Annotated in this window: 45 protein-coding genes, 2 tRNA genes and 1 pseudogene (1 of these 48 running past the window's edge); 39 read left to right on the top strand and 9 right to left on the bottom strand. The window is 69.9% G+C overall.

Features of this window, described 5'->3' with window-relative positions; all coding sequences use genetic code 11:
* Window positions 1–6242, top strand: partial view of a polymorphic toxin-type HINT domain-containing protein gene (locus ACIBLA_RS26175; RefSeq protein WP_399200062.1) — the 3' portion only. The gene continues 490 nt to the left of window position 1, outside the view; the window shows 6242 of its 6732 coding nt (coding positions 491–6732); its start codon lies beyond the left edge, outside the window; it ends in the stop codon at window positions 6240–6242.
* A gap of 11 nt (window positions 6243–6253) precedes the next feature.
* Window positions 6254–6511 carry a MafI family immunity protein gene (locus tag ACIBLA_RS26170; RefSeq protein WP_363242385.1) on the top strand — a complete coding sequence of 86 codons (258 nt, stop codon included), beginning with the start codon at window positions 6254–6256 and terminating at the stop codon, window positions 6509–6511.
* 156 nt (window positions 6512–6667) lie between these two features.
* Here the strand turns inward: ACIBLA_RS26170 and ACIBLA_RS26165 are convergent.
* Together ACIBLA_RS26165 and ACIBLA_RS26160 are read right to left on the bottom strand one after the other, a co-directional pair.
* Window positions 6668–7072: pseudogene (locus ACIBLA_RS26165) on the bottom strand (tyrosine-type recombinase/integrase); the annotation flags it as partial.
* Between the two features lie 50 nt (window positions 7073–7122).
* Entirely contained in the window at window positions 7123–7365 is a 243-nt protein-coding gene (locus ACIBLA_RS26160) for a hypothetical protein (RefSeq protein WP_399200061.1), read from the bottom strand.
* 282 nt (window positions 7366–7647) lie between these two features.
* On the opposite strand from ACIBLA_RS26160, the gene ACIBLA_RS26155 reads away from it, so the two are divergent.
* The 15 genes from ACIBLA_RS26155 to ACIBLA_RS26085 all read left to right on the top strand — a co-directional run bounded on the left by ACIBLA_RS26155 (window position 7648) and on the right by ACIBLA_RS26085 (window position 24240).
* Window positions 7648–8367, top strand: coding sequence for a helix-turn-helix transcriptional regulator (locus ACIBLA_RS26155; protein ID WP_363242455.1), 720 nt, complete (start codon window positions 7648–7650; stop codon window positions 8365–8367).
* A gap of 2 nt (window positions 8368–8369) precedes the next feature.
* A complete protein-coding gene (locus ACIBLA_RS26150; RefSeq protein WP_363242383.1) occupies window positions 8370–8840 on the top strand; it encodes an NUDIX domain-containing protein in 471 nt (156 codons plus the stop codon).
* 130 nt (window positions 8841–8970) lie between these two features.
* Entirely contained in the window at window positions 8971–9273 is a 303-nt protein-coding gene (locus tag ACIBLA_RS26145) for a DUF4160 domain-containing protein (RefSeq protein WP_363242382.1), read from the top strand.
* A 47-nt stretch (window positions 9274–9320) separates the two neighbouring features.
* Entirely contained in the window at window positions 9321–9746 is a 426-nt protein-coding gene (locus ACIBLA_RS26140) for a hypothetical protein (RefSeq protein ID WP_399200060.1), read from the top strand.
* 308 nt (window positions 9747–10054) lie between these two features.
* On the top strand, window positions 10055–10378 hold the full coding sequence (gene rplU / locus ACIBLA_RS26135; protein ID WP_147873018.1) for a 50S ribosomal protein L21: 324 nt from the start codon (window positions 10055–10057) through the stop codon (window positions 10376–10378).
* Window positions 10379–10392: 14 nt separating this feature from the next.
* Window positions 10393–10650 (top strand): 50S ribosomal protein L27, encoded by a 258-nt coding sequence (rpmA, locus tag ACIBLA_RS26130; RefSeq protein WP_363242380.1) that lies wholly within the window; start codon window positions 10393–10395, stop codon window positions 10648–10650.
* 150 nt (window positions 10651–10800) lie between these two features.
* Window positions 10801–12237, top strand: coding sequence for a GTPase ObgE (obgE, locus tag ACIBLA_RS26125; protein ID WP_363242379.1), 1437 nt, complete (start codon window positions 10801–10803; stop codon window positions 12235–12237).
* 436 nt (window positions 12238–12673) lie between these two features.
* Window positions 12674–14719 (top strand): glycosyltransferase family 4 protein, encoded by a 2046-nt coding sequence (locus tag ACIBLA_RS26120; protein ID WP_363242378.1) that lies wholly within the window; start codon window positions 12674–12676, stop codon window positions 14717–14719.
* 318 nt (window positions 14720–15037) lie between these two features.
* On the top strand, window positions 15038–16540 hold the full coding sequence (locus ACIBLA_RS26115; RefSeq protein ID WP_363242377.1) for a bifunctional cytidylyltransferase/SDR family oxidoreductase: 1503 nt from the start codon (window positions 15038–15040) through the stop codon (window positions 16538–16540).
* Between the two features lie 139 nt (window positions 16541–16679).
* A complete protein-coding gene (locus tag ACIBLA_RS26110; protein ID WP_399200059.1) occupies window positions 16680–18845 on the top strand; it encodes a hypothetical protein in 2166 nt (721 codons plus the stop codon).
* 294 nt (window positions 18846–19139) lie between these two features.
* Complete coding sequence (gene proB, locus ACIBLA_RS26105) at window positions 19140–20267, top strand: glutamate 5-kinase (protein ID WP_363242375.1); 1128 nt, start codon at window positions 19140–19142, stop codon at window positions 20265–20267.
* 144 nt (window positions 20268–20411) lie between these two features.
* The gene (locus ACIBLA_RS26100; protein WP_363242374.1) at window positions 20412–20963 is read left to right on the top strand and encodes a hypothetical protein; all 552 of its coding nucleotides are present in this window, start codon (window positions 20412–20414) and stop codon (window positions 20961–20963) included.
* 124 nt (window positions 20964–21087) lie between these two features.
* Complete coding sequence (locus ACIBLA_RS26095) at window positions 21088–22380, top strand: glutamate-5-semialdehyde dehydrogenase (protein WP_363242373.1); 1293 nt, start codon at window positions 21088–21090, stop codon at window positions 22378–22380.
* Between the two features lie 70 nt (window positions 22381–22450).
* Entirely contained in the window at window positions 22451–23047 is a 597-nt protein-coding gene (locus ACIBLA_RS26090; RefSeq protein WP_363242372.1) for a hypothetical protein, read from the top strand.
* Between the two features lie 92 nt (window positions 23048–23139).
* The gene (locus ACIBLA_RS26085; RefSeq protein ID WP_363242371.1) at window positions 23140–24240 is read left to right on the top strand and encodes a hypothetical protein; all 1101 of its coding nucleotides are present in this window, start codon (window positions 23140–23142) and stop codon (window positions 24238–24240) included.
* 39 nt (window positions 24241–24279) lie between these two features.
* On the opposite strand, the gene ACIBLA_RS26080 is transcribed toward ACIBLA_RS26085, so the two are convergent.
* Complete coding sequence (locus ACIBLA_RS26080) at window positions 24280–25413, bottom strand: M48 family metallopeptidase (protein ID WP_363242370.1); 1134 nt, start codon at window positions 25411–25413, stop codon at window positions 24280–24282.
* A gap of 194 nt (window positions 25414–25607) precedes the next feature.
* Here ACIBLA_RS26080 and ACIBLA_RS26075 point away from each other — a divergent pair, with 194 nt between their 5' ends.
* From ACIBLA_RS26075 to ACIBLA_RS26040, 8 genes are all read left to right on the top strand, one after another.
* The gene (locus tag ACIBLA_RS26075; RefSeq protein ID WP_363242369.1) at window positions 25608–25772 is read left to right on the top strand and encodes a hypothetical protein; all 165 of its coding nucleotides are present in this window, start codon (window positions 25608–25610) and stop codon (window positions 25770–25772) included.
* Between the two features lie 37 nt (window positions 25773–25809).
* Window positions 25810–26439 carry a nicotinate-nucleotide adenylyltransferase gene (gene nadD / locus ACIBLA_RS26070; RefSeq protein WP_363242368.1) on the top strand — a complete coding sequence of 210 codons (630 nt, stop codon included), beginning with the start codon at window positions 25810–25812 and terminating at the stop codon, window positions 26437–26439.
* 19 nt (window positions 26440–26458) lie between these two features.
* A complete protein-coding gene (locus ACIBLA_RS26065) occupies window positions 26459–28174 on the top strand; it encodes an LCP family protein (protein ID WP_399200058.1) in 1716 nt (571 codons plus the stop codon).
* A gap of 75 nt (window positions 28175–28249) precedes the next feature.
* Complete coding sequence (gene rsfS / locus ACIBLA_RS26060; RefSeq protein ID WP_363242366.1) at window positions 28250–28681, top strand: ribosome silencing factor; 432 nt, start codon at window positions 28250–28252, stop codon at window positions 28679–28681.
* Window positions 28678–29331, top strand: a complete 654-nt coding sequence (locus ACIBLA_RS26055; RefSeq protein WP_363242454.1) for a histidine phosphatase family protein — start codon at window positions 28678–28680, stop codon at window positions 29329–29331. Before rsfS ends, ACIBLA_RS26055 begins: the two co-directional genes overlap by 4 nt.
* Before the next feature lie 131 nt (window positions 29332–29462).
* Window positions 29463–29535, top strand: a tRNA-Ala gene (locus tag ACIBLA_RS26050).
* Between the two features lie 155 nt (window positions 29536–29690).
* The gene (locus ACIBLA_RS26045; RefSeq protein WP_363242365.1) at window positions 29691–29855 is read left to right on the top strand and encodes a hypothetical protein; all 165 of its coding nucleotides are present in this window, start codon (window positions 29691–29693) and stop codon (window positions 29853–29855) included.
* A 3-nt stretch (window positions 29856–29858) separates the two neighbouring features.
* Window positions 29859–30092 (top strand): hypothetical protein, encoded by a 234-nt coding sequence (locus ACIBLA_RS26040; protein WP_363242364.1) that lies wholly within the window; start codon window positions 29859–29861, stop codon window positions 30090–30092.
* Here ACIBLA_RS26040 and ACIBLA_RS26035 read toward each other — a convergent pair.
* Window positions 30071–31327 (bottom strand): glycosyltransferase 87 family protein, encoded by a 1257-nt coding sequence (locus tag ACIBLA_RS26035; protein WP_363242363.1) that lies wholly within the window; start codon window positions 31325–31327, stop codon window positions 30071–30073. The genes ACIBLA_RS26040 and ACIBLA_RS26035 overlap by 22 nt on opposite strands.
* A 119-nt stretch (window positions 31328–31446) precedes the next feature.
* On the opposite strand from ACIBLA_RS26035, the gene ACIBLA_RS26030 reads away from it, so the two are divergent.
* Window positions 31447–31519, top strand: a tRNA-Ala gene (locus tag ACIBLA_RS26030).
* A gap of 75 nt (window positions 31520–31594) precedes the next feature.
* Entirely contained in the window at window positions 31595–32494 is a 900-nt protein-coding gene (locus tag ACIBLA_RS26025) for a putative RNA methyltransferase (RefSeq protein ID WP_399200057.1), read from the top strand.
* A gap of 64 nt (window positions 32495–32558) precedes the next feature.
* On the opposite strand, the gene ACIBLA_RS26020 is transcribed toward ACIBLA_RS26025, so the two are convergent.
* Both ACIBLA_RS26020 and ACIBLA_RS26015 read right to left on the bottom strand, forming a co-directional pair.
* Window positions 32559–34154, bottom strand: a complete 1596-nt coding sequence (locus tag ACIBLA_RS26020; protein ID WP_399200056.1) for an NADH-ubiquinone oxidoreductase-F iron-sulfur binding region domain-containing protein — start codon at window positions 34152–34154, stop codon at window positions 32559–32561.
* Window positions 34151–35719 (bottom strand): ferric reductase-like transmembrane domain-containing protein, encoded by a 1569-nt coding sequence (locus ACIBLA_RS26015; RefSeq protein WP_363242360.1) that lies wholly within the window; start codon window positions 35717–35719, stop codon window positions 34151–34153. Before ACIBLA_RS26015 ends, ACIBLA_RS26020 begins: the two co-directional genes overlap by 4 nt.
* A gap of 466 nt (window positions 35720–36185) precedes the next feature.
* Here ACIBLA_RS26015 and leuS point away from each other — a divergent pair, with 466 nt between their 5' ends.
* The 7 genes from leuS (at window position 36186) to ACIBLA_RS25980 (ending at window position 46994) form a co-directional block, all read left to right on the top strand.
* Window positions 36186–39086, top strand: a complete 2901-nt coding sequence (leuS, locus tag ACIBLA_RS26010) for a leucine--tRNA ligase (RefSeq protein WP_399200055.1) — start codon at window positions 36186–36188, stop codon at window positions 39084–39086.
* 195 nt (window positions 39087–39281) lie between these two features.
* Window positions 39282–40103, top strand: coding sequence for a hypothetical protein (locus ACIBLA_RS26005; RefSeq protein ID WP_363242358.1), 822 nt, complete (start codon window positions 39282–39284; stop codon window positions 40101–40103).
* Window positions 40104–40393: 290 nt separating this feature from the next.
* Window positions 40394–41239, top strand: coding sequence for a DegV family protein (locus ACIBLA_RS26000; RefSeq protein WP_399200054.1), 846 nt, complete (start codon window positions 40394–40396; stop codon window positions 41237–41239).
* A 527-nt stretch (window positions 41240–41766) separates the two neighbouring features.
* Window positions 41767–42513 (top strand): helix-hairpin-helix domain-containing protein, encoded by a 747-nt coding sequence (locus ACIBLA_RS25995; protein WP_363242356.1) that lies wholly within the window; start codon window positions 41767–41769, stop codon window positions 42511–42513.
* Complete coding sequence (locus ACIBLA_RS25990) at window positions 42510–45020, top strand: ComEC/Rec2 family competence protein (protein ID WP_399200053.1); 2511 nt, start codon at window positions 42510–42512, stop codon at window positions 45018–45020. The genes ACIBLA_RS25995 and ACIBLA_RS25990 overlap by 4 nt, the downstream gene beginning before the upstream one ends.
* A 98-nt stretch (window positions 45021–45118) precedes the next feature.
* Window positions 45119–45964 carry an arylamine N-acetyltransferase gene (locus ACIBLA_RS25985; RefSeq protein WP_399200052.1) on the top strand — a complete coding sequence of 282 codons (846 nt, stop codon included), beginning with the start codon at window positions 45119–45121 and terminating at the stop codon, window positions 45962–45964.
* A 148-nt stretch (window positions 45965–46112) separates the two neighbouring features.
* A complete protein-coding gene (locus tag ACIBLA_RS25980; RefSeq protein WP_363242353.1) occupies window positions 46113–46994 on the top strand; it encodes a YceI family protein in 882 nt (293 codons plus the stop codon).
* Between the two features lie 46 nt (window positions 46995–47040).
* Here the strand turns inward: ACIBLA_RS25980 and ACIBLA_RS25975 are convergent, their stop codons facing one another.
* Window positions 47041–47295, bottom strand: a complete 255-nt coding sequence (locus ACIBLA_RS25975) for a hypothetical protein (protein ID WP_363242352.1) — start codon at window positions 47293–47295, stop codon at window positions 47041–47043.
* 68 nt (window positions 47296–47363) lie between these two features.
* Here ACIBLA_RS25975 and holA point away from each other — a divergent pair, with 68 nt between their 5' ends.
* The gene (gene holA / locus ACIBLA_RS25970) at window positions 47364–48350 is read left to right on the top strand and encodes a DNA polymerase III subunit delta (RefSeq protein WP_399200051.1); all 987 of its coding nucleotides are present in this window, start codon (window positions 47364–47366) and stop codon (window positions 48348–48350) included.
* A gap of 210 nt (window positions 48351–48560) precedes the next feature.
* Here the strand turns inward: holA and rpsT are convergent, their stop codons facing one another.
* Complete coding sequence (gene rpsT / locus ACIBLA_RS25965; protein ID WP_363242350.1) at window positions 48561–48827, bottom strand: 30S ribosomal protein S20; 267 nt, start codon at window positions 48825–48827, stop codon at window positions 48561–48563.
* A gap of 201 nt (window positions 48828–49028) precedes the next feature.
* On the opposite strand from rpsT, the gene lepA reads away from it, so the two are divergent.
* Window positions 49029–50894 (top strand): translation elongation factor 4, encoded by a 1866-nt coding sequence (gene lepA / locus ACIBLA_RS25960; protein WP_363242349.1) that lies wholly within the window; start codon window positions 49029–49031, stop codon window positions 50892–50894.
* Window positions 50895–51131: 237 nt separating this feature from the next.
* A complete protein-coding gene (locus ACIBLA_RS25955) occupies window positions 51132–53021 on the top strand; it encodes an AMP-dependent synthetase/ligase (protein WP_399200050.1) in 1890 nt (629 codons plus the stop codon).
* A 51-nt stretch (window positions 53022–53072) separates the two neighbouring features.
* Here the strand turns inward: ACIBLA_RS25955 and ACIBLA_RS25950 are convergent, their stop codons facing one another.
* Entirely contained in the window at window positions 53073–53744 is a 672-nt protein-coding gene (locus ACIBLA_RS25950) for a response regulator (protein ID WP_363242347.1), read from the bottom strand.
* A gap of 254 nt (window positions 53745–53998) precedes the next feature.
* Between ACIBLA_RS25950 and ACIBLA_RS25945 the strand changes: the two genes are divergently transcribed.
* Both ACIBLA_RS25945 and hemW read left to right on the top strand, forming a co-directional pair.
* Window positions 53999–56197: a SpoIIE family protein phosphatase gene (locus tag ACIBLA_RS25945; RefSeq protein ID WP_399200049.1), complete on the top strand. Its 2199-nt coding sequence runs from the start codon at window positions 53999–54001 to the stop codon at window positions 56195–56197.
* Between the two features lie 64 nt (window positions 56198–56261).
* Entirely contained in the window at window positions 56262–57494 is a 1233-nt protein-coding gene (gene hemW, locus ACIBLA_RS25940) for a radical SAM family heme chaperone HemW (RefSeq protein WP_399200047.1), read from the top strand.
* Window positions 57495–57671: the final 177 nt, after the last annotated feature.

Genomic DNA, 57671 nt, shown 5'->3' with positions numbered 1-57671 from the left:
TCCGCGGTGCGTACGGCGGTGACTGGGCCTCCCGGCTGCGGCTGGCCGAGCTGCCCGCCTGCGTGCTGACGACCCCTCAGAAGGCTGCCTGCCGCACGGGCAAGCCGCTCGCCACGGACAACGAAACCACGTCCGGCCGCCTCACGGTCACCGTCGACGTCTCAGGTGCCGGAGCCACGGTGCTCGCCGCCGCCGCCGAAGCTGCCGGCCCCTCGGGCGACTACAAGGCGACCTCGCTCCAGCCGTCCGGCACATGGAGCGCCGGCGGGTCCACCGGCGCCTTCAACTGGTCCTACCCCATCGGCGTACCCGCCGTCCCTGGCGGACTCCAGCCCTCCGTCGGCCTCGGCTACAACTCCCAGACGGTGGACGGCCGTACGGCGGCCTCGAACAACCAGCCGTCCTGGATAGGCGACGGCTGGTCGTACGAGCCCGGATACATCGAGCGCCGCTACAAGGCGTGCAACGACGACAAGACGGACGCCACCAACACCACCAAGGTCGGCGACCTCTGCTGGTACAACGACAACGCCGTACTCAACCTCGGCGGCAAGTCCACCGAACTCGTCCACGACAGCGAGAAGGGCTGGCACCCCGCCCAGGACGCGGGCGAGAAGGTCGAGAAGCTCACCGGCGCGGACAACGCCGACAAGGGCACCGCCGGTTCCAAGGGCGAGGGCGGCTCGGGCGAGCACTGGAAGATCACCACCACCGACGGCACCCAGTACTTCTTCGGGCTGAACAAGCTGCCGGGCTGGAGCGACAACGGCACCGCCGCCGACGACCCGCTCACCAACTCCGTCCTCACCGCCCCGGTGTTCGGCAACCAGACCGGTGAGCCCTGCTACGACTCCTCCTTCGCGTCCGCGTGGTGCCAGCAGGCGTGGCGCTGGCAGCTCGACTACGTGGTCGACGTGCACGGCAACGCGATGACGTACCACTGGAAGACGGAGAAGAACAACTACGGCCGCAACGTCTCCGAGACCACTGGCGACTCCACCGCCACCGACTACGTCCGTGGCGCCTACCTCGACCACATCGACTACGGTCTGCGTGCGGGCAGCCTCTTCTCCGCCAAGGCCGCGGGTCAGGTCCACTTCGGTGTGGAGGAGCGGTGCCTGGTCGACTGCGGAACGTTCGACGAGGCGAACGCCAAGAACTGGCCCGACGTGCCGTTCGACCAGTACTGCAAGGACGGCGCCGAGTGCAAGGACAAGTACTCGCCCACCTTCTGGTCGAAGAAGCGGCTGACCACCATCACCACCAAGGTGCTCACGGCAGGCGCGTACAAGGACGTCGACTCGTGGTCGCTCAAGCAGGGCTTCCCCGCGGCGGGCGACGGCATCTCCACCCCGATGTGGCTGGAGTCCATCACCCGCACCGGCAAGGCGGGCGGCAGCAGCGCACTGCCCTCGGTGACCTTCGCCGGCCAGCAGAAGCCCAACAGGGTCGACAAACTCGGCGACGGTCTCGCCCCATTCATCCGGCTGCGGCTCTACCAGATCACCACCGAGTCCGGCGGCACCATAGCCGTCGACTACCGGGACCCCGACTGCACCGCCACGAGCCTGCCGCCGACGGACGACTCCAACAGCACGCGCTGTTACCCGGTCAAGTGGGCCTTTGAAGGTGAGACCGCCAAACAGGACTGGTTCAACTCCTATGTCGTCGAGCGCGTCTACGAGGGCGACAACCTCGCGGAAACCCCCGACACCGTCACCGAGTACGACTACCTCGGCGGCGCCGAATGGGCGAAGAGCACCGACGAGTTCACCAAGGCCGCCGACCGTACGTACTCCCTCTCCCGTGGATACGGACGGGTCGAGACCCGCAAGGGCGCCGGTGCCGATACCCGGTTCCTGAGCGAGACGCGCTACTTCCGGGGCATCGACGGCGCCGAGGTGAAGAACTCGGCAGGCGACGCCGTCACCGACCGGGAGCAGTTCGCCGGGGTACAGCGCGAGAGCGCCACCTACAACGGGGACGGCGGTTCGCTCGTCAGCGCGGTGTCGTACACCCCGTGGCGCTCGGCGAAGACCGCCACCCGTGCCCGCACCGGGCTGCCGGATCTTGAGGCGTATCTCACCGGCACGGAGGCGGAGGAGACCCGCACCACCGTCGCGGGCGGCACACGCACCGTCCGCACCACGCGCGAGTTCGACTCGTACGGCATGGTCACCAGCGTCTCCGCGCTCGGCGACACCGCCAAGAGCGGCGACGAGCAGTGCACCACCACGACGTACGCGCGCAACACGACCAGCCGGCTGCTGGACAAGGTGTCGCGCTCGGAGACCGTCGCCGCCGCCTGCGGAGCCGCGGTCAGCCGCCCGGACGACGTGATCGACGACGTACGCACGTACTACGACGGACTGGCGCTGGGAGCGGCACCGACCGACGGTGACGTCACCAAGACGGAGCGGATCAATGGCAAGGGCGACGGCTACGACACCGTCACCTCGACGCCCAGCACGTGCGGGGCGGCGAAGGACGAGCTGTGTTTCGACCAGTACGGCCGCCAGTTGGCGGAAGCCGACGCGTACGGCAAGGTCACCAGCACCGTCCACACGCCCGCCACCGGTGAGGTGCCCACCACCGTCGCCGTGACCAACGCGCTCGGCCACACTGTCACCACCACCCTGGACCCGCTGCGTGCCCAGGCTCTGACGGTCACCGACGCCAACGACCGGGTCACCACGAGCGTCTACGACCCGCTCGGGCGCGTCACCAAGACCTGGCTGCCCAACCGTGCGGCGGCGACCAACCCCGACTCCCCGAACTACTCGTTCGCCTATCTGATCCGCCGTGACAACGTCAACGTCGTCACCACCACCAAGCTCACCCACGACGCCAAATACGCGACCAGCTATGCCTTTTATGACGGACTGCTGCGGCCGAGACAGACGCAGGAGGAGTCGCCGGACCGCTCGGGCCGGCTGATCACCGAGAGCTTCCACGACACCCGCGGACTCGCGGACCGCTCCTCCGGTACGTATTACGCGACCGGGCCCGCCGAACCGGTCCTGGTCACCGGCCAGGAGACGAAGTACCCGGCGCACACCGAGACCCTTTTCGACGGCGCGGGACGCCCGACCGACGTCATCTCCAAGAAGTTCACGGACGAGACGAAGCGCACGACGACGTCGTACACCGGCGACACCACGACGGTCGTGCCGCCGAAGGGCGCCACAGCCACCACGACGGTGGTCGACGCGCTGGGCCGTACGACGGAGCTGAAGCAGTACACGGACGCGGAACGTACGACCTCGCAGACCACCGCTTACGCGCACGACAAGAAGGGCCGTCTCGCGGAGGTCACGGACCCGTCCGGCGCCAAGTGGACGTACGGCTACGACATCCGGGGTCGCCAGACCACCAACACCGACCCGGACAAGGGCAGTTCGACCACGACGTACGACAAGGGCGACCGAGCCACCGACACGCTCGACGCGCGTGGCATCACGCTGCACACCGACTACGACGACCTCGGGCGGCAGACCGCACTCAAGAAGGGGACGACCACGCTCGCGACGTGGTCGTACGACACGGCGTCCCGGGGCAAGGGCCAGGTCGCCAAGACCACGCGCCACGTCGGCGCCAACGCCTACGAGACCGCGGTCACCTCGTACGACGCCTTCTACCAGCCGATCCTCACGCAGATGACGATCCCGGCGAACGAGGGTGCGCTGGCGGGCACCTACAAGTGGACCACCGGCTACAACCCCATCAGCGGGCAGGTGGCGCGCACCGAGCAGCCGGCGATGGGCGGGCTGCCGGCGGAGCGGGTCGCCAACACCTACACACCGGTCCATGGGCAGTTGGACACGGTGGGCGCGGGTGCGGACGCGCTGGTCTCGGACGTCACGTACGACCACTACGGCCGCGCAATCATCCAGAAGATGGGCGCCTTCGCCCAGTCGATCTCGGTGGCGAGCGAGTACGACGAGCACACCAGTGAATTGACCCGCAGCTACATCGACCGCGAGGTCGCTCCGCAGCGCGTCGAGGACACGTCGTACACGTACGACCCGGCGGGCAACATCAAACAGATCGCGACGGCGTACGGCCAGGATGTGACCCGCACGACGGACACGCAGTGCTTCGCGCTCGACCAACTGCGCCGCATCACGGAGGCCTGGACGAACACGGGCACGACCTGCGCGGCGGCCCCCTCCTCCTCGGTGGTCGGCGGCCCGGACGCGTACTGGACCACGTACGCGTACGACGCGGTGGGCAACCGCAAGACCGAAACCGAGCACACGACGGACACGGTCCGCACGTACGCCGCCCCCGACGCGGGCAAGCACAACCTCCCGTCGGTCACCCAGACGGGCACGGTGCCGCGCACGGAGACGTACACGTACGACGCGGCGGGCAACACGGAGACCCGCAAGATCGGCAACGCCGACAAGCAGACCTTCGTGTGGGACGACGAGGGCCACCTGGGCTCGGTCACGAAGGTCACGGACACCACGTCGTACGTCTACGACACGGCCGGCGAGCGGATGATCCGGCGTGACGCGACGGGCACCACGCTCTACCTGCCCGGCGGCAACGAACTCCACCTGGACAAGGCCGGCAAGGTCACGGGTACCCGCTACTACGCGGCGGGCGAGCAGACGGTCGCGATGCGCACGGGGGGCAAGCTGACGTTCCTGCTCAGCGACCACCACGGCACGGCGACCACCCAGATCACGGCGGACCCGACCCAGGCGATCACACGCCGCAAAACGACGATCTTCGGCGCCCCACGCGGAACGCAGCCCCCGACCTGGGCGGGCGACAAGGGCTTCGTGGGCGGCACGATCGACAAGACGACGGACCTGACACATCTGGGCGCCCGCGAATACGACCCACCGATCGGCCGCTTCATCAGCGTGGACCCGATCCTCGACCTGGCGGACCCGCAACAGACACACGGCTACACGTACGGGAACAACAACCCGGTGTCGTTCTCGGACGCGACGGGCTTGCGGCCGGACGGGCCGGCGGGCGGGGCGGACTACAACGACCATCGCTACGAGACGGAGAGAGGAACCGAATACACATACAACGACGAGGGAGGCGGCTACGCCGGCGGATGGTTCGTCGACTCGGCCGGTGGTTGGAGCTATCGCCACGAGGGATACGTCGGCAATAGCCATAAGGCATTGGCCACCACGACGATATGGTCGTGGCGCGCAAAGGCCCAGGGCTACAGCTATAAGCAGGGCTGGTCGAACAAGTTCTACAACAGGAAGAAGCCGCAGAATTTCTACACGAAATTCGTGGCGCCCGCGCTGACTTCATTGCTCCTCCCCGATGTTGAATCTTGGGGTGAGTGCTTCGGCTCCGGTTCTGTGTCCGGCTGCGCTGAGGCAAGCACGGACGTTGCCTTCCTCAAGGTGTTCAAGCTGCTGAAGGCGGCGAAAGGCGGAGTCAAGGGCGGCAAGAAAGTCGATGGAGACGCGCCTTCTTCCTGTGCGAGGCCTCACAGCTTCCTGCCCGGCACCAAGGTGCTTCTAGCAGACGGAAGCACCAAGAACATCGAAGATGTCGAAGAGGGCGACAGGGTTGTCGCCTCCGACCCGGACACCGGCGAGACCAAACCCAAAGAAGTCATCGAGACAATCCTCACCGAGGATGACAAGGCCTTCACCGAGCTGACGGTCGACGCAAACGGCAAGCAGGCCACGATCGTCGCCACGGACACCCACCCGTTCTGGTCGCTGGACGAGAAGAAGTGGATCAACGCCGGCGACATCCGCCCCGGCATGGAGTTGCGTACGCCCGCCAAGGCGGGTGTGGAAGTCGACGAGGTTCGCCACTACAAGAAGCGACAGCGCACCCACGACCTCACCGTCAACGACATTCACACGTACTATGTGGTCGCTGGTCAGATGCCGGTTCTCGTTCACAACAGCAATTGCGCTGGCGTCGGACGTGACTTGATTGGCGGGCAAGAGCAGTTCCACATCATTCACGGTGACAGAACGGGTGGTGGCCATAAGTGGCCGGGACAGCCTGGAAAGACCGTGTTTCCGCGCGCCTGGGACACTGACAAGATCCTCGACGGCATTGCCGATGTGGCGACCAGTCCTAACAGCGTCAGAACGCAGCAGACAGGGCGAGCTGGAGCCCTGTACACGAGGAACGGGGATCCGTCACGGTGGAAGGTTGAAGGAGTAGTGGACGGCGTGAACATCAGGGTCATTTACGAACCTGCAACGGGCCGAATTGTGACCGGCTTCCCGTATCGACCCTGACTGGAGGCGCAGTGGAAGCCGTAGAGTACGCCGCCAAGATCGAAGCGCTGCTAGAGGAATCTCCCATCACTGCGCCTTCAGTCGCAGTTGACGTGCGAGACCTTCTGGCGGCCGGAGAGTTCGCCTTAGCTTTCGACACGATGTGCTCATGGATTTACGAAGACGAGTTGTCGATTAGCAAGGAGTATTACGAGCGGCTCGTTCGGCTGTCGGGAGACCTCGGATCTCTTGATCTAATCGCGCGAATGCGTGAGCTGGTAACGGGATAAGCGAGTGCGTGCGCTCCCGCAGCCGATTCGGATTGGGGTGCGTCGTGATCGTCTGATACGGGCCGGATCGGAGTGAGCGACCGCAAACCTGAAGCCCCGCCAGGTGCGTCCTGGCGGGGCTTCAGCGTGGGGTGACGGCAGTAGTTGACGGCAACGTCAGCGGACGGCGGCTCCGACGAGGGGTGGTTCGTCGCCGTCGTCGGGCTTGCCGGTGATCTCGGCGGGGTTGCGGAGCGCGTGGCCGAGGAGGGCGATGGCGTCGCGTTGGAGGCGGATCCTGACGGGGGCGTACACGGTGGCGGTGACGCCGATGTGGGCGTGGCCCAACAGCTCCTTGATCACGACGAGTTCCACTCCCTGCTCCAGGAGGAGGGTCGCCGTCGAGTGGCGGAGGTCGTGGAACCGGATGCGGCGGAGCTTTGCCTGGCGGAGCAGGGTGTTGAAGTGCCGGGTGAGGGTGGCCCCTTCGATCGGAGCGCCGTCCGGGCGGGTGAAGACATAGCGGCTGTCCTTCCACTCCGTCCCCGCTGCCTCACGTTCCTTGCGCTGTCGGTCGCGGTGCTGATCGGGCTGAAGCGTCCAGGTCTCGTAGCGCAGGACCGAGCGAGGGGTCACCGTCCCCACCTCCGGTTGGCCACGGCCACCTTCGCACTCAACTCCTCCGTCGGAGTCGGCGTACGTACGTCCTCGGGCGGCACGTCCCACTCCCGGCCACCGTGCGCTGGCCGAAGCTGCACGTACGGCCCCGTATGCCCCATCACCACGCCCACCTTGCCGCTCCGCCGGTCGACCACCAGGGCGCCGGCATCGGGCGAGACGGTGTGCCCGTCGCCATCAGAGGTGGGGGCCGTCATCGTGACCACCCCTGCGAGGCGGCGCGGGACCGGGTGTCCAGTCGCAGGGCGGGAACACATGGGCTGGCACTCATTCGCACGGTGACGCTCCTCGGCGGCGTTGATGCGTGCCCCCGGGCCTGTTGGTGTCGCAGGGTCGGCACCGATCCTCACGCCGGTCACCGGGACGCAGGAACCTCCGCCAAACCCCACTTCGGGACGTCCTGCACCGTGTAGAACGTCCCTAGTGCCGTCCTGAGACGAAGAGGGAGACTCGTGCCGAACGAGAGACTACGAGCCGTCATGGCGGCGGGAGGCTGGACGTACGCCGCACTCGCTCAGCAGGTCGAGGTCGACCCCAAGTCGGTCGAGCGCTGGGTGAACCTCGGGCGTATCCCACGTCGTGCCACCGCCCTCCAGGCGGCCAAGGCCTTGGGAGAAGACGTGCACGCACTCTGGCCGGCGCTCCGCCAGGCCCGCCCCGCCCGCGCCATCAGCCCTGAGCTGGTGGCGCTCTACGAGCAGCGGGCCGACCTCCCCGTCTCGGCGTTCACCGACCTGATGGCCCAAGCCGGGGAGCGGATCGATATCCTCGTCTACGCGGCCGTCTTCCTCCACGAGGCGTACCCGCGGCTGAACGAACTCCTCACCGAACGCGCCGCCGAAGGCTGCACCGTCCGCATCGCGATCGGGGACGCCGACAGCGATACCGTCCAAGCCCGGGGCAAGGAGGAGCGGTTCGGGCACGGCATCGAGTCTCGCTGCCGCCTCGCGCTCATGCACTACAGGCCGCTCGCCGGTACTCCCGGCATCGAAGTCCGCTCCCACGAAACCACGCTCTACAACTCCCTCTATCGCGCCGACGACCAGCAGCTCGTCAACGCCCATGTCTGGGGCGTCAACGCGTACGCCGCCCCCATATGGCATCTTCGCCGACACGAGACAGGCGGCATGTTCGACACCTACGCCGAGAGCTTCAACGCCGTGTGGGCGACGGCAACCCCCGTACGAGAGGAAGGCTGACCGTGGCCCGCACCGAGTACTACGACGACCCGAACGCGCCCAAGCCGAACAGCATGGTTGTCGCCGCGTCCGCCGTCGTCACCGACGACCACGGGCGGATCCTCCTCCAGCGCCGCCGCGACAACGACCTGTGGGCCCTGCCCGGAGGCGGCATGGATTTCACCGACTCCCTGCCAGGCACAGCCGTCCGCGAGGTCAAGGAAGAGACCGGCCTCGACGTCGAGATCACTGGCCTGGTCGGCAGCTACACCGACCCGAAACACATCATCGCCTACACCGACGGCGAGGTCCGCCGCCAGTTCAACGTCTGCTTCACCGCCCGCATCACCGGCGGCCGGCTGGCAATCTCCGACGAGTCCACCGAGCTCAGGTTCGTACCGCCGCAAGAGATCGAGCAGTTGCCGATGCACCACACTCAATGGCTCAGGCTCCAGCACTTCCTGGAACAGCGCGAAAGCCCCTACTTGGGCTGAGCCACGTGACGGCAGTAGCGACGGCAACAACCCCGCACAACCACGGACACCCACGCACTTCACCGGACCAACAAACTGCGCTTGACCTGCGAAAAAGCAGGTAGAGGGGTCCGCGTAGCACACGTACTATGTGCTGGCGGGTAACTTGCCGGTCCTGGTGCACAACGCGGGTGGGGATAGCGCTAAAGGGCGCATTGTGAACCAAAGTGGCATCCGGATCGTCATCTACTCGAATGATCACGGTCCGCCTCACGCTCATGTCTACGGCGGCGGCAAAGATACGAAGATCGGGCAGAACGGGAAGCCCGTCAAGGGCTCGCCCGAACTGACCTCCAAGCAAAGGGATGTCGTGGAGGCAAACCTCTCTCACATCCGAAAATCAATCCGCTCCGACATGGCTCAGCACCGGCAGAACACGGATGGATGCAAATAGTGGGTCTCGCGTTTGATCGGCTGGCCGAGGCGCTCCAGATTCGTACGGTGGACGAATCCGATGAACATGCTCGTTGGGAGGTCTATCGTACGGCTGTGTCAGATGAAGCAATGCTCGACCTCCTCCATGAGGCTCTCAGGGAAGAGCCGGAATCAGCCTTGGTTTCGGCCGTCGTTGTATCGGTCCTGGAGCGTATTGATAGAACCAGGCGCATCAAATGGGTCGATATCCTCAGTGATGAACACAAAGTTTTTGCGAGTCGGCGATCCGCGGAGCTCGGAATCCTTGAGGATTTCAGGTCGGAAAGCATTTCGATGACGACCGTACGCGATTCTATCCACGGGTGGTCGGACTGGTTGCAATTGAAGATTGCAGAATCTGTCCGGATCCCAGACGTTCTCGACTGCCTGAGCCGTGAAGGCAGGACAAAGCGAATCAGGAGAATCGCGAATGAGTCGCTGCGGGCGGTATGAGATGAAAGCCTCGATTTCGAGGCCCGGTTGCTGGAGCGGGTGGCTTTCGCGCGTGGCCCACTCGGTGGCGAGCGGTGGCGTACTCAGGGGCCGGCCTGCGGCGGCTGCCGCAGGCAACAGGTACCTGGTTTGACCCCCCACCCAGCCGCCCCGTACTCTTGACCGTCGGCGTGTCTCTGTGCGCGCCTGCTCCTGAGCACCTCACCTGCCGGTGGCTGTCCTCGACGCCGTCGGCGGAGGCCGCTCGTCCCATCCGGATGCGGCGGCTGGCTTCAGGAGTACCCGATTCGAGCGAGAGTGAGATCCGCGTGTACGCCATCGTGCGCAGCGGTGGTCGTCAGCACAAGGTTGCTGTTGACGACATCGTTGAGGTTGACAAGATTCCCACTGCCAAGGTTGGCGACACGGTCGAGCTCTCGACCCTGCTCGTGGTCGACGGCGACGCCGTGACCAGCGACCCGTGGGTCCTGGACGGCATCAAGGTCACCGCCGAGGTCGTGGACCACCACAAGGGTGCGAAGATCGACATCCTTCGCTACAAGAACAAGACCGGTTACCGCCGTCGTCAGGGTCACCGCCAGCAGTACACGGCGATCAAGGTCACCGCTATTCCCGCGGCTGCGAAGAAGTAAGGGACTGAGGAGACATGGCACACAAGAAGGGCGCATCGTCCACCCGTAACGGGCGCGACTCGAACGCTCAGCGGCTCGGCGTGAAGCGCTTCGGCGGTCAGGTCGTGCTCGCCGGTGAGATCCTCGTCCGCCAGCGTGGCACCCACTTCCACCCCGGTTCGGGTGTGGGCCGTGGTGGCGACGACACGCTGTTCGCGCTCGCCCCCGGAGCGGTCGAGTTCGGTACGAGCCGTGGCCGCAAGGTCGTGAACATCGTTCCGGTCGCCGAGTAGTTCGGTACCCGTAGAGCGATTTCGATCGGTTTCTCGCGAGGGCGGACCTCACTTCCCGTACAGGGAAGCGGGTCCGCCCTTCGCTTGTTCCACTGTCTGAAGGCAAGTGCCTGAAGGCAAGACTTTCCGTACGTAACTGGAGGCACCACCATGACCACCTTCGTGGACCGCGTCGAGCTGCATGTCGCCGCGGGTAGCGGAGGCCACGGCTGCGCCTCCGTCCACCGTGAGAAGTTCAAGCCGCTCGGCGGCCCCGACGGCGGCACCGGCGGCCGGGGCGGAGACGTCACCCTGGTCGTCGACCAGTCGGTGACCACGCTCCTCGAGTACCACCACTCGCCGCACCGCAAGGCCACCAACGGCCGGCCCGGCGAGGGCGGCAACCGGTCCGGCAAGGACGGTCAGGACCTCGTCCTGCCCGTCCCCGACGGGACGGTCGTCCTCGATAGGAAGGGCAACGTCCTCGCCGACCTCGTCGGCCAGGGCACCGCCTACGTCGCCGCCGAGGGCGGCCGGGGCGGTCTCGGCAACGCCGCTCTCGCCTCCGCCCGCCGCAAGGCCCCCGGCTTCGCGCTCCTCGGCGAGCCCGGCCGCTCCGGCGACATCGTCCTGGAGCTGAAGACCGTCGCCGACGTCGCGCTCGTCGGCTATCCGAGCGCGGGCAAGTCGTCGCTGATCTCCGTGCTCTCCGCGGCCAAGCCCAAGATCGCCGACTACCCGTTCACCACGCTCGTCCCCAACCTGGGCGTCGTCACGGCCGGTTCGACCGTCTACACCATCGCGGACGTCCCCGGTCTGATTCCGGGCGCCAGCCAGGGCCGCGGTCTCGGTCTGGAGTTCCTGCGCCATGTGGAGCGCTGCTCCGTCCTCGTACACATCCTGGACACCGCCACGCTGGAGTCCGACCGCGATCCCATCTCCGACCTCGACATGATCGAGGAGGAGCTGAAGCAGTACGGCGGCCTCGAAGACCGCCCCCGTATCGCGGTCCTCAACAAGATCGACATCCCGGACGGCCTGGACCTCGCCGAGATGATCCGTCCCGAGCTGGAGGCGCGCGGCCTGCGCGTGTACGAGGTGTCCGCCGTGGCCCGTACCGGCCTCAAGGAGCTCTCCTTCGCGCTCGCCGAAACCATCGCCGCCCAGCGCGCCGCCAAGCCCGTGGAGGAGGCCACCAGGGTCGTCATCCGGCCCAAGGCGGTCGACGACTCGGGCTTCACCGTCGAGCTGGAGGAGGACGGCCTCTACCGCGTACGCGGCGAGAAGCCCGAACGCTGGGTCAGGCAGACCGACTTCAACAACGACGAGGCGGTCGGCTATCTCGCGGACCGGCTCAGCCGGCTCGGTGTCGAGGCCGAACTGATGAAGGCTGGCGCCCGCTCCGGTGACGGTGTCGCGATCGGCCCCGAGGACGACGCGGTCGTCTTCGACTGGGAGCCGACGGTGATGGCCGGCGCCGAGATGCTCGGCCGGCGCGGCGAGGACCACCGTCTGGAGGCGCCCCGACCGGCCGCCGTACGGCGCAGGGACCGGGACGCGGAACGGGACGAGGCGGACAAGGAGTACGACGACTTCAAGCCGTTCTAGCTGTTCTGGCTGTTCGATGTCTGTTCGGACCGGGTGCGGACCCGGTGCGGACCCCATGCGAATCCGCTGCGAATCCAGTTCGAGCGTAGGCCGGTCGCGGCTCGAACCGGATACCCGTTCGGTTCCGTAAGCGTCGATTTCGAGCCGTGACGCCACCCGCAACCAAGGCCGTGGCCCGCTCCCGAGGGAGCGGGCCACGGCCTTCGTCGTGCGCGGTCCCCGCGACGCGCGGCGTGGCCGAAAGACAACTGCGCGCATGGAGCGATATGGCCGGAATAATGGGCATGCGGTTCCTTTTCAAGTGCTCACCACAACTGTCGGCCGCGTTCGCCTGTCTTGCATGAGGGGGCGGCCGGCGGGCCGCGTGAACCCGTCCGGATCTGAAGGGGAACTTGGGAACGACCGCCCAGGATCTCGTACACCGAACGGAGCGTTGATGAAGATCTCCTTCCTCATCCACACCATCTATGGCATCGGCGGCACCATCCGCACCACGCTGAACCTCGCGGAGGAGTTCGCCGAGCAGCATGAGGTGGAGATCGTCTCCGTCTTCAAGCACCGGCCCGTTCCGCTCTTCGACATCGACCCGCGCATCACTCTCGTCCCGCTCGTCCACACCTGGAAGGAGTCCCCCACGTACGAGAAGGACCACCCGCTCCATCTCCAGCCCGCCGAGTACTTCCCTCGGCACGAGGCCCGCTACCGCGAGTACAGCAAGCTGACCGACGAGCGCGTCAGGGACCACTACGCGGACTCGGACGCCGACGTCGTCATCGGGACCCGGCCCGGACTCGCCGCGTACGTCGCCCAGTTCGCCCCGGCCAGCGCCGTGCTCATCGGCCAGGAGCACATGACGTACAACCACCACAAGCCCGCGCTGCGCAACGAGATGTACCAGCACATCGACGCGCTCGACGCGTACGTCACCGTCTCCGAGGGCGACGCCGCCGTCTACCGCGCGCAGATGCCGCTGCCCGCGACCCGCGTGCTCGCCGTCTCCAACAGCGTCCCCGAGCCGCCGATCGAGCCGTCCACCGGCTCGGGCACGACGATCGTCGCCGCCGGGCGGCTCTCCGCCGAGAAGCAGTACAGCGTGCTCGTCGACGCCTTCGCCAAGGTCGTCGCCGCGCGCCCGGAGTGGGACCTGCGGATCTACGGCGCGGGACCGGAGAAGGAGAACCTCCGCCGGCAGATCGACCGGCTCGGCCTCTACAACAGCGTGCGTCTCATGGGCTCGGTCTCGCCCATCGAGCCGGAGTGGGCGAAGGGTGCCATCGCCGCGTCCACCTCGCGCCACGAGTCCTTCGGCATGACGCTCGTGGAGGCCATGCGCTGCGGGCTGCCGGTCGTCAGCAGCGACTGCGACTACGGCCCTCGGGAGATTCTCCAGCACGGAGTGGACGGCCTGTTGGTGCCGGTCTCGGATCCCGGTGCGGTCGCCGACGCGCTGCTCACGCTCATCGACGACGAACCGCTGCGCCGCCGGATGAGCGCGGCGGCCGTACGCAACGCCTCCCGCTTCGACCCCGGCCAGGTCGCCAAGAAGTACGAGGAGTTGTTCGGCGAGCTGCGGACGGTCGCCGCCCAGCGCGCGGCCCTGGGCGACTTCGCACCGGTCGCCGACTGTGTGGTGGAGCCCGGTGGCGCGCTGGCCGTCTCCCTCGTCGCCCCGCAGGCCGCGGCGGTCGTCCATGAGGGGATGAAACTGGTCTGCGTACGCGCCGACATCCGTACGGAGGCGCGCGTCTTCCCGCTGTCCGGCAACGGCGCGGTCACGATTCCGGCGGACACGGAGTTCACCGAGGGCGTCTGGGAGTGCTTCGCCGAACTCCCGGAATCCGGACGCCGGGTGCGGATCACGGCCCGCTCCATCGACCAGCGCGGCGCGATGAGCGCCTGCGAACGCGCGCGGCGCGGCGAGGACGGGGAGCCCGTCCACAATCTCGTCCCGTACGCGAGCCGGCCCCACAAGCACCTCACGCTCCGCTCATGGGTCCGGCCGATCCACGCGGAGGCCGGTGACATCCGCGTCGACGGCAAGCGCATCACGCTCGCGGGTGAGCTTTTCGGTGCGGGCGCGATGGTGCGGGAGCCCTCGCTGGTGGTACGCCGACGGGGCAAGCCCGCCGAGGAGTTGACGTACGCGGGCAGCAGACAGGGGGAGCGGGGATTCCGCTTCACCTTCCCCGCTTCGGGACCGGCCGGGCGGCAGATCGCCACGTCGGAGTCGTGGGACCTGCTGCTCAAGTACGCCCCGGACGCCGCGCCGGTGAAGGTCGCGCGGGTGCTCGACGACGTGGTGGAGAAGCGGCCGATCTACGAATATCCGTTCACGGAAGTGCGCAAAAGCAGACCGTGGGGACCGTTGCGCAGAGTGGTCCGTAAACTGAGGAGCCGGCCGGCCCAGTGGGTGCGGGTACGAATCATGTACATGGGGACCAACGACCTCATCGTCAACGTGGCGGACGCACCGCTGAAATAGCGCGGCAATCTTTCCATGGAGAGCTGAAACACCGGACGAGCAGGGGATATCCCTTATGTATCCCTTACGCAGCGCTTACAACGCGGTTGGGAAATAGCGGACGCGAAGTAGAGGTCCGGTGGAGGTGCATGCCGGGTCGGCGTGCCGATGTGGTGTCGGTCACGCCGTACTTGGCCGAATGTCGACCCAATGTGGCTGGCCAGAGGGTGAACGGATGGTTTCCTGTAGGTGAGGGCCATCCGGCGTCCGCCTTGCGAGACGGTCACGGAGAGTGCGACCATCACAGCGTTCCCCACTCGTCTCAAGGTAGGTCGTTCTGTGTCTGTGCCGCATGCAGCCCATCCCCGCACCACGGCAGTCGTGCTCGCCGGTGGTACCGGCCAGCGCGTGGGCCTGTCGATCCCCAAGCAGTTGCTGAAGATCGCGGGGAAGGCTGTCATCGAGCACACACTGTCGATCTTCGAGCAGTCCGACTCGATCGACGACGTGATCGTGCTGATGGCGCCGGGTTTCGTGCCCGACGTGGAGAAGATCGTCGCCAAGGCCGGTCTCACCAAGGTGACAAAGGTCATCGAGGGCGGCCAGACGCGCAACGAGACCACGGAGCGCGCCATTTCGGCGCTGGGCGAGGGCCTCGCCGACGGCGAGGACCGCAACGTCCTGTTCCATGACGCCGTCCGTCCGCTTCTGTCACAGCGCGTCATCAAGGACTGCGTGGACGCGCTCGACCGGTACGACGCCGTCGACGTCGCGATCCCCTCGGCCGACACGATCATCGTGACCCGCACCCACGGCGGCGACGGCGAGTTCATCACCGAGGTCCCCGACCGCTCGCGGCTGCGGCGCGGCCAGACGCCCCAGGCGTTCAAGCTGTCCACGATCCGCAAGGCGTACGAGATCGCGGCGGGCGATCCCAACTTCCAGGCCACCGACGACTGTTCGGTGGTCCTGCGCTATCTGCCCGACGTGCCCATCTATGTGGTGGCGGGCGACGAGTACAACATGAAGGTGACGCAGCCGGTCGATGTCTTCATCGCCGACAAGCTGTTCCAACTCGCCTCCACCGCCGCCCCCGTGCAGGCGGACGAGGCGGCCTACCGCGAACTGCTGTCCGGCAAGACGCTGGTGGTCTTCGGCGGTTCGTACGGCATCGGCGCCGACATCGCGGCCCTCGCCGAGCGGTACGGCGCGAACGTGTACGCGCTGGGCCGCTCCACCACCGGCACACACGTCGAGAACCCGGAACATGTCGACGACGCGCTGTCGAAGGCGTACTCGGCGACCGGCCGGATCGACTACGTGATCAACACGGCGGGCGTGCTGCGTATCGGCAAGCTGGCCGAGACGGACAACACGACGATTCAGGAAGCGCTGAACGTCAATTACCTGGCGCCCGTCCAGATCGCCCGCGCCTCGTACAAGTATCTGGCCGAGACGAAGGGCCAGCTGCTGCTCTACACATCGAGCAGTTACACCCGCGGTCGCGCCGAATACAGCCTCTATTCGTCGACCAAGGCGGCCATGGTGAATCTCACCCAGGCCCTCTCCGACGAATGGGCGGGTGACGGCATCCGGGTGAATTGCGTCAATCCGGAGCGCACCGCGACCCCGATGCGTACCAAGGCCTTCGGCGAGGAGCCCGCCGGCTCTCTGCTCTCCTCGGAGGCCGTGGCCCGCACGTCGCTCGACGTTCTGCTCTCCGAACTGACCGGTCATGTGATCGACGTCCGGCAGCAGGACCCGACTCGGGAAGCCTCTTCCGAAGCCTCCGGATTCGAGCAGGCGCTGGCGTCGGTCCTTGACCGCCAGGAAGATGTGTAATAATTCTCCACAAGTTTGCATTTACGGGCCTTTGCGTTCACCTGATCGGTGAATTGCAGAGGCCCGTGTGCGTGAAGCCCAGGCTTCACAATTCCCGCCAACTGTGAAATAACCGGCACCCCCCTGGAGCAGGTTCTTCGTGATTTCGACCGCCATCCGCCTGGCCCGAGTGGGCAGCCGAGCCGAGCTGGCCGCGGCAGCCCTCCTCGGGCTGGGGTACCCCTGCGTCATGCTCGCAGCGCTGATCCCGAACCTCTGGTTCTTCGTGGCGGCCTGCGCCGTGACCTACGGCGCCGACCGATTCCTGCATCAGCGGAACAGCTATCTCATCAACCGGCTCAACAAGGTGCGGGCCGGTCTGTCGATCCGCTTCCTGGTACGCCAGTTGCTGCTGGTGCTGCTCCTGGCCCGGATGGATCTGGCCGAACAGCCCCTGTTCTACGCGGCGGTCGCCGGATTCCTGCTCTTCTACGGCCTCCAGGCACCGCAGGGCGCGCTGGCGACCCTGATCCGGCTGCGCCGCGGTATGCCGGTCGTCGCGCGCAACGTGGACCTGCACGCCGTACGTATCCCGGACGCCCCGCCGACCTATCTGGTCAACCGGTCCGCCGAGAAGATGCTGCACCTCGACGTGTTCGCGATCGCCGGTCTGCTCGTCGCCGCCCAGACCGGCACCGACGCGTACGGCTACGCGGGACTCGGCGTCACCCTCGTCCTCGGCGCGATCTACATCCTGCTGCTCGTGCCGTACCTGCGCCGCAGCCGCCGCGTCCCGACACCGCCCGTCGTCCTCGGAGCCGTGGACAACTGGCTGCGGGAGTACCAGCCTTCGTTGGTCCTGTACTTCTCCGGCTCCAAGGAGTCCGCCTACCAGGTCAACATGTGGCTGGAGACCCTGGAGCAGTCCGAGGGCCGGCCGCTGGTCATCCTGCGCGAGCGGGCCATCATGACCCAACTCGCCCCGACCTGGCTGCCGGTGCTCTGCGTCCCCGGCGGTACGCACCTGATGAACCTCGACCTGTCGTCGGTCCGGGTAGCGCTCTACGCGGCGAACGTCGGCAAGAACATCCACCTGCTGCGTGTGCCGACCATGAAGCACGTCTTCATCGGCCACGGCGACAGCGACAAGATCGCCAGCGTCAACCCGTTCAGCAAGGTGTACGACGAGGTGTGGACGGCCGGCCGGGCCGGCCGCGACCGCTACGCGCTGGCCGACGTCGGCGTACGCGACGACGACATCGTCGAGGTGGGCCGCCCGCAGCTGGCGCCGATCAAGACCGGCTCGGGCGCGCCGGGGCACCCCGTACCGACGATCCTGTACGCCCCCACCTGGGAGGGCTGGGACGACAACCCGGGCAACACCTCGCTCCTGCTGGCCGGCGAGAACATCGTCAAGCGGCTGCTGAAGGCGGAGAAGCCCGTACGGGTCATCTACAAGCCGCACCCCTTCACCGGGATCCGCGACAAGAAGGCCAAGGCCGTCCACGAGCGGATCACGGCGATGGTGAACGCGGCGAACGTGGCACGCGCCGCGGAGCCGCGCTGGGCGAAGGAGACGGCGGACGCCCAGGCCGGACAGGCCGCCGCGCGCGCCGAGCTGACCCGTATCGAGGAGCGGCTGGCCGCGCTCACCGCCCCCGGCCGCTCCGGCGGCGACGAGTCGGAGGAGTCGCGCGTCTCGCTCGCGGACCCGGAGCGCCTGGACCGCGCGAAGGCGCTGCGGGCCGAGTGGAACGACGCGTACTGGCGCACCTTCGGGTGGTGGGAGCACAAGGTCGTGACGGGCGCCGAGCCCAAGTTGTACGACTGCTTCAACCAGTCCGACGGCATGGTTTCGGACATCTCCAGCGTGGTGTCGGACTTCATCGCGAGCGGCAAGCCGTACGCGGTGACGGACTCGGCGCAGGTGGGTGTCGAGGAGTTCAAGCGGCAGAACACCGCCGTGCGGGCCGCGGTCGTGCTGTCCAACAGCGCGGCGGAACTGGACGAGTTGTTGTCGGCGGTCGCCGATCCGGCGGCGGACCGGCTGGCGTCGGCCAGGCGCGAGCTGAAGACGTATCTGCTCGGTCCGGACAAGCCGACGTCGATCGAGCAGTTCAACGCCGCGGTGGCCGCCCTGGGCGCCAAGGCGGAGGCCCGCAACGCGGGAGTGGAGCAGCGGCTGAACGCCCAGGAACAGCCGGGCACGGAGCCGGAACGCGAACCCGCGGCCGACCCGGAGGCGGAGGGCGCGGCGACTGCCACGGCCCAGGCGCCGACCGACGCCACGGAGCCGAACGGCACGCAGGCACCGGTCGCCCGCTGACACGACGAGCCGCACGCGCGCGTACGGCCGGGCCGGCCCCTGTCGGGGTTGCCCCGGCCGTACGCGCGTGAGCCGCCCAGGCTGGGGCCTGTACCTGCCGCCAGGCAGGCCCTGACCGGACGGGCCAGGACGCCCGCCCGACGCGTAGCGCGTCCCGCCGGAGTCGCTCCGCCAGGCTGCCCCGTGCCGCGCGGTCGCGGGTCGCCGGCAGCACCCCTCCCGTGCACCCCGCCCCCCTGTCCAGCGCGTGAAACAGCTGCGCGCCGGAAGGGTTCGCTGGCATACATTCGGGCCGTGACAGTGGCAAGGCAGTACGTAACGGAAGCCCGCAGGATCGTCGTCAAGGTCGGCTCCTCCTCGCTCACCACCGCCGCCGGTGGGCTCGACGCCGATCGGGTCGACGCTCTCGTCGACGTACTCGCCAAAGCCCGCTCCGGTGGTGAGAAGGAGATCGTGCTCGTCTCCAGCGGTGCCATCGCCGCCGGGCTCGCACCGCTCGGGCTCGCCCGCCGACCACGCGACCTCGCCCGCCAGCAGGCGGCGGCCAGCGTCGGGCAGGGGCTGCTCGTCGCCCGCTACGCCTCGTCCTTCTCGCGTTACGGGATCCGCGTCGGCCAGGTCCTGCTCACCAGCGACGACACCAGCCGTCGCTCCCACTACCGCAACGCCTACCGCACGCTCGACCAGTTGCTCACCATGGGCACCGTCCCGGTCGTCAACGAGAACGACACCGTCGCCACCGAGGAGATCCGCTTCGGCGACAACGACCGGCTGGCCGCGCTCGTCGCCCATCTCGTCCGCGCCGACCTGCTCGTCCTGCTCTCGGACGTCGACGGCCTGTACGACGGCGACCCCGCCAAGCCCGGCAGCTCACGGATCGCCCGCGTCGACGGCCCCGACGACCTGGTCGGCGTCTCCATGGGCAGCGCGGGCAAGGCCGGGCTGGGCACCGGCGGCATGGTCACCAAGGTCGAGGCGGCCAGGATCGCCGCCGCCGCGGGCATCCCCGTCGTACTGACGTCGGCCGGGCACGCGGGCGACGGTCTGGCCGGGCGCGACACGGGCACCTACTTCGGCCGAACCGGGCGCCGGTCCGCCGACCGGCTGCTCTGGCTCGCCCACGCGTCGACGCCGCAGGGCGCGCTGACCCTCGACGACGGCGCCGTACGGGCCGTCGTGGAGCGCCGCACCTCGCTGCTCCCGGCCGGGATCGCCTCGGTGGAAGGCGAGTTCAGCGCGGGCGATCCGGTCGAGCTGCGCGACACGGCGGGCCGGGCCGTGGCCCGTGGTCTCGTCAACTTCGACGCCAAGGAGATTCCCCAGCTCCTCGGCCGCTCCACCCGCGATCTGGCGCGGGATCTGGGGCCCGCCTACGAGCGGGAGGTCGTACACAGGGACGATCTGGTCATCCTGCATCCTTGACGTCCCCTGAAACGGCTGAAAGTCCGGTTTTTTGGAAGGGACCTTTACCGAAAGCACCCCATGCCCTGCTCCGGGCTGGTCAACTTTGTCTCAGGGGCAAGAGGCGGGGTAGCAGTACGACGAAGCGACAACAGGAGGCCGCCGGTGAGACGAACGCGCCCGGGGGCGGGGTCCCTCGGGTCAGGAGGAGGCACCGTGCACGCCCGGAGGGCCGCGGGGGAAGAGCGGACACTGACCAGCGTCGGAGCGGGGCCGGACTTCGACTACGGCGATCACGGCGACCACGACGCCTTCGATGACGCACAGGAGCCGGGCACGTCCCGGAGGACACAGTCGCGCGGGGAGGACCGCGCGGTGTCGAAGCTCTGGCACATCACGCTCAGCGTGTCGGGTCCCGAGGCGCCGCTCACCGAGGTCAGACGGGGCCTCGAACAGCTCGCCCACGACCATCCGTTCCTGCTGACCAGCCGGTATGCGACCGATCACGCCGAGATCCGCTACTGGGAAGAGGCCCGAGACCTGCACGACGCGGCAGCTGTCGCGCTGCGGCTCTGGGGCGAGCACCGGTCGAGCGCCAAACTCCCGCCGTGGGAGATCGTCGGCCTGGAGGTCATCGACAGGGAGACCTACCACCTGCGAATCGCGGAGGGCTACGGCCCGCCGCCGGCCGCGCCGGTGGGCGTCCACCCGTTCTGAGCCCCCACAGCGCTGTGAGGACGGGGAGGACGGGCCCCACCGGCCCTACACGGTGGAGGGCCCGGCCGTCTCGTAGTACGGAATACGGGGGAAGTGCCCGCAGTACGCGCATTACTCTGCGGGCATGACCTCGCTTTCGCCGTACGACAACCTGACCCCGGTCACCAGGACCGCCTACCGCGCCCGCTCCGCAGCCGCCGATCTCGCTCCACTGCCGCGCTCGGTCAAGGACGACGCACTGCTGGCGATCGCCGACGCCCTTGAGGTCCGTACGCAGGAGATCATCAAGGCGAACGCCGAGGACGTCGAGCGGGCCAGGGAAGCGGGCACCAGCGAGGCGATCATCGACCGGCTGACCCTCACACCCGAGCGGGTGCGGGCCATCGCCGCCGACGTACGGGACGTGGCCGCGCTGCCCGACCCGGTCGGCGAGGTCGTGCGCGGATCGACGCTGCCCAACGGGATCGACCTGCGCCAGGTGCGCGTCCCGCTCGGCGTGGTCGGGATCATCTACGAGGCCCGCCCCAATGTCACCGTGGACGCGGCGGCCCTCTGTCTGAAGTCCGGCAACGCCGTGCTGCTGCGCGGCTCGTCCTCCGCGTACTCCTCCAACACCGCGCTCGTGCGCGTGCTGCGCGACGCCGTCGGCGGGGCCGGGCTGCCGGCCGACGCGGTGCAGCTCGTGCCCGGCGAGAACCGCGACTCCGTACGCGAACTCATGCGCGCCCGCGGGCTGGTCGACGTGCTGATCCCGCGCGGCGGCGCCTCACTGATCCGTACGGTCGTCGAGGAGTCCACCGTCCCCGTCATCGAAACCGGCACCGGCAACTGCCATGTCTACGTCGACGCCGAGACCGATCTCGACATGGCCGTCGACATCCTCATCAACTCCAAGGCGCAGCGCCCCAGTGTCTGCAACGCCGCCGAGACGCTGCTGGTCCACCAGGACATCGCCGCCGCGTTCCTGCCGCGCGCGCTGGACGCGCTCGCCGAGGCTGGGGTCACCGTGCACGGCGACGAGCGGGTGCTGGAGTACGCGGAGGAGGCGGGCGGGACGAAGGCCACGGTCGTGGCGGCCACGGCCGACGACTGGGAGACCGAGTACCTGTCGTACGACATCGCCGCCGCCGTGGTCGACTCGCTCGACGCGGCCGTCGCCCATATCCGGCTCTGGTCCTCCGGCCACACCGAGGCCATCGTCACCACCTCGCAGGCGGCGGCCCGCAGGTTCACCCAGTTGGTCGATTCCACGACGGTCGCCGTCAACGCGTCGACGCGTTTCACGGACGGCGGCCAGTTCGGCTTCGGCGCCGAGATCGGTATCTCCACGCAGAAGCTGCACGCGCGGGGGCCGATGGGACTGCCCGAACTGACGTCGACGAAGTACATCGTGACGGGCGACGGTCACACCCGGTAGTCGTACGGAGAATCCTGGGGATTCTCCACTGTCTCTGCCGAAAACGCCCTCTCCGGTCTACTCTGAGAAGGTGCCGGACGACGTGGGGGGCAAGCCGTTCCCGGACGGCTGGGAGCCCGACGACGACCGCGGAGGCGCGGACGAGGACTTCGCCTCCGTGGTGTTCGACGAGGACTTCATCCGGTCCGCACCCGTTCATGAACCGACCGCCGTCGAGCGGCTGCTGGCCGCCGCGCAGGCGCGCGCCGACGCCGAGGCGGCCCGCGCGCGGTCCTACGGAGTCTCGTCCGACGACGACCGCTACGAGGACGGCTACGGCCCGCGGGGCGGTTACGGCGACGAGCAGCCGTACGGCGTCTCGTACGACCCCGACGACCCGAACGGCGACTTCGGCCCCTACGGACGCCACGGCGGCGCTCTGCGCCCCTACCGGGGCAGCGCCCGCTGGCACCGGCCGGTCGCCTGGGTCCTCGCCGTGGTGATGGGCATCGGGATGGTCGCCCTCGCGTTCACCGCCGTCTACCGCGGGGCGTCGGGCAACCGCCAGGACCGGGTGCCACCGCCCGCGACGACCGGTGTCGACACCTCTCGCGGCGGCGGCGGACCCGCGGCCTCGACGGAGTACTCGGTGCCCAAGGTCTCGGCCGTGCCACGCAGCGCTCCATGAGGCCCGTGGCTCCCGTGACGCTCCGTGGTACGGCTCGTTCCTGAGGACGGCGTCCGAGTTTATGTTCGGCCCAGCCGACCTAACCTGAAGGTATGGCAGGTCGCGGAGACCCACCCGAGGGCACGCCTGAGGGGACCCCCGGCGGTGACGAGGACGAATACCGGTCCGTCGTCTTCGACGAATCGTTCATCCGCGCTGCCCGTCTCCAGGAGTTCTCCGCCAAGGAGCGCATGGGCGACCACTCGCACGCCGTACGGCGACGCGACCCCGCCGAGAAGCCCGTGGGCGGCTCGCTGACTCCCCGCCGGGGATCGGTCCAGGCGCTGCTGCTGGTGCTGGTGGTCGCCGTGGCCTTCGGCACCGCCGTCTACGTCGGTGTCAGGCCCCCGTACCGGCCGGCACTCACCCGTTCGGCGGAACCGCTGCGGATGACGGTCATTCCGCTCGCCCCGACCGGCGCGGTGCCGGGCGACAGCCCCGAGAGTCTGCTGCGGAGCAGCCCCGCCGCGCGGTTCGGCACGGGGGCCTCCGGGATCCCGCTGCCGCTGGCCCGGCGCACACCGCACTTCACGGAGAACGAGGTGATGACCGCGCTCATCACCGCCAAGGACTATCTCGTCGCCTCGTCCGTCGATCCGGACGTCCTCACCGGTACCGAGCGGCGCTCGGTGCGGGTGCTGCTGGACCCGGACCAACTCCCGCAGTTCGACCAGAGCTTCGCCGATCCCGCCGACGACGGCAGACACGCGCCGGCCGGCTGGCTGGTGCGCTTCGACCCGGCGAAGGTGGCGCTCGCCGAGTCGGCCGTACACATACGGGGCACGCTGCGGTTCGCTGAGTCGGCGCCCGGCACGATCGATGTCCTGTCGGACCACACCTTCGTGTACGCGCTGCGGCCGGCCGGGCCGTCGGCGGGGCAGCAGGACGCGTCGCAGTTCACCGTCCGGCGGACGATGCACTTCCGCTTCGATCGCGAGGATCTGCCCAGACACCGCGCGGAGTTGGTGACCAGCCAGGTCCAGGCGGGGCCACAGGCCTGCTCGACCGAGTCGCCGGGCGCGCTGCGACCGCTGCTGGCCGGCGACAGGGCGACACCGACGGGCCCGGCCGGCACCGATCCGTACGCCACCGGGCCGCCGACCGCCGGGCTGTGCGGCGTGCTCGACAGCCGTGCACAGCCCCGCGGTCGGTGAGGGCGGCGGTGAGGGGGCGGGTAAGGGCGGTGCGGGCGGCTACTTGCCGTTGTCGCCCGCCGGCCGCTCACCGTTGCCCTCGGCGCCGCTGTCTCCACTGCCGCCGTTGCCGCCGCCTCCGGCGTTGCCCGGCGAACCGCCGCCCGTGAACCTGTCCCGGAGCTTGCCGCCCAGGTCGCCCGCGCCGCCCGCGATGTCACCGACCAGCTTCATGAGCGGGTCCTTGCTGGTGCGGACCGTGTCCGCGTAGTGCGAGGCGGAGTCGCGGATCGAGTCGCTGACCGAGGTGTCCTTGTCCTCCGTACGACGCGGGTAGTGCCCGTCCATGATCCGCTGGAAGTCGCGGCTCTCGCCCCACTTCTTCAGCTCCGCGGCGCGCACCGTCGTGAACGGGTGCGTACGCGGCAGGACGTTGAGGATCTTGAGCACGGAGTCGCGCAGGTCGCCCCCGGCCTCGTACTCCGCGGCCTGCTCCAGGAACGCGTCGACATTCATCTCGTGCAGATGGTTGCCGCCCGCGATCTTCATCAGCCCGCGCATCGACGCCTGGATGTCCTGGCCGACCAGCAGCCCCGCCCGGTCCGCCGACAGCTCCGACTTGCGGAACCACTCGCGCAGCGCCGACACGATCGCCATGATCGCGACATTGCCGAGCGGGATCCAGGCGACCTTCAGCGCGAGATTCGTCAGGAAGAGCAGGATCGTGCGGTAGACGGAGTGCCCGGAGAGCGCGTGGCCCACCTCGTGGCCGACGACCGCGCGCATCTCCTCCTCGTCCAGCAGCTCGACGAGACCCGTGTTGACCACGATGATCGGCTCGTCGAGACCGATGCACATGGCGTTGGGCATCGGATTCTGCGCGACGTACATCGTGGGGACCTTCTCCAGGTCCAGGATGTAACAGGCGTCCAGCAGCATCGTGTGCAGATGCGCGAACTGCACGTCGCTCACGCGCACCGAGTCGGAGAGGAACAGCAGCCGCAGGCTGCGCTCCGGCAGCAGGGCGCTCATCGCCTTGAAGACCGTGTCGAAACCGCTCAGCTTGCGTAGCGCGACCAGGGCCGAGCGGTCCGCGGGATGTTCGTACGCGCGTGAGGAGATACCGGGGAAGCGCTTGCGCTGCCTGCTCGGCACATTCTCGTGACTGGCTGCCTCGTGGCTGTCTTCGGTCATGGAAATCCCCTGTTCGTACGAGTCGTCGGCTCGTCCCCCTGACAGCCCCCACCGTATGTGGTGCGACTACGGTTGTGCGGGGCCGCCGTGCGCCGTCGTCGACAACAACGTCCGAGTCGGCGTGAGGGTGCCCGAACGGCCCGCATACGATGTGCGCGAAGTCTCCGCTCCCGATCGAATAGGTCCTGCCGAAGATGAGCCTCTACAGCACCGCCGCCAATCTGGTCACCGTCGCCTCCGAGGGCGGCGAGTCCGGGGGTGGCCACGAGAGCCTGAACGCGTACCTCACCGGCGGTGGCGCGCTGTTCGCGCTGCTGCTGGCGCTCTGGATCACCACCCGCTTCAACCGCGATCGCTGAGACGGACCGCAACGCCGTGCCAGTAGGCTCCGCAGGCATGGGAAAGCAGGAAGCGCCGGGCGCCGGCACGGGAGGCGGCGGCAAGCGCCGTCTCGGTGTGATGGGTGGGACGTTCGACCCGATCCACCACGGGCACCTGGTGGCGGCCAGCGAGGTGGCCGCGCTGTTCAACCTCGACGAGGTGGTGTTCGTACCGACGGGACAGCCGTGGCAGAAGAGCCAGTCGGCGGTCTCACCGGCGGAGGACCGCTATCTGATGACGGTCATCGCGACGGCCTCCAACCCGCAGTTCTCGGTGAGCCGTATCGACATCGACCGTGGCGGCAAGACCTACACCACCGATACGCTGCGGGATCTGCACTCCCAGCACGGCGACGCGGATCTCTTCTTCATCACCGGGGCGGACGCGCTGTCCCAGATTCTCAGCTGGCGGGACGCCGAAGAACTGTTCGCGCTGGCCCACTTCATCGGTGTCACCCGGCCCGGACACGATCTGACGGACGACGGACTCCCCAAGGGCGGCGTCTCGTTGGTGGAGATCCCGGCGCTGGCGATCTCGTCGACCGACTGCCGGGCAAGGGTCGCGCAAGGCGATCCGGTCTGGTATCTGGTGCCGGACGGTGTGGTGCGCTACATCGACAAGCGCCAGTTGTACCGAGGCGAATGAGCCACGGAGAGGGGCACCGGTGAACGACCAGCAGCCGTACGACCCGTACGACCCGTATTACACGCGGCAGCCGCAGATCGTGGGCTACGACGAGTACGGGCAGCCGGTGTACCAGGAGCAACAGCAGGGCCAGCAGCAACAACAGCCGCAGGCGCAGCAGTACGACCCGTACGCGCAGCAACAGCAGCAACAGCAGGGTTACGGCTACGACCCGTACGGCCAGCAGCAGGCCCCGTACGACCCGTACGCCCAGCAGCAGCAACAACAGCAGCAGGGTTACGGCTACGACACCGGGCAGCAGCCCGCGGCCGTCGACACCACGCAGTGGAACATCCCGCAGCAGCAACAGGAGCAGCAGTACCAGCAGTCGGCACCGGTCGAGGAGCCCCCGCCCGCGCCCGCGCCCGCACCCCCGCCGCCGCCTTCCCCGGCCCCCGAGCCCGCCGTACCCGGTCAGCGGCGTCCCGCGCCCGACCGCGAGTACAAGACGGAGCAGTTCTCCTTCATAGAGGAGCCGGACGCCGACTCCGAAGACGTCATCGACTGGCTCAAGTTCACCGAAAGCCGCTCCGAACGCCGCGAGGAGGCCCGCCGCCGCGGCCGTAGCCGCGTCGTCGCCCTGGTCGTGGTCATGGCGCTGGTCGCCGTCGGCGGCGTCGGCTACCTCTGGTACGCGGGGAAGCTGCCCGGCTTCTCGGCGGAGGAGGAGCAGCGGAACACCGCCACCGGGCCGCAGAAGCGCGACGTGATCATGGTGAATCTGCACAACACCAAGAACAAGGGCACCTCCACGGCGCTGCTCGTCAACAACGCCACGACCAAGCAGGGCACCACCGTCCTCCTCCCCAACTCCCTGCTCGTGGCCGACGGCGAGAGCGGCACCTCCGGCACCCTCGCCAAGTCCGTCGCCGACAACGGCTCCCAGGGCACCCGCGAGTCCGTCGACACCCTGCTCGGCACCAAGATCAGCGGCACCTGGCGGCTGGACACCCCCTATCTGGAGAACCTTGTCGAGCTCGTCGGCAACATCGACATCACCACGAACGCCGAGGTCCCGGCCGCCAAGAAAGGCGAGGACCCGCTGGTCACCAAGGGCGAGGGACAGACGCTGAACGGGCAGGCGGCCGTCGCGTACGCCACCTATCTGGGCCCCGACGAGTCCGAGGTGAAGCAGCTTGAGCGCTTCGGCGCGGTCATGCAGGGCGTACTGCGGAAGATCTCGGAGGACCCCAAGGGCGCCACGATCACCGTCGAGACCCTGGCACAGATCCTCGAACCGCCGATGACGGAGCAGGACCTGGGCGCCGCCCTGGCGAAGCTCGCCGCGCACGCCAAGGTCGGCGACTACAAGACGACGGTCCTGCCTGTCGCCGAGGACGGCAGCCTCGGTGAGAAGGCGACCGAGACCGTCGTCAAGGACATCCTCGGCGGCACCGTGAGCGCTCCCGAACAGGGCGCCGCCCTGCGGGTCGGTGTGAAGAACGCCACGGGCGACAAGGCGGACACGGAGGCCGCACGGGTCTCGATCATCAACGGCGGCTACACCTTCGTCGACGGCGGTACGGCCGACGCCGCCGCGTCGTCGCAGGTCACCTACGGTGACGCGAAGAACAAGGCGCAGGCGGAAGAGGTCGGCAAGACACTCGGACTGCCCGCGGGCGCGGTCAAGAAGGGCAAGGCCCCGCCCAACGCCGACGTTTTGGTCACGCTCGGCGGGGACTACGAAAGCGGCTGATCAAAAGGCTGCGCCTGGTTGTCGGCGGTCCGTGAGACCCTGGGGGTCTTCCGACCGCCGACGAAAGCATCGCCTGTGACCGCCACGGACCGCGCCATCGAACTCATCAACACCGCCGCTCAGGCGGCGGCAGACCGGCTCGCGCACGACATCATCGCGTACGACGTCAGCGACGTGCTGTCGATCACCGACGCGTTCCTGCTCGCCTCCGCGCCCAACGACCGTCAGGTCAAGTCGATCGTGGACGAGATCGAGGAGCGTCTTTCCAAGGACCTCGGCGCCAAGCCGGTGCGCCGTGAGGGCGACCGCGACGCCCGCTGGATCCTGCTGGACTACGTCGACATCGTGGTCCACGTCCAGCACAGCGAGGAGCGGGTCTTCTACGCGCTCGAACGCCTCTGGAAGGACTGCCCGGAGCTGCCGCTGCCGGAGGACGCCGTCAAGACCCGTGGCAAGGGCGCCGAGCACGCCGAGGTGAACGGTTCCATGGACGGTGAGCTGAGCTGAACGGCAGCAAGAGCGGCAAGGGCCGCCGGATCATTCTGTGGAGGCACGGCCAGACGTCCTGGAATCTGGAGCGCCGCTTCCAGGGCACGACGGACATCGAGCTGACGGCGGGCGGCATAGAGCAGGCCCGTCGCTCCGCCCGGCTGCTGGCGTCGCTGCGGCCGGACGCGATCGTCGCCTCCGACCTCCAGCGCGTCGTGGCCACGGCCCACGAGCTGGCGTCGCTGACCGGGCTCCCCGTCAGCTACGACGCCGCGCTCCGGGAGACCTACGCGGGTGCCTGGCAGGGCCTGACCCACGAGGAGATCGTGGAGCGGTTCGGCGAGCAGTATCTGGCGTGGAAGCGCGGTGAGCCCGTACGGCGCGGGGGCGGCGAGCTGGAGACCGAGGTCGCCGACCGGGCCGCGCCCGTCGTGCTCCACCACGCGGACAAGCTCCCCGACAACGGCACGCTCGTCGTGGTCAGCCACGGCGGCACGATCCGTACCACGATCGGCCGGCTGCTCGGCCTTGAGGCGCACCACTGGGAAGGTCTCGGCGGGCTCTCCAACTGCTGCTGGTCGGTCCTGGGCGAGGGCGCGCGGGGCTGGCGTCTCCAGGAGCACAACGCGGGCACGCTCCCGGAGCCGGTGCTCGGCGACGACGCGTGAACGACCGGTCGCCGCGGGGGTGGCCGGGGTCGTGGTGAGGGCCGCCGGACCTCGCCGGACGTGATTTCACTTTCCGGCTGATCGCAGGCTAAAGTTCTTCTTGTTCACAGCGCGGAGCGCGAAGAGCATGAGGGGCTATAGCTCAGTTGGTAGAGCGCCTGCATGGCATGCAGGAGGTCAGGAGTTCAATTCTCCTTAGCTCCACACCCCGAATCCCGTCCTCGTCACGAGGGCGGGATTTCTCCGTTCCGCCCCCCCTGGGGCCCGGCCCTGCCTGATCATGCTGTCCTCCTTGCGAAGCCGTGACAGAATTGGACGGCCGGAGGGGACGACGGCACGGATGGGGAGGAGAGAGCGCGATGCCCGCCAGCAGCATCGACACGTTCGGTGCCCTGCTCGCGGCGGCGGAGTCGGCCACCGGCCTGAGCTGCCCGTCGTGCGGTTCGTTCCATGTGGCCCAAGTACTCGGCGACAACGGCGGAGTTTCCTACGTGTGCACGGCCTGCGGCCACAGCTGGAGCTGATTGATGGGTGCGCACAGGAGAAAATGCGACTGGTGCGGCAGCGGTACCCCCATCGTCCGGGACATGGAACCGCTCAACGCCTCGTTCCAGTACTGGTGCGAGGAGTGCGCCCGCGCGCTGATCATAAAAGGCGACCCCATCGAGACATACCGGGAGTTGGAGGGCGAGCCCATCTACGGGCGGCTCCTCGACGAGCACTGCACGCTCAAGCGCTTCTACTCCTTCGCCACCGCGTAGGCCGCCGGCTCCTTCACCACCGTACGGCCCAGGGGCGCCCGCTCCTTCCGGTCGGCGACCGACAGATACACCAGCAGCCCCAGTGCCATCGTCGGGTAGAGCGACGTGAGCACCATCTGCGAGCGGTTCTGGGCGAGTTCAAGCCGTTCGACAGCGCCGTGCGGTACCCGCCACAGCGCGTACGACCAGAAGCCCACGCCCACCGCCACGGCCCACTCCGTCCTCCCGTGCGCGACCAGGAGCAGCACCATCGGCACGCACCAGACCCAGTGGTGCGACCAGGAGATCGGGCTGATCAGCAGCGCGGTGGCCGCGCAGGCGACGGTGGCCTCCGCCGTCCGCCCGCGCCGGGCCGCGGTCACCGCCACGGTCAGCCCGGCCACCGCGACCACGGTGGCCACCGGCAGCCACCAGTGCGACGGCTCGGTGGTGTGCAGCACCCGTGCGAACACCCCGCGCAGTGACTGGTTCGCGGCGCCCTCGACCCGCCCCACCCGGTCCGCCCGGAAGACGATGTCGGTCCAGAAGCGGTGGGAGTCGTACGGCAGGATGACGGCGGACGCGAGGGTGACGGTGAGGAACGCGCCCACCGCCGTCGCGGTCTTGCGCAGCCAGGGATTCCAGCCGGCCTCGCGGAATCGCAGGACGCCGGTGATCAGCAGCATGACGGCGAAGAGCGCGGGGGTCAGTTTGACCGCCGTCGCGAGACCGATACCGACGCCCGCCCAGCGGTGCCCGTCACGCCGGGTGAGGTCCCACAGGACGGCGACGCCGATCAGCAGATTGATCTGCCCGTAACGCAGGGTCGTCCACACCGGCTCGCACCAGACGGCGACGGCCGCCACCCAGAACACGGCGCCGGGCCGGACCGCGTCCCGGAACGTCAACTTCAGTGAGAGGTGGACGAACACGACGAGGAGCAGGAGATTGCCCGCCGTGGCGAGGGTGCGCATCTCCGGGACACCCAGCAGGGTCAGCGGTGTGAACAGCAGTGCGGCGAACGGCGGGTAGGTCGTCGGGAGACCCGCCCGGGTCGCGCGCATCGCGTAGAGGTCGTGCCCGTCGAGTACCGTACGGCCCTCGGCCCGGTAGACCATCACGTCGATCATCGAGACCGCCGCGAGGCGCTGCGCGATCCAGAAGGCCGCGAAGGACAACAGGCAGACAGCGGCGCCGACAAGGACGGAACGCCGACCGGCGGTGACCCGCGTGAGTACGGGAGTGAGAACGGTCACGAACGGTGACAGTAGCAGCCCTATCGGTACAAATCGGAAACGATTTGGCGGAGGGCATGAGGGACCGTGTAATGTTGGCACCGCCGCCGACGGGATGCCCGAAGTGCGGTACGTCACAAGGGGCTATAGCTCAGTTGGTAGAGCGCCTGCATGGCATGCAGGAGGTCAGGAGTTCAATTCTCCTTAGCTCCACATCTCAGAAGTTCCCGTCCGGACGCCACGTCCGGGCGGGTTCTTCTTGTTGACCGCCCGTCGCGGAGGAACGCCGTGTCCAACTCGCCCGCCGCGCCCGACCTTTGGCACCGGCTCCTCGATCTCCTGAGGTGCCCCCTGTGCGGCGGAGCGCTCGCGCCCCCGCACGGCGTTCCCGCACGCTTCACGACCCTGCGGGGCGTCAAGTCCCTCGGATGTGCCGAGGGCCATTCCTTCGACGTCGCCCGCCAGGGCTACCTCAGCCTGCTGACCGGTGGCACGAACGCGGCGAACGCCGACAGCGCGGACATGGTGACCGCCCGGACGCTGTTCCTGAAGGCCGGCCACTACGCGCCGCTCGCACGCGCGCTGGCCGGGACCGTCGCCCAGCTGTGCCCGCCGGACGGCAGCGTCATGGACGCCGGAGCGGGCACCGGCCACTACCTGGCCACCGTGCTCGACTCCCTGCCCGAAGCCGTGGGACTCGGCCTCGACGCCTCCAAGTTCGCGCTGCGCCGGGCCGCCGGGGCCCATCCCCGGGCGGGCGCAGCGACCTGGGACATCTGGAAGCCGCTGCCGGTCGTGAGCGGCGCCGCCGACGTCGTGATCAACGTCTTCGCGCCCCGTAACGGGCCCGAGTTCCAGCGTGTCCTGCGGCCGGACGGAGCCCTCGTCGTGGTCACGCCCACCGCGCGTCATCTCGCCGAACTCCCCGCGAGCCTCGGCATGTTGTCGGTCGACGCCGCCAAGGAGGACCGGCTGCACCGCACGCTGTCCGGGCACTTCCGGCAGGAGCGTACAGAGGTCGTGGAGCGCGAGGTGGCCATGACCGACCAGGACGTGCGCAATCTGATCCTGATGGGGCCGAGCGCCCACCACCTCGGCCTCGAAGACGTCCACCGGAGCGTCGCGTCGCTGGACACGCCGCTCGCGGTGACGGTCTCCTTCCTCGTCTCGGTCTACCGGCCGCACTGACGACGACGCGTCGCACAACCTCTTCAGAAGGACGCGTCAACGCCCTCTTCTTTAAGAGGCGGCGTCAACGCCCGCTGCCCAGAGCCTTCCTGCCACCGCCCGAAGGCAGAGCCGCCGGGCCTCCCTGCCGCGCGGGCCGCTGCGGCGCAGGCTGCTCGATACGGAGCGCGAGCGCCGGGCAGCGCCGTACCGCACGCTGGGCACGGCCCCGCAGATGCATCGGTACGGAGGCGTCGGCGAGTGCGGGGTAGCCGTCGGGGCCGAGCCGGATCAGCTCGGGCACGATGTCCGCGCAGAGCCCGTGCCCCTGGCACAGCGTCCAGTCCACGGCCAGCTTCTCGCCGCTCGGGACGGACTCCTCGGCGCTTTCGTAGCCGGGCCCCGGCAGCGGCAGGACGCCGGTGGTGTCGCGCCCGCAGCCGCCGTCCAGCACATGCGCGGCGAGGTCGTCGGTGAAGGCGGACAGGGTGGACATGAAGAACCGCGCGGACCCGTCGGGATGCTTGCACGCGCCCCGCCCCCGTACTGCCTGGGTCACCTCGCGCAGCGCTTCCAGAGCCGCGGGGCCGCCGCCGTTCAGGACGTCGCTCAGGCCGCCCGCGGCGGCCGGCAGGCCGAGCTTGCACGGCCCGCACTGACCGGCCGTCTCGGCGGCGAGCCAGTTGGCCACCCGCAGTGCCTCACCCAGCGGACAGGTCTCGGGGCCGATCGGCAGGATGGCGCCCGCGCCCAGCGAGCCGCCCACCGCCGCCAGGGACTCGCGTGAGACGACGGCGTCGTGCGCGGCCACGGAGTCGATCCAGTTGCCGTGGTAGCCGCCGGTCAGCACGCCCTGGGGGAGCGGCGGTGCGCCGGCGAGCTGGAGGACGTACCGCAGCGGCACCCCCGTCGGGACCTCCACGACCATCGGGCGCGCGACGGCGCCCGAGATGGTGAGCATGACGGTGCCCGGCTCCGCGTCGAGCCCGGTGTGCCCGTAGCGGCGGGCGCCGATCCTGGCGCCGATGGCCAGCTGCGCGTACGTCTCGGCGTTGGACAGCAGCGTCGGGGCGCCCCCGACGCCCGACTCGGCGGCCCGCTCGCGGCGGCCGGGCGGCAGGGCGGGCCCCCCGTTGGCCGCGCGGATCACGGACGATGCCTCGCCGGAGACCATGCGCTCGGGCGTCCGGACGACCCGCGCCCGCAGCGGCTGCCCGCGCCGGTCGGACAGGCCGCGCTCGGCGAGCGCGGCGCGCATGGATATCTCGGTGGAGTTGCGGGTGACGGCGACGACCAGAGTGCGCGCACCCAGCGCCTCGGCCGCCAACAGGGCGCCGTCCAGGATGAGATGGGGCGCCCGGTTGAGCAGCACCGTGTCCTTGCGGCAGGCCGGTTCGCCCTCGCTGCCGTTGATGACGACGACGGGGCGCACCCCGCGCCGGATCGACGCCTTGGCGACGGCGCGCAGCTTCTTCCCGAAGGGGAATCCGGCGCCGCCGCGTCCGCGCAGGGTGATGTTCTCGGCGAGTTGCGCGAGCAACTCCCCTGTCAGCGGCTCCAGCGGCCCGTGCACCTTCAGGTGCATGGAGAGGTCGAGTCGCTCGACGAGGTCGAATCCCTGTGTCAGCTGGGGAAGGCCGACGACACGGACTTCGGGGACATCGGGGAGGGGGGCGTTCACGGTCGGTCTCCTGCGGGTGGGTACCAGGGTTCACCGGCACTCGGGGTCACCCCGCCGTCGGCGGGAGGTTGGTGCGACGTGTCGTCCGACTGCCGGTACAGGTCGGCTTGTTGGTACGGATCGGGCCCGGTGGTGGCATTGGGCCGCGGGTAGGGGGCCGACTGTAGGTACGTGTCGGAGGGCGGGTTTGTCTCAGCCTGCTGGTACGGGGGTGGCGGCGACGGTGTCGGCCACAGACCGGCCCCCGCCGCCGACGGCTCGCTGATGACCGGTATCTCCTCCGTCATGGGGATGCGTTCGGCGTACGGGATCTCGCCCGGCGTCAGCGGGGAGGACGGGCCGTCGAAGGGCGAGGAGGCCGGTGTACGGGGCGAGGGTTCGGCGCCGAGGGACACGGCCCGGTAGCCGGCCGACAGGCTCGTACCGGCGCCCGGGCCGGCACCGGCACCCGAGTCGACGTACGTGTCCGCGAGCGGGTCCGGGTAGGGAGCCGCGGGCGGTGTCGGCGGGGCGGCGGCGTACGGCGCGGCGGACGGGGGCGTGAAGGAGCCGGGCACGAAGGTGTCGGCGAACGGGTCCGCGCTCGGCGGGCGCCCCGCCTCGTAAAGAGGAGGCGACGGCGGGGCGATGCGCGGCGGGACACGCGTCGCGCCCAGCGGCGGACCGAGCGGTACCGCCGACGCTCCGGCGGAGGCGGGCGAGGACGCCGACCGACGGCGCGGGAACCGCTGCTCGAACTCCACCTGCGGCACGTCGGACACGCTGGAGATGCCGGACACACCGGACACACCGGGCAGCGGTTCGCGGGACAGGTCGCGGCGGCCGGACTCGCGGCGCCCCGGCTGCTCCGGCTCGGAGGTCTCCCGTACGCCACCGGTCAGCGTGAGGATCTTGTCGGCGAGACGGCGCTGCACCGGCCGGGGCAGCAGTCGTACGGAGACGGCGCCGATGACGGCGATGAGCGCCAGGCAGTACAGGGTCATCACCCAGGTCGCGGCGGCACGCCCCGCGTACAGCCCGTGCATCAGCGCGAAGCACCAGGCCGGATACGCCAGCATGTGCAGCGCGCGCCAGCGGCCGGCGATCTTGCCAGGGACCGCGAAGGCGCTGCGCAGCGCGCCGGTCGCGGCGGCGATCACCATCAGGAAGCCGGCGAGCGAGCCGAAACCGATGAGGCCGTTCGTGCCGGTGATCCCGAGGCCGAAGGGGAGCACGGCGCCGATCAGCGTCACATGCCCGAGCGAGACCTTCACCGTGGCGTGCAGCAGCAGGAAGCCGAGGGAGGCCATCGCCGTGAACCGGTGGATGCCCTGGGCGAGCAGCCGGTGGCGTGGGGAGAGCAGCAGCCGGTCGGTGGCCATCAGTCCCCAGGCGACGGCCGCCGTCAGGGACACCAGCGACAGAACGCCGGTCGTGAAGTCGAGCATCGCGCGGAACCCGTCACTCCCCGCGACGGCGAGGAGGGGGACAAGAACGAGCGCGGCGACCCACAGGCCGCCCCGGACGGAGGGGCTCATGCCGTGGTTCGAGGGAAGCGATGAACGGATCTTGCTTTGAAGCGTCATGGGGGCAACTCCGAATGGCTCGGCAAAGCGGTCCCGTTGCCGCATGCTAGGACGCTCCATACCGGGCAGTACGGCGTTTGCAGGTTTACCGAGGGGACAGAGCGTCAACTGCCCCTGCGGTTGCCCCGGATCGGGTCGATACGCGGAGTAATTCGGGCGCCGAAGGTTCGATGAATCACATATCGCCGATGGCCTGTTCGCGACTCGAACGATCTTGTATGGCCTTCGAACGGCCCGACCGCGGATCGAGTGTCCCGAGCCCCGGCCGCGTCCCCCGATCCGCCGTGCGAGCCCTGTGCCCGCTGCGGTATCCTGCTCGCATGCGTGCCGTACGCCTTCTGCTTAGCGAGCCGCGCTGATCAGTACCGACGGATGAGAGATCCGGTCGGAATCAGCGTGGCTGCCCCCTCCTGTGCGAGGGGTTTTTTCATTCCCGCGGCAGAGACGATCGATGGAGCTTCAGGACATGAGCGAGACGAATCCGGCCGCCGCCGGCGCGGAGACGACCGCGACGACCGCGCCGCACCGCTACACGGCTGCCATGGCCGCCGACATCGAGGCACGCTGGCAGGACTTCTGGGACACCGAAGGCACCTACGAGGCACCGAACCCGACGGGTGACCTGGCCGGGGACCCGGCGGTCGTCGCGCGCCCCAAGAAGTACGTGATGGACATGTTCCCGTACCCCTCCGGTACCGGACTGCACGTCGGACACCCGCTCGGCTACATCGCCACCGACGTCTACGCCCGCCATCAGCGCATGAGCGGGTACAACGTGCTGCACACGCTGGGCTTCGACGCCTTCGGCCTGCCCGCCGAGCAGTACGCGATCAGCTCGGGCACGCACCCGCGCGTGTCGACCGAGGCCGCCATGGAGAACATGACGCGGCAGCTGCGCCGGCTGGGCCTGGGACACGACAAGCGGCGCTCGATCGCCACGATCGACCCCGAGTTCTACCGCTGGACCCAGTGGATCTTCGTACAGATCTTCAACTCCTGGTACGACCCCGACGCCGACAAGGCCCGCCCGATCACCGAGCTGGTGGCGCGGTTCGAGAGCGGCGAGCGCGCGACGCCGGACGGCCGGAGCTGGAGCGAGCTGACCGAGAACGAGCGCGCCGACGTCCTGGGTGAGTACCGGCTGGCGTACGCCTCCGACGCCCCCGTCAACTGGTCCCCCGGCCTGGGCACCGTCCTGGCGAACGAGGAAGTCACCGCCGACGGACGCTCCGAGCGCGGCAACTTCCCGGTGTTCAAGTCCAAGCTGCGCCAGTGGAACATGCGCATCACCGCCTACGCCGACCGGCTGCTGGACGACCTGGACGCGCTGGACTGGCCCGAAGCGATCAAGCAGCAGCAGCGCAACTGGATCGGGCGCAGCGAGGGCGCGCGCGTCGACTTCCCGGTCGGCGACGCCGGTGCCATCACCGTCTTCACGACCCGTCAGGACACCCTGTTCGGTGCCACGTACATGGTCCTGGCGCCGGAGCACGAGCTGGTGGAGAGGATCGTCCCGGCCGCGTGGCCCGAGGGCACGCACGATGTGTGGACGGGCGGGCACGCGACGCCCGCCGACGCCGTCGACGCGTACCGCAAGCAGGCCGCGTCCAAGTCCGATGTCGAAAGGCAGGCCGAGGCCAAGGACAAGACGGGCGTGTTCACCGGTGGTTATGCCACCAATCCGGCCAACGGCGAGCGGATCCCCGTCTTCATCGCCGACTACGTACTGATGGGATACGGCACCGGCGCGATCATGGCCGTCCCGGCCCACGACAGCCGTGACTTTGCGTTTGCACGCGCTTTCGAACTGTCGATGCGGTGCGTCGTGGAGCCGAAGGACGGCCGGGGCACCGACCCGGCGGAGTGGGACGACGCGTTCGTCGCGTACGACGCGAAGATCGTCAACTCGTCGGCCCCCGCCGTCACCCTGGACGGTCTGGGCGTGGTCGATGCCAAGGCGAAGATCACGGAATGGCTGGTCGCCGAGGGTATCGGCGAGGGAACCGTCAACTTCCGGCTGCGCGACTGGCTGTTCAGCCGGCAGCGCTACTGGGGCGAGCCCTTCCCCGTCGTCTACGACGAGGACGGCATCGCGCACGCGCTGCCCGAGTCGATGCTGCCGCTGGAACTGCCCGAGGTCGACGACTACTCGCCGCGCACCTTCGACCCGGACGACGCGGACACCCGGCCCGAGACGCCGCTGTCGCGGAACGAGGACTGGGTCTTCGTCGAGCTGGATCTGGGCGACGGGAAGGGCGTACGGCGCTACCGCCGCGAGACCAACACCATGCCGAACTGGGCCGGTTCGTGCTGGTACGAGATGCGCTACCTGGACCCGCGCAACGCCGAGAAGCTGGTCGACCCCACCGTCGAGCAGTACTGGATGGGCCCGCGCGAGGGCATGCCGCACGGCGGAGTCGACCTGTACGTGGGCGGCGCCGAGCACGCCGTACTGCACCTGCTGTACGCGCGCTTCTGGTCCAAGGTGCTGTTCGACCTGGGCCATGTCTCGTCGGTCGAGCCGTTCCACAAGCTGTACAACCAGGGCATGATCCAGGCCTTCGTCTACCGCGACAGCCGGGGCATCGCGGTCGAGGCGGGCAAGGTCGAGGAGCGGGACGGCGCCTACTGGTTCCAGGGCGAGAAGGTCAGCAGGCTGCTGGGCAAGATGGGCAAGTCCCTGAAGAACGCGGTCACTCCGGACGAGATCTTCGCGGAGTACGGCGCGGACACGCTGCGCCTGTACGAGATGGCGATGGGGCCGCTGGACGTCTCACGGCCGTGGGACACCCGCGCGGTGGTGGGCCAGTACCGGCTGCTGCAGCGGCTGTGGCGCAACGTCGTGGACGAGGCGACCGGTGAGATCACGGTCGTGGACGTGCCGGACGCCGACATCGACGTGACGACGCTGCGCGCACTGCACAAGGCGATCGACGGGGTCGGCCAGGACATGGCCTCGCTGCGCTTCAACACCGCGATCGCCAAGATCACCGAGCTGAACAACCATCTGACCAAGACGGGCGGTCCGGTCGCCCGCTCGGTCGCGGAGCGGCTGGTACTGCTGGTGGCGCCGCTGGCGCCGCACGTCGCCGAGGAGCTGTGGCGCAAGCTGGGGCACACCGGCTCGCTGGCGCACGAGGCCTTCCCGGTCGCCGACCCGGCGTACGTGGTGGACGAGACCGTCACCTGCGTCGTCCAGGTCAAGGGCAAGGTCAAGGCGCGGCTGGAGGTCTCCCCGTCGATCTCGGACGAGGAGCTGGAAGCGCTGGCGCTGGGCGACGCCGGGGTGGTCGCGGCGCTGGGCGGCGCGGGCATCCGCAAGGTGATCGTACGGGCGCCGAAGCTGGTCAACATCGTGACGGCGTAGGCCCCGGCGGGATCCCCGGCCGGATCCCCGGTGGGGTATGCGCGGGGGCCGGTGGGCGGTCTGAGGGTGGCTTGAGGGCGGCCTGAGGGCACAGGGCTTTCCCTTACGGGCAGTTTGGGGGTCCGGACGGAACCCTCAGGCTGCCCGTTCCGTTTACCGTGGAGGTACCGACGTCGACACCGGAGAGGCATCCACATGGAGGCCGTGCTTTTGATCGTGGCGCTGCTCTTTGTCGCATTCGTCGCCTTGGGCGTATATGTGGGCGTCAAGGCGGTCCGTGCGGCGAAGCGAGGCGTGGACCGTACGATCACGCAGGCCCGCCGGACCGTCGAGGACACCACCCTGAGAGCGAAGAGCCTCGGGCAGACCGGCGTAACGGCGGAGCTGGCGCAGCTCCGGCTCTCGCTGCGGACGTCGATGCGCGCGACCCAGGAGGCGCTCCGGGCGAACGAGGCGGAGGACGCCTCGCTGGCGGAGTCGCTGAACCTCTTCCAGCGGCTGAGTGTGCACGGGCATGAACTGGACGACGAGCTGAGGCGGCTGGAGCGGGACCCCGACCGGGTGACGATCTCCCGGCGCCTGCCCGAGCTGCGGGACCGTACGGAACGGATCACGAAGTCGGCCGACTCGCTGCGGTGGGCGGCCAGGGACCGGGCGCGGAAGTTCTCCGAGGACGAGCTGACACTCCTGAGCGAGCAGATCGACGTCGAGTCGGGGGCGCTGCGGCACTGGTCGGCGGTGGAGCCGAACGCGGAGCCGAATCGGCAAGCGGCTCCGCAGCCTGGGCCCGAGGCCATGAAGTGGCCGGAGCCGGAGACCGCGAGCGGACCGGAGAAGGCAGGGCAGCGTGGCGGGCGTGCGGCGCGTCCGGAGGGGGCGGACGCCACGCCGGCCGACCAGACGTGGCCCGAGCCGCCGCCGGCGGGCGAAGGGCCGCAGGCGATCGAGCCGCCGGACCCCCGCCGGACGACCTATCCCTGGCAGGAGAAGTCGGCGCGGCCGGAGACGACCAACTGACGCCGGGCGGCTCACGCCGCTGAGGACTGTCGCGGGTGGTGGGGCCGTCGGCTCGCGGCTGAACGGATTGCCGGCGGCCGATTGCCGGCGGCCGGGCGGGGCACACGTACGGCGGGGTGGCGGACCGTCAGAGGTGCGGCCCCATCGAGCCGCAGAGCAGTCGAGCAGTCGAGAGCGGATACGTGGAAGCAAGGAAGAGGGCGGAAGCCGACATGCGGACCTCTTCGAATTCGACGGGCGTGGCGGGGCCGGGCTGCCGACCTGCGGTCGCGCCGGGTAACCTCCCGCTCATGTCCCGCCATGTCGCGATCGTCACCGATTCAACGGCCTACCTGCCGCCCCAGGCGATGGAACGCCATGGCATCACCGCGGTGCCGCTGACCGTGGTTCTCGGTGACCGGGCACTGGAAGAGGGCACCGAGATCTCGGCCAGATCGCTCGCGCTCGCCCTGCAGAAGCGAAGCTCCGTGACCACCTCGCGGCCGAGCCCCGACGTCTTCGCCGCCGCTTACCGGGCGGCGGCCGAGGCCGGGGCGACGGGCATCGTCTCGCTGCATCTGTCGGCCGAGTTCTCCGGGACGTACGACGCGGCGGTGCTCGCCGCGCGCGACGCTCCTGTGCCGGTACGGGTGGTGGACACCGGGATGGTCGCGATGGCCCTCGGTTTCTGCGCCCTGGCGGCGGCCGAGACGGTGGAGGCGGACGGCTCGCTGGACGAGGCGGTGGCCGCGGCCGAGAAGCGGGCCGCCGGGACGTACGCGTACTTCTACGTCGACACGCTGGACTACCTGCGGCGCGGTGGCCGTATCGGCGCCGCGCAGGCGCTGTTCGGCTCGGCGCTCGCCGTGAAGCCGCTGCTCCAACTGGACGGTGGACGGATCGAGTTGCTGGAGAAGGTGCGGACGGCGTCGAAGGCGATCGCGCGCCTGGAGGAGATCGTCGCCGAGCGGGCGGGTACGGGGCAGGTCGACATCGCGGTGCACCATCTCGCGGCGCCGGAACGGGCCGCCGCGCTCGCCGACCGGCTGCGGGAGCGGGTGCCGGGTCTCGCGCAGATGCATGTGAGCGAGGTGGGCGCGGTGATCGGGGCGCACACCGGGCCGGGGTTGTTGGGGGCTGTGGTCTCGCCGCGTTGAGGTGCGGGAGTGCGGGAGTGCGGGAGTGCGGGAGTGCGGGGGTGTGGGGTGCGGGGGGTGCGGGGGTGCCGGGTGTGGGGCGGAATCGCTCGTTCGGGTGGCCGAGTTATCCACAACTGGTGAGTTATCCACGGTAATTCGACCTCATCGGCGGAATCGGATGGGAGTGCCTACCGTCTGGTGGCATGACTCTTCGATCACACTCAGTGACCAGCGGCCCCGGTCGCGCTCCGATGTCCGACGGCCGTGTCCGTCATGCCCGTCACGGCGGCGGGCGTGGCCGGTCCCTTCTCTCCTCCGCGCCACGCACGCGCCGCAGGCGCGCGGGGACGACACCCGCGACCACGGCGTTACGCCGCCGCGCCGACACCCTGTTTGCCGTGGGACTCGCGGATGCGGGGGCGGCACGGTCGGCTGCGGCGCCGACGACGGCGTCAACTCCAGCGCCGACTCCGGGACCAACGACAGCGCCGACTCCGGCGCCGACTCCCGCGCCAACTCCCGCGCCGACAAGGGGTCGCACGGAGATGCCGCCGGATGCGGGGGAGCAGCCGGGTGGGCGGTGCGAGCGGGTGTGGGTCGCCGTGCGGGAGCGGTTGCCGTTGTGGGTGCAGCTCAGATGCGGGCTTGAGCCGAAGACGCTCGCCGCGCTGGTGGTGGTGCTGGTCGTGGCCGTCGTGCTGGCGGCCGAGCATTTCTGGTCCGGTCGCCCGCAGCCGGTCAGCGCGCCCGAGGCGGTCCGTGAAGAGGTGGCCGCGACCACCGGGCAGGCGAGGGATCCCGCACCGTCGCCGGGGACGTCTCCGTCAGCCGCCGCGTCGCCGGCCGGGCGCGTGGTGGTCGATGTCAGCGGAAAGGTGCGCAGCCCCGGCGTCCGACGGCTGCCCGCCGGTTCCAGGGTCACCGACGCGCTGAGGGCGGCCGGGGGAGCCAAGCCGGGCGCCGATCTGACCGGGCTGAACCGGGCGCGGGTGCTGGTGGACGGCGAGCAGGTGGTCGTGGGCGGCCCCGCGCCACCCGGAGTGGCCGCGACCGGCGGGGGCGCGGCGGGGCAGGGCGCCGGAGCGGCAGGTCCGGAGGGGGCGCCGGTGAGTCTCAGCACGGCCACCGTAGAACAGCTCGACACACTGCCCGGCGTCGGCCCGGTGCTCGCGCAGCACATCGTCGACTACCGCGCCCAGCACGGCGGATTCCGCTCCGTCGACCAATTGCGCGAGGTGAACGGGATCGGCGAACGCCGGTTCGCCGACATCGAGCCCCGTGTGCTGCCATGACCCGCGCGGCGGTCCATGCCGCCTCGGGTCATCCGCTGGGCGCCGCTGCCCCTCGTCAGGAGGGCCCGGCCGATCTACGGCTGGTGCCACCGGCGTTGGCGGCCTGGGCCGCAGCGGCGCTGGCGACGGGGGCGCCAGGGAGCTGGGTCGCCGGTGCGGTGCTGGCCGGGCTGGCCATGGCGGGTGGGCTGCTGGTGCGGGCGGCTCTGGTGGTGGCGCCAGCGCGCCGGGCGGGCACGGGGCCGAGGGGTGTGCGGCGGAGGGTGAACGGGGTCGCTGTCGCGGCGGTGCTGCTGTGCGCCGTGGCGGGGGCGGGGTCCGCCTGGTTGCACGGCGCGGACCGGCACCGAGGGCCGGTGCCCGCGCTGGCTGACCGGTACGGACGTGTCACGGTGGACCTGACGGTCGGCTCCGACCCGCGCCCCACCCGTCCACGGGTCCACGGCGACAGCCTGTCGTCGGCGGGCCTCGTCCTGGACGCGGACCTCACGCGCGTCTCGTCCGCCGACGGATCGGTCACCACCGTCCGTACGCCGGTGCTCGTCTTCGCCGGGGCGGGGGAAGGTGCCGAGGCGTGGCAGCGGCTGCTGCCGTCGACCGGGCTCCGGCTGGCGGGACGGCTCGCACCGCCCAGGGACGGGGACGAGAGGTACGCGGCGCTGCTGCGGGTGGAGGGCGGCGGGCCGCCGCGGGTCGTACGCCCGCCGACCGGGCTGCAACGCACCGCCGGAGACCTGCGCGCCGGGCTGCGCGAGGCGACGGAAGGGCTCCCGCCGGACGCCCGCGCCCTGCTGCCCGGACTGGTCGTCGGGGACACCTCCCGTATCCCGCCCGAGCTGCACGACGCGTTCACCGCCACCGACCTCTCCCATCTGCTCGCCGTCTCCGGAAGCAATCTGACGATTGTCCTCGCGCTGCTCATCGGGCCACCCGGCCTCGCGCTGCGGGCCGAGCGGCGCGGACTCGCCCCGCGTCTGGGGATCTCGCTGCGGTCGACCGCCCTGTTCGGAGGGGCGCTCACGCTCGCCTTCGTGGTGGTCTGCCGGCCGGAGCCCAGCGTGCTGCGGGCGGCGGCCTGCGGACTGATCACGCTGCTCGCCATCGGGACCGGCCGGCGCAGATCGCTGATCCCGGCGCTGGCCGCCGCCGTACTGCTCCTCGTCCTGTGGGATCCCGCCCTGGCGCGCAGCTTCGGCTTTGTACTGTCCGTGCTGGCCACAGGCGCGTTGCTGACGATTGGGCCGCGCTGGAGTGCGGCGCTCCGCCGGCGCGGGTTGCCGCCCCGGCTCGCCGAGGTACTGGCCGCGGCGGCGTCGGCGCAGGCCGTGTGCGCACCCGTGGTGGCGATCTTCGCCGCGCGGGTGAGCCTTGTCGCGATCCCCTGCAACCTGTTCGCGGAGCTGGCGGTGGCGCCCGCGACGGTGCTCGGGTTCGCGGCGCTCGCCACCGCACCGGTGGCGATGCCGGTGGCCGAGCTGCTGGCCCGGTTCGCGGGCTGGCCCGCCGGATGGATCGCCTCGGTCGCCCGCACGGGAGCGTCTCTGCCCGGCGCGGAGGCCGATTGGCCCGGCGGCTGGCGGGGCGGGGCGCTGCTCGCCGTCGTCACCGTCCTCGTCGTGTGTGCGGTACGACGCATACGCGGCCACCCCTGGGCCGCCGCAGGCTGCGCGGTGCTCCTTCTGCTGGCCGTCCTGCGGCCGGCCCCGTTCACCCGGATGGTGACCGGCTGGCCGCCGCCGGGCTGGGCGCTGGCGATGTGCGACGTCGGTCAGGGCGACACCATGGTGCTCGCGGCCGGTGAGGGAGCGGGAGTGGTCGTGGACGCGGGCCCCGATCCCCGGCTGGCCGACCGCTGTCTGCGGGATCTCGGGATCACCCGTGTACCGCTGCTCGTGGTCAGCCACTTCCATGCCGACCATGTCACCGGGCTGCCCGGCGTGCTGCGGGGCAGAAGGGTCGGGGCCATCCAGACGACGTCCCTTCAAGAGCCTTGGGAGCAGAGCGAGTTCGTACGGCGCACGGCGCGGGCCGCGCAGGTCCCGCTGGTGCGTGCGATACCGGGCGAGCGGCGCCGGGTGGGGCCGCTCGACTGGCGGGTGCTGTGGCCGAGGGCCGGGCCGGGGCTGGGCGCGGGTGGGCCGAACGACGCGAGCGTCACCCTGCTCGTCCGGACGGCGGGCGGTCCGACGCTCCTGCTGCTCGGCGATCTCGAACCGCCCGCCCAGCAGGGCCTGTCCAGGGACCATCCGGCGCTGCCGCCGGTGGATGTGCTGAAGGTCGCGCACCACGGTTCGGCCTTCCAGGATCCCGGTCTGCTGCGTGCGGTGCGGCCCCGGCTGGCCCTGATCTCCTGCGGCAGGGGCAACCCCTACGGCCATCCCTCGCCGCGCACGGTCGGCGCGCTGCGTGCCGGGGGAGCGGTGGTGATGCGTACCGACACCGACGGGGCGGTCGCGGTGACGGGCGCGGGGGCCGGGCTGCGTGCCGTGCCGCGAGGGCCCGCGTGACAGGGACGGGAAGCGGCGCGGGGCCGGGGTGGTCCCCGCCCTCCGGACCAGACGAACGACGCATGGTGGGAAGGAGGGCGCCGGGACAGACTGAGCACATGGACATGTCTCGGACCATCTCCGGCTATCTGCACCGGATCGGGGCCGACCGCCCCGCCGTACCTGATGCCGTGGCGCTGCGGGATCTTCAGGCACGGCACCTGCGGACGGTGCCGTTCGAGAATCTGTCGGTGCACCTGGCGGAGGAGATCGTCCTCGAAGAGGAGGCGCTGGTCGCCAAGGTCGTGGACAGGAGGAGGGGAGGTTTCTGCTATGAACTCAACGGCGCCTTCGCGGTGCTGCTGCGCGAACTCGGCTTCCGGGTGACGCTCCTTCAGGCGCGGGTGTTCACGGCGGACGGCGGGCTGGGGATCCCGTACGACCACATGACGCTCCTCGTCGAGACCCCCGCGCCGTCCGGGCCGGGAGACGGCGCGCGACGGTGGCTCGCCGACGTCGGCTTCGGGAATCACAGCACCCGCCCGCTGGCCTTCGACGAGCGGGGTGACCAGGAGGACCCGGCCGGTACGTTCCGGGTCGTGGCGGGCCGAGAGGGCGACATCGACGTCGTACGGGACGGAAAGCCCCAGTTCCGTATCGACCAACGGCCGCGTGCGCTGGCGGACTTCACCGCCGGAGCCTGGTATCACCGGACGTCGCCGGACTCGCATTTCACCCGTTCCCTGGTCTGTTCCCGGAACACCCGCGACGGCCGGATCACGCTCAGCGGTCGCAGGCTCGTCACGACCGCTAACGGGGAGCGGCACGAGCGGGAGCTGGTCGAGGACACCGAGATCCTGTCCGCCTACCGGGAGCACTTCGGCCTCGACCTGGACGAGGTGCCCCACGTCTTGACCCACCAGAGGAGGGAGGGACTTAACTGGACGTCAGGTACTTGCGGGTAGGTGATTGGCCAAACCACCTCCGAGCGCCCGTGTTTGCCCTGAACGGCACAAGGGTGATCGAATGCCTATTCGTCAAGGGTCCGTGTATTCGGCAACGATGTGATGCCGGGTGTGGACCTGAAGTCGCGAACAGTGCGGGGTGTGCAGGATGTTCCAGCGTTGGTTCGGCGGGCGCGCGAGCGCCGTCGCGCAGGCCGGTCCGCTCGCGGAGGTGTCGGTGCCGCCCACCGCAGGGGTGCTGAGCTGCCGCGTTCTCGATCCCGGCGGTGAACCGGTCCGGCGCGCCGAGTTCGTCATCGGCGACAGCTCGGGGCGGAAGGTCGTCGGCGGCGAGACCGATCCGTTCGGCTCGGTCGTGGCGACCGTCCCGGCCGGTGAGTACCGGCTCGCGGTCACGGCCGACGGCTACACGCCCTACCACCGCAACGCCACGGTGAGCGAGAGCGCCCACGCGGGCCTCGGCGACGTCACACTCCAGATCGCGGCGCCCCCGCCGCTTCCCGGGCCGGGTGAGTGGGAGATCGAGCCGACGCATTCCCAGATCGGCTTCACCGCGCGCCATATCGGACTGGCGCGGATCCACGGCCGGTTCAACATCTTCGCCGGCGCCGTGCGGATAGCCGAGCGGATGGACCGGTCCGCGATGCATGTGATCATCGACGCCTCGTCCATCGACACCAACGTGCGGATGCGCGACGACCATCTGCGCTCGGCGGACTTCCTCGATGTGGCGAACTACCCGACGCTGGAGTTCTACAGCGACCGCTTCGTCCACCGGGGCGGCGGCCACTGGGGCGTGACCGGCGCGCTGACCCTGCACGGCGTGAGCCGTACGGTCACCCTGGACACCCGCTATCTGGGCATCGGCAGCGGCATGGAGGGCGAGACTCGCGCCGCCTGCCGCGCCACCACCGAGCTGCACCGCGAAGACTTCACCCTCAGCTGGCAGACGATGCTCGCCCGTGGCATCGCCGTTGTCGGCCCCAGCGTCTCCATCGACCTGGACGTCCAGATCGTCCGCAAGTCCTGAGCCCCGGTCACACCGGCCGGTCACATCGGCCGGTCACATCGGCCGGTCACTCCTGGGCCGGAGCTTCGAGCCACCCCTCGTACTCGGCGGCGAAGGCGTCCAGCTCCGCGGGGTCCAGTCGCCCCGGCGCGTCCTCGATCACGACCAGCCACTGCGCGTCCTCGGCGTCGTCCTCGCCGGCCAGGGCGTCCCGGACGAGCTGGGGCTCCTCCACCACCCCGAAGCGGTCGGCGAGTTCACCCGCCACCTCCTCGGCGGTGTCGCGGTCGGGCAGCACCAGTACATGTCGAACATCGCTCACCCGCCCATTCTCCCGTACACGGGCGGTACGCGGAGCGGTGTCGGTGGGCCGTGCGATGCTGGACCGCGATGGCCACCAGGAAGACTTCCCCCGACGATCCGCTCGCCCCTCTCACGCTCGCCGTGGGCCAGGAGGACCTGCTGCTGGACCGCGCCGTCCAGCAGGTCGTGGCGGCGGCCCGCGCCGCCGACCCGGACACCGACGTGCGCGACCTCCCCTCCGACCAGCTCCAGCCCGGCACCCTCGCCGAGCTGACGAGCCCGTCGCTCTTCGCCGAGCGCAAGGTCGTCGTCGTACGGAACGCGCACGACCTCTCCGCCGACACGGTCAAGGACGTCAAGGCGTACCTCGACGCACCGGCCGAGGAGATCACGCTGGTGCTGCTGCACGCGGGCGGCGCCAAGGGCAAGCCCCTGCTGGACGCCGCCCGCAAGGCCGGCGCCCGTGAGGTCCCCTGCGCGAAGACGACCAAGCCGGCCGAGCGGCTCAATTTTGTACGGTCGGAGTTCCGCGCGCTGGGCCGCTCGGCCACACCCGAGGCCTGCCAGGCGCTGGTCGACTCGATCGGCAGCGATCTGCGGGAGCTGGCGAGCGCGGTGTCGCAGCTCGCCGCCGATGTCGAAGGCGCCATCGACGACGCCGTCGTTGCCCGCTACTACACCGGCCGCGCCGAGGCCTCCAGCTTCACCGTCGCCGACCGGGCCGTGGAGGGCCGCGTGGCCGACGCGCTCGAAGCGCTGCGCTGGTCGCTGTCGACCGGTGTCGCGCCCGTCCTGATCACCAGCGCCCTCGCACAGGGCGTGCGCGCCATCGGCAAGCTGTCGTCGGCACGCGGCGGCCGGCCCGCCGACCTCGCCCGTGAGCTGGGCATGCCGCCGTGGAAGATCGACCGGGTGCGCCAGCAGATGCGGGGCTGGACGCCGGACGGGGTGGCGACGGCGCTGCGCGCGGTCGCGGCGGCCGACGAAGGAGTCAAGGGCGGCGGCCTGGACCCCGAGTACGCGCTGGAGAAGGCGGTCGTCACGATCGCCCGCGCGGCCCGCACGGGCCGCTGAAAAGGCGGACCGACGCGGCAGGCATGACGAAGGCCCCGGTACGTACGCCGTACCGGGGCCTTCGCCGTCAAACCTGGTTGGATCCGCACCCGCGTGGCGAACGCAGTCGTGTGCGAATCCGAAGACGCCGGTCAGGAGCGGTAGAGAGGGCCCGCTGAGTCCGTTCCGGCGAGGGAATCAAGAGTGGAGCAAGAGTGAGCGAGAAGCCGCTCAGCCCTGCAGGGCGGCAACCTTGGACGCCAGCGCCGACTTCTTGTTGGCGGCGGCGTTCTTGTGGATGACACCCTTCGAGGCGGCCTTGTCGAGCTTGCGCGACGCCTCACGGACGGCCACCGTGGCCGCCTCGACGTCACCGGCGACGACAGCCTCGCGAGCCTTGCGGATCGCGGTCTTGAGCGACGACTTGACGGCCTTGTTGCGCAGGCGCGCCTTCTCGTTGGTCTTGTTCCGCTTGATCTGGGACTTGATGTTCGCCACGAAATGCCTTTTCAGGTTCGATGATCTTTGAATGAGTGCCCACGCCGAGACGGCAGCAGACACAGCTGCCCACGCTACCAGCCACCGTCCTACCGGCCCAAACCGGGCGCAGCCCCGTACCCGTGGGACGATGGAGCCTACGTATCGATCCGATGTCGACCCGAGACGAGACGCCGCGCGTCTCAAGAATCAGGACCCTGCGTGCCCGCGACCCCTACCAACGTGCCCGAGCCGAGCCGTACGGACCCGGCGCTGCTCCGCAATTTCTGCATCATCGCGCACATCGACCACGGCAAGTCGACGCTCGCCGACCGGATGCTCCAGCTGACCGGAGTGGTCGACCAGCGGCAGATGCGCGCTCAGTATCTCGACCGGATGGACATCGAGCGCGAGCGCGGCATCACGATCAAGTCCCAGGCGGTCCGGCTGCCGTGGGCCCCCAACGAGGGTCCTGACCAGGGCACCACCCATGTGCTGAACATGATCGACACCCCGGGCCACGTGGACTTCACCTATGAGGTGTCCCGTTCGCTCGCCGCCTGCGAGGGCACGATCCTGCTGGTGGACGCGGCGCAGGGCATCGAGGCGCAGACCCTCGCCAACCTCTATCTGGCGATGGAGAACGACCTCACCATCGTCCCGGTGCTCAACAAGATCGACCTGCCGGCCGCGCAGCCCGAGAAGTTCTCCGAGGAGCTGGCCAATCTGATCGGCTGCCAGCCCGAGGACGTCCTCAAGGTCTCGGCCAAGACGGGGATGGGCGTCGACGTCCTGCTCGACCGGGTCGTCAAGGATGTGCCCCCGCCGGTCGGTGTCGCCGACGCCCCGGCGCGCGCGATGATCTTCGACTCGGTGTACGACTCCTACCGGGGCGTCGTCACGTATGTACGTGTCATCGACGGCCAGCTCAACAAGCGCGAGCGCATCCGGATGATGTCCACCGGCGCCACCCACGAGCTGCTGGAGATCGGCGTCTCCTCGCCCGAGATGACCCCGGCCGACGGCCTCGGTGTCGGCGAGGTCGGCTATCTCATCACCGGTGTGAAGGACGTCCGGCAGTCCAAGGTCGGTGACACGATCACCTCCCTCAACAAGGGGGCGACCGAGGCGCTGGGCGGCTACAAGGACCCCAAGCCGATGGTGTTCTCCGGTCTCTATCCGCTGGACGGCTCGGACTACCCCGAGCTGCGCGACGCCCTCGACAAGCTCCAGCTCAACGACGCGGCCCTGGTCTACGAGCCGGAGACCTCTGCGGCTCTCGGCTTCGGCTTCCGCGTCGGCTTCCTCGGGCTGCTGCATCTCGATGTGATCCGGGAGCGGCTGGAGCGCGAGTTCAACCTCGACCTGATCGCGACCGCGCCGAACGTGGTCTACCGGGTGGAGATGGAGGACGGCAAGGAGCACACCGTCACCAACCCGAGCGAGTTCCCCGAGGGGAAGATCGACTCGGTGCACGAGCCGGTCGTCCGGGCCACGATCCTCGCGCCCAGCGAGTTCATCGGCTCCATCATGGAGCTGTGCCAGACCCGCCGCGGCACGCTCCTCGGCATGGACTACCTCTCCGCCGAGCGGGTCGAGATCCGCTACACCCTGCCGCTCGCCGAGATCGTCTTCGACTTCTTCGACCAGCTGAAGTCCAAGACCCGCGGTTACGCGTCGCTGGACTACGAGCCCACCGGCGAGCAGAGCGCCCAGCTCGTCAAGGTCGACATCCTGCTGCACGGCGACAAGGTCGACGCCTTCTCCGCCATCACGCACCGGGACCAGGCGTACGCGTACGGCGTACGGCTCGTCGCCAAGCTCAGGGAGCTGATCCCGCGCCAGGCCTTCGAGGTGCCCATCCAGGCGGCCATCGGCTCCCGTGTCATCGCCCGCGAGACGATCCGCGCCATCCGCAAGGACGTCCTCGCCAAGTGCTACGGCGGCGACATCTCCCGGAAGCGCAAGCTGCTGGAGAAGCAGAAGGAGGGCAAGAAGCGGATGAAGATGGTCGGCAGCGTGGAGGTTCCGCAGGAGGCGTTCATCGCCGTGCTCTCCAGTGATGAGTCGTCCAGCAAGAAGAAGTGACGCGGGGCGGTGACGGAGAGGGACAGCGGGGAAGTGACCCGCGAGTAGGAACGGCCGGGTCCGTGCGCGCAGGCGTGCGGGCCCGGCCGCGTACACGGGTCCGGTTCGTTATGAAGCGGCTCCCCGCGTCCTCTTACGCGCCGGGCGGGTGCGCTCTACTCTGATCACTGCTCGATGGTTACTCACCAGTTAAACAACTAGCCAGTCGCGCAAGCTTTGCGGGGCCCGGAGGACGTCGTGAGCGACACAAAGACCTTGATCGAGAACAGGCCGCCATCGGTGGCGACCCTCTTCGTTGAGCGCGTGGCCGCCACGCCGGACGCGGAGGCGTACCGCTATCCCGTGCCGCCCGCCTCGGGTCAGGGTCCCGACGACTGGAAGTCCCTGAGCTGGGGCCAGGCCGCGGTGCGCGTGTACGCGGTGGCCGCCGGCCTCATCGCGCTCGGCGTACGGCCCGAGGAGCGCGTCGCGCTCGCCGCGGCCACCCGTGTCGAGTGGATCCTCGCCGACCTCGGTGTGATGTGTGCGGGCGCCGCGACCACGACCGTCTACCCCTCGACGAACAGCGAGGAGTGCGCGTACATCCTCGCCGACTCCGAGAGCCGCGTCCTCATCGCGGAGGACGCCGACCAGCTCGCCAAGGCGCGCGAGCGCCGGTCCGAGCTGCCGAACCTCGCCCATGTCGTGGTGATCGAGGCGGCGGACGCCAAGGCCGCCGAGGGGGACCCGGACGGCTGGGTGCTCTCCCTCGCGGAGCTGGAGGAGCGCGGGACGAAGTACCTCCAGGAGCACCCCGAGGCCGTCAAGGAGCGGGTCGGCGAGATCAGCGCCGAACAGCTCGCCACCCTCATCTACACCTCCGGCACCACCGGCCGCCCCAAGGGTGTGCGGCTGCCGCACGACAACTGGTCGTACATGGCGAAGGCCATCGCGGGCACCGGGCTGATCACCAAGGACGACGTCCAGTACCTCTGGCTGCCGCTGGCGCACGTCTTCGGCAAGGTGCTGACCTCCGGGCAGATCGAGGTCGGCCATGTCACCGCCGTCGACGGCCGCGTCGACAAGATCATCGAGAATCTGCCGGTGGTGCGCCCCACCTACATGGCAGCGGTGCCCCGCATCTTCGAGAAGGTCTACAACGGGGTCGCGGCCAAGGCGCGCGCGGGCGGCGCCGCGAAGTACAGGATCTTCCAGTGGGCCGCAGGCGTCTCGCGCGAATACGCCAAGGTCAGCCAGGACAACTACCGCCGCACCGGCACCGGTTCGGTGCCCTTCGCCCTCGGCGCCAAGCACACCGTCGCCGACAAGCTCGTCTTCGCCAAGCTCCGCGACGCGTTCGGCGGCCGGCTGCGCGCCGCGATCTCCGGATCCGCCGCGCTCGCGCCCGAGATCGGCTACTTCTTCGCCGGCGCCGGAATCCACATCCTGGAGGGCTACGGTCTCACCGAGTCCAGCGCCGCCAGCTTCGTCAACCCCGGCGAGGCCTACCGCACCGGCACCGTCGGCAAGCCGCTGCCCGGCTGCGAGGTCCGTATCGCCGACGACGGCGAGATCATGCTGCGCGGCCCCGGCATCATGGACGGCTACCACGGGCTGCCCGAGAAGACCGCCGAAGTCCTGGAATCCGACGGCTGGCTCCACACCGGCGACATCGGCGAGCTGTCCGTCGACGGCTATCTGCGGATCACCGACCGCAAGAAGGACCTGATCAAGACGTCCGGCGGCAAGTACATCGCGCCGGCCGAGGTCGAGGGTCAGTTCAAGGCCGTGTGCCCGTACGTCTCCAACATCCTGGTGCACGGCGCCGACCGGAATTTCTGCACCGCGCTCATCTCGCTGGACGAGGCGGCCCTGCTCGGCTGGGCGGCCGAGAACGGCATGGAGGGCAAGTCGTACGCCGACGTGGTGGCGTCGCCGCGGACGCACGAACTCATCGACGGCTACGTGAAGCAACTCAACGCGGGTCTTCAGCGCTGGCAGACGATCAGGAAGTTCCGGCTGCTGCCGCGCGACCTGGACATCGAGCACGGTGAGCTGACGCCGAGTCTGAAGCTCAAGCGGCCGGTCGTGGAGCGGGAGTACAAGGACCTGCTGGACGAGATGTACGCCGGGGCGCGGGAGGCGTAGACGCGTCTACGCGTCGTACATGAGTACGCGGGCGGGGCCGGCGGCCGGGAACTACGGCTGAGGGCTCCGTCCGCGTCGTAATTCCCGCAGTATGTTGTCGAGCCCGGCCACATGGGTGCGCAGCGCCGCCATCTCGCCGGGGCCGCGCAGGGTGTTCACGTCACCGCCGCCGTCCTGGCCGCTCTCGCCGCTCTCGCTGGTGTCCTCGCCGAGCAGGGACTCGATCGCGGACAGCCGCCGGGCCATCTCGGCGAGCTGGGCGTGGTCACGGGCCAGCAGGGCCTCCAGCTGGCGGTTCTTGCGGTGCAGTTCGAGGAAGACCGTCACCTTGGCGCGCAGCACCCACGGGTCGAACGGCTTCGGGATGAAGTCGGCGGCCCCGGTCGCGTAGCCGCGGAAGGTGAAACCGCTGTCGGGATCGCTCCCGGTCAGAAAGATGATCGGGACGTCCTTGGCCTGATCCAGCCGCTTGATGCCGGCGGCGGTGTCGAAGCCGTCCATGCCCGGCATCCGTACGTCCAGCAGGACCAGCGCGAACCGCTCGCGCCGCAGGGCCCGTATGGCCTCCTCGCCCGAACGGGCCCGCACCAGCGGGGCGTTGAGCGATGCCAGTACCGCTTCGAGCGCGAGAAGATTGTCCTCCATGTCATCGACGAGGAGAATGCCCGCACGGTCCGTTACTGGGGTGTCAGCGGGTGGGTCGGTGGGTATCTGGGTGCTCATCGTCGGTGGCGTCCGAGTCGGTGATGGCCCGGTGCAGGGGGATCCGGGTGCGTACGGTGAAGGGGTTCGGCGGGCGGAAGGGTGTCCTCTGAGCTCCTTTCTTCGCCTGCTTCTTCGTTCAGTTCGATGACTCGACGCTTATGGGCACGATCAGTCTGTCACTCTGTCGGGGTCGTAAGCGGCGCAACGAGAGAAACAATCAGGAGCCGCACGTGGGGCCTATAGGGGACCGTCGGAACCCGAACGATCCGGAAGTGTCGATTCCGGCACGGAGCCGGACGTTCCGGAACGACGCGCGACGCATCACCCGCACCAGCCTGCCCGGAAACCCGCTCGCCCCGTCCGCCGCGCGCCGGTTCGTGCGCGCCGCGCTCGCCGAGTGGACCAGCCTCGGGCTGCTCACCACCTGCGCCCTCTGCCAGGGCGACGAGGCGTGCCCGCCGGGGCGGCACAGCTCCGACGGGCTGGCCGACGACGCGGTGCTGATAGTCGCCGAACTGGTCACCAACGCCGTCGTGCACGCGGGCACCAACGTGGAACTGGTCTGCCGTCTCGAACCGGCCCGGCAGGAGCCGGACGACACGGAGGGCACGGAGGGCGACGGCCTCTGGGCGCCCGGCCCCGACGGTCCGTCCCTCGCGCCCCCCGAGCCGGACGCCGCCGCCGAGCACGAGCCCGCCGCGCTCGTCATCGAGGTGTCCGACCACCACCCCGCCCGCTCCGTACGCAGCGACGCGCACGGCCCGGCGGGCGGCGGCGCCCCCGACTACGGCCGGGGCCTCCAGCTCATCGCCGCGCTCGCGGAAGCCTGGGGCATCACCTACCGCACCGGCCTCAAGACCGTCTGGGCCCGCCTTCCGCTCGACGGGCCGACCGCCGACGCCACGGCGGGCTCCGGCGCCGCCGCGGCCTCCGGAGTCAACGGCGTCGTCGGCGAACCCGCGCTGCGCCGCGGGCTGCGCGCCGCCGAGATCATCGCCCCCGCGCCACGCGGGGTATCGCGCGAGGACCCGGACTGGATCAGCCGGGGCGCCCTCTCCTTCCTCGCCGAAGCCTCCGACCTGCTGGCCGGACAGCTCGACGAGGACCTGGTCGCCGCCCTCGCCGGCCAACTCCTGGTGCCCCGGATCGCCGACTGGTGCGCGATCTGGCTAGACGGCGAAGGCGAAGGACACGGCCGGGCGGGTGCCGTCCCCCGCCTCGCCCGCGTCTGGCACGCCGACGAGTCCCGCATCGAGACGCTGCGCGCCCTCCTGGAGAAGGAACCGCCACGGCTGCTCGACGCCCAGCGCGGGCCGGACGAGACGGGCGGAGGCGGCAGTGGCGGCCGTAACGTGCCCGTCCCCGTACCCTGGCCCGGCTCGCGCCAGACCGGCGCGTCCGACGGCGCGGCCGTCGCCTGCCGCCTCGTCGCGGGCGGTCGCCCCCTCGGCACCCTCGTCCTCGGGCGGCGCCGGCTCGCCCGGATGCCCGACGAAGTGACCGCGCTCATCGAGGACTTCTCCCGCCGCGTCGGCCTCGCGATCGGCGCCGCCCGCCGCTACACCCGGCAGGCCACCATCAGCCGCGTCCTGCAACGGAGCCTGCTGCCCAGCCAGGTCGCCCGGATTCCGGGCGTCGAGAGCCACCTCGTGTACGAGCCGGCCGACGACGGCGTGGTCGGCGGCGACTTCTACGACGTCTTCCCCGCGCCGCCCGGCGGGCGCTGGTGCTTCATGCTCGGCGACGTCCAGGGCAGCGGCCCCGAGGCCGCCGTCGTCACCGGCCTCGCCCGGCCATGGCTGCGGCTCCTCGCCCGCGAGGGGTACGGCGTCGGCGAAGTGCTCGACCGCCTCAACCGGCTCCTGCTGGACGACGCGATGGAAGCCGCCGAGGCCGCCGCGCTGATGGTCGCCGCCGCCGGCGGACAGGCCCTGGCAGGCGACGAGGGCGGCCTCACAGGACTGAGCGACCTCGGAACGCTCAGTGAGATCGGCGACATGGAGAAGGGCCTCGCCGACAGCGGCCGGGGCGGCGGGCTCGCCGACGGCGGCCAGTCCCGCTTCCTGTCCCTCCTCTACGGCGAGCTGGCACCCCTCCCCGGCGGCGGCGGCGCCCGCTGCACCCTCGCGAGCGCGGGCCACCCGCTGCCGCTGCTCCTGCGGCCCGACGGGACGGTACGGGTGGCGGCCGAGCCGCAGCTGCTCCTCGGGGTCGACGAGAACGTCGCGTACGAGAGCCTGAGCTTCGACCTGGAGTCGGGGGACACGCTCCTGTGCGTCACCGACGGCGTCACCGAGCGCCGCTCGGGGCGGCTGCTGCTGGACGACAACGACGGTCTCACCGCGATCCTGGCGGGCTGCACGGGCCTGAACGCGCAGGGCGTCGCCGAGCGGATCAGACGGGCCGTGCACGACTTCGACCCGAGTCCGCCGTCGGACGACCTGGCGATGCTGGTGCTGCGCGCGGTGTAGGGCCTGTCCGGGCCTGGTCCCGGCGCCGCGTCGGGACCGTTCTCCCGTGCGGGACACTGGGGGTATGCCTTCCGCTCTGCCCGACGGTGACCCCATGCCCGAGTCCGGCGCGCTGCCCCCGCACGCCCTCGCGGGCGCGGCGGACCGGCCGCTCGGCTTCTACCTGCACGTGCCGTACTGCGCCACCCGCTGCGGCTACTGCGACTTCAACACCTACACGGCGACGGAGCTGCGCGGCTCGGGCGGCGTACTGGCCTCCCGCGACAACTACGCCGACACCCTGACCGACGAGATCCGGCTCGCCCGCAAGGTCCTCGGCGACGACCCCAGGCCGGTCCGCACGGTCTTCGTCGGCGGCGGTACGCCCACGCTGCTTGCCGCGTCCGACCTCGTACGGATGCTGGGCGCCGTACGCGACGAGTTCGGCCTCGCAGACGACGCCGAGATCACCACCGAGGCGAACCCGGAGTCCGTCGACCCGACGTACCTCGCGGAGCTGCGCGCGGGCGGCTTCAACCGGATCTCCTTCGGCATGCAGAGCGCGAAGCAGCACGTCCTTCAGGTGCTCGACCGCACGCACACCCCCGGCCGGCCCGAGGAGTGCGTCGCGGAGGCCCGCGCGGCCGGGTTCGACCATGTGAACCTCGACCTGATCTACGGCACGCCCGGCGAGAGCGACGACGACTGGCGCGCGTCGCTGGCGGCGGCGGTGGGGGCGGGGCCCGACCACATCTCGGCGTACGCGCTGATCGTCGAGGAGGGCACGGGGCTGGCCCGCCGTATCCGGCGGGGCGAGGTCCCCATGACCGACGACGACGAGCACGCCGACCGCTACCTGATCGCGGACGAGACGCTGGGCGCGGCCGGGTTCTCCTGGTACGAGGTCTCCAACTGGGCCACCACGCCGGCCGGTCGGTGCCTGCACAACGAGCTGTACTGGCGGGGAGCGGACTGGTGGGGCGCGGGGCCGGGCGCGCACAGCCACGTGGGCGGGGTGCGCTGGTGGAACGTGAAGCATCCGGGGGCGTACGCGGCGGCGCTGGCGGAGGGCCGCTCGCCGGGGGCGGGCCGGGAACTCCTCACGGCGGAGGACCGGCGCGTGGAGCGCGTCCTGCTGGAGCTGCGGCTGTCGGAGGGCGTGGAACTGTCCCTGCTGCGGCCCGCCGGGCGGGGCGCGGCTCGCAAGGCCCTGGACGACGGGCTCTTGGAGGCGGGGCCGTACGGGGCGGGGCGGGCGGTGCTGACGCTGCGGGGGCGGCTGCTGGCGGACGCGGTGGTGCGGGATCTGGTGGACTGACCGGCTTGGGGTTGTGGGGTCTGGGTTGCGGGTTGGTTGGCCGGGGGCGGGGTGGCGGGTCCTCCGGGGTGCTGTCTGGGCGGGGTTGCTGTTGTCGGCTGACGGGCGGGGGTCGGGGTCTTCGGAGGGGTATGTCCGGACGGCGTGATTTACGGCGCGTGCAGGGTTCGTTGGATC

The sequence above is a fragment of the Streptomyces sp. NPDC050433 genome, from assembly GCF_044458565.1.
In the GTDB taxonomy this organism is placed as follows: domain Bacteria; phylum Actinomycetota; class Actinomycetes; order Streptomycetales; family Streptomycetaceae; genus Streptomyces.
This window is presented reverse-complemented; position numbering and strand designations above follow the sequence as displayed.

Coding starts and splice junctions, on each gene's coding strand:
- leuS (WP_399200055.1), top strand. CDS start 36,186: ATGAGCGAGACGAATCCGGCCGCCGCCGGCGCGGAGACGACCGCGACG.
- ACIBLA_RS25990 (WP_399200053.1), top strand. CDS start 42,510: ATGACCCGCGCGGCGGTCCATGCCGCCTCGGGTCATCCGCTGGGCGCC.
- ACIBLA_RS25950 (WP_363242347.1), bottom strand. CDS start 53,744: ATGAGCACCCAGATACCCACCGACCCACCCGCTGACACCCCAGTAACG.
- ACIBLA_RS26005 (WP_363242358.1), top strand. CDS start 39,282: ATGGAGGCCGTGCTTTTGATCGTGGCGCTGCTCTTTGTCGCATTCGTC.
- ACIBLA_RS26080 (WP_363242370.1), bottom strand. CDS start 25,413: ATGACCGAAGACAGCCACGAGGCAGCCAGTCACGAGAATGTGCCGAGC.
- hemW (WP_399200047.1), top strand. CDS start 56,262: ATGCCTTCCGCTCTGCCCGACGGTGACCCCATGCCCGAGTCCGGCGCG.
- ACIBLA_RS26045 (WP_363242365.1), top strand. CDS start 29,691: ATGCCCGCCAGCAGCATCGACACGTTCGGTGCCCTGCTCGCGGCGGCG.
- ACIBLA_RS26155 (WP_363242455.1), top strand. CDS start 7,648: ATGGCGGCGGGAGGCTGGACGTACGCCGCACTCGCTCAGCAGGTCGAG.
- ACIBLA_RS26040 (WP_363242364.1), top strand. CDS start 29,859: ATGGGTGCGCACAGGAGAAAATGCGACTGGTGCGGCAGCGGTACCCCC.
- ACIBLA_RS26085 (WP_363242371.1), top strand. CDS start 23,140: ATGGCAGGTCGCGGAGACCCACCCGAGGGCACGCCTGAGGGGACCCCC.
- ACIBLA_RS26160 (WP_399200061.1), bottom strand. CDS start 7,365: ATGACGGCCCCCACCTCTGATGGCGACGGGCACACCGTCTCGCCCGAT.
- ACIBLA_RS26000 (WP_399200054.1), top strand. CDS start 40,394: ATGTCCCGCCATGTCGCGATCGTCACCGATTCAACGGCCTACCTGCCG.
- ACIBLA_RS25980 (WP_363242353.1), top strand. CDS start 46,113: ATGTTCCAGCGTTGGTTCGGCGGGCGCGCGAGCGCCGTCGCGCAGGCC.
- ACIBLA_RS25985 (WP_399200052.1), top strand. CDS start 45,119: ATGGACATGTCTCGGACCATCTCCGGCTATCTGCACCGGATCGGGGCC.
- ACIBLA_RS26015 (WP_363242360.1), bottom strand. CDS start 35,719: ATGACGCTTCAAAGCAAGATCCGTTCATCGCTTCCCTCGAACCACGGC.
- ACIBLA_RS26095 (WP_363242373.1), top strand. CDS start 21,088: ATGACCTCGCTTTCGCCGTACGACAACCTGACCCCGGTCACCAGGACC.
- ACIBLA_RS26120 (WP_363242378.1), top strand. CDS start 12,674: ATGAAGATCTCCTTCCTCATCCACACCATCTATGGCATCGGCGGCACC.
- ACIBLA_RS26075 (WP_363242369.1), top strand. CDS start 25,608: ATGAGCCTCTACAGCACCGCCGCCAATCTGGTCACCGTCGCCTCCGAG.
- holA (WP_399200051.1), top strand. CDS start 47,364: ATGGCCACCAGGAAGACTTCCCCCGACGATCCGCTCGCCCCTCTCACG.
- obgE (WP_363242379.1), top strand. CDS start 10,801: ATGACCACCTTCGTGGACCGCGTCGAGCTGCATGTCGCCGCGGGTAGC.
- rpmA (WP_363242380.1), top strand. CDS start 10,393: ATGGCACACAAGAAGGGCGCATCGTCCACCCGTAACGGGCGCGACTCG.
- nadD (WP_363242368.1), top strand. CDS start 25,810: ATGGGAAAGCAGGAAGCGCCGGGCGCCGGCACGGGAGGCGGCGGCAAG.
- ACIBLA_RS25995 (WP_363242356.1), top strand. CDS start 41,767: ATGCCGCCGGATGCGGGGGAGCAGCCGGGTGGGCGGTGCGAGCGGGTG.